The 57,671-nt window shown below is 54.1% G+C and carries 40 protein-coding genes, 2 tRNA genes and 1 pseudogene; 26 read left to right on the top strand and 17 right to left on the bottom strand.

The features are described 5' to 3' along the window. Window positions 1-168: 168 nt before the first annotated feature. Complete coding sequence (locus ABSB80_RS06320; RefSeq protein ID WP_428369282.1) at window positions 169-1,329, bottom strand: aminotransferase-like domain-containing protein; 1,161 nt, start codon at window positions 1,327-1,329, stop codon at window positions 169-171. A gap of 930 nt (window positions 1,330-2,259) precedes the next feature. Here ABSB80_RS06320 and ABSB80_RS06315 point away from each other — a divergent pair. Both ABSB80_RS06315 and ABSB80_RS06310 read left to right on the top strand, forming a co-directional pair. Beyond that, window positions 2,260-2,436 (top strand): hypothetical protein, encoded by a 177-nt coding sequence (locus ABSB80_RS06315; protein WP_428369280.1) that lies wholly within the window; start codon window positions 2,260-2,262, stop codon window positions 2,434-2,436. A 140-nt stretch (window positions 2,437-2,576) separates the two neighbouring features. Then, window positions 2,577-2,813 carry a hypothetical protein gene (locus ABSB80_RS06310; protein ID WP_428369278.1) on the top strand — a complete coding sequence of 79 codons (237 nt, stop codon included), beginning with the start codon at window positions 2,577-2,579 and terminating at the stop codon, window positions 2,811-2,813. A 134-nt stretch (window positions 2,814-2,947) separates the two neighbouring features. On the opposite strand, the gene ABSB80_RS06305 is transcribed toward ABSB80_RS06310, so the two are convergent. Beyond that, window positions 2,948-3,397 carry a hypothetical protein gene (locus ABSB80_RS06305; protein WP_428369276.1) on the bottom strand — a complete coding sequence of 150 codons (450 nt, stop codon included), beginning with the start codon at window positions 3,395-3,397 and terminating at the stop codon, window positions 2,948-2,950. Window positions 3,398-3,861: 464 nt separating this feature from the next. Between ABSB80_RS06305 and ABSB80_RS06300 the strand changes: the two genes are divergently transcribed. After that, complete coding sequence (locus ABSB80_RS06300; protein WP_428369274.1) at window positions 3,862-4,344, top strand: hypothetical protein; 483 nt, start codon at window positions 3,862-3,864, stop codon at window positions 4,342-4,344. 143 nt (window positions 4,345-4,487) lie between these two features. On the opposite strand, the gene ABSB80_RS06295 is transcribed toward ABSB80_RS06300, so the two are convergent. The 3 genes from ABSB80_RS06295 to ABSB80_RS06285 all read right to left on the bottom strand — a co-directional run bounded on the left by ABSB80_RS06295 (window position 4,488) and on the right by ABSB80_RS06285 (window position 6,577). Further along, window positions 4,488-4,561 (bottom strand) — tRNA-Thr (locus ABSB80_RS06295). 188 nt (window positions 4,562-4,749) lie between these two features. After that, a complete protein-coding gene (locus tag ABSB80_RS06290; RefSeq protein ID WP_428369272.1) occupies window positions 4,750-5,460 on the bottom strand; it encodes a sugar phosphate isomerase/epimerase family protein in 711 nt (236 codons plus the stop codon). Window positions 5,461-5,530: 70 nt separating this feature from the next. Continuing rightward, on the bottom strand, window positions 5,531-6,577 hold the full coding sequence (locus tag ABSB80_RS06285) for a mechanosensitive ion channel family protein (RefSeq protein ID WP_428369270.1): 1,047 nt from the start codon (window positions 6,575-6,577) through the stop codon (window positions 5,531-5,533). 45 nt (window positions 6,578-6,622) lie between these two features. On the opposite strand from ABSB80_RS06285, the gene hypD reads away from it, so the two are divergent. The 3 genes from hypD to ABSB80_RS06270 all read left to right on the top strand — a co-directional run bounded on the left by hypD (window position 6,623) and on the right by ABSB80_RS06270 (window position 8,816). Beyond that, window positions 6,623-7,651 carry a hydrogenase formation protein HypD gene (gene hypD / locus ABSB80_RS06280; RefSeq protein ID WP_428369268.1) on the top strand — a complete coding sequence of 343 codons (1,029 nt, stop codon included), beginning with the start codon at window positions 6,623-6,625 and terminating at the stop codon, window positions 7,649-7,651. Between the two features lie 247 nt (window positions 7,652-7,898). Further along, window positions 7,899-8,498 (top strand): cytochrome b561 domain-containing protein, encoded by a 600-nt coding sequence (locus ABSB80_RS06275; protein WP_428369266.1) that lies wholly within the window; start codon window positions 7,899-7,901, stop codon window positions 8,496-8,498. Between the two features lie 246 nt (window positions 8,499-8,744). Then, window positions 8,745-8,816 (top strand) — tRNA-Arg (locus ABSB80_RS06270). A gap of 142 nt (window positions 8,817-8,958) precedes the next feature. Here the strand turns inward: ABSB80_RS06270 and ABSB80_RS06265 are convergent. From ABSB80_RS06265 to hxlB, 3 genes are read right to left on the bottom strand one after another with little or no spacing between them, the layout of a single operon-like run. Beyond that, window positions 8,959-9,996 (bottom strand): M42 family metallopeptidase, encoded by a 1,038-nt coding sequence (locus ABSB80_RS06265; protein ID WP_428369792.1) that lies wholly within the window; start codon window positions 9,994-9,996, stop codon window positions 8,959-8,961. A 1-nt stretch (window position 9,997) separates the two neighbouring features. After that, complete coding sequence (locus ABSB80_RS06260; protein ID WP_428369264.1) at window positions 9,998-11,104, bottom strand: pyridoxal phosphate-dependent aminotransferase; 1,107 nt, start codon at window positions 11,102-11,104, stop codon at window positions 9,998-10,000. A 14-nt stretch (window positions 11,105-11,118) separates the two neighbouring features. Further along, entirely contained in the window at window positions 11,119-11,718 is a 600-nt protein-coding gene (gene hxlB, locus ABSB80_RS06255; protein ID WP_428369262.1) for a 6-phospho-3-hexuloisomerase, read from the bottom strand. A gap of 146 nt (window positions 11,719-11,864) precedes the next feature. On the opposite strand from hxlB, the gene ABSB80_RS06250 reads away from it, so the two are divergent. Beyond that, entirely contained in the window at window positions 11,865-12,704 is an 840-nt protein-coding gene (locus ABSB80_RS06250; RefSeq protein WP_428369260.1) for a DNA adenine methylase, read from the top strand. Between the two features lie 91 nt (window positions 12,705-12,795). Here ABSB80_RS06250 and ABSB80_RS06245 read toward each other — a convergent pair whose 3' ends face one another. Together ABSB80_RS06245 and ABSB80_RS06240 are read right to left on the bottom strand one after the other, a co-directional pair. After that, window positions 12,796-14,310 (bottom strand): MBL fold metallo-hydrolase, encoded by a 1,515-nt coding sequence (locus ABSB80_RS06245; RefSeq protein ID WP_428369258.1) that lies wholly within the window; start codon window positions 14,308-14,310, stop codon window positions 12,796-12,798. 78 nt (window positions 14,311-14,388) lie between these two features. After that, window positions 14,389-15,465, bottom strand: a complete 1,077-nt coding sequence (locus tag ABSB80_RS06240; RefSeq protein WP_428369256.1) for a PEGA domain-containing protein — start codon at window positions 15,463-15,465, stop codon at window positions 14,389-14,391. 143 nt (window positions 15,466-15,608) lie between these two features. Here ABSB80_RS06240 and acsB point away from each other — a divergent pair, with 143 nt between their 5' ends. From acsB to ABSB80_RS06210, 6 genes are all read left to right on the top strand, one after another. Then, window positions 15,609-17,660: an acetyl-CoA decarbonylase/synthase complex subunit alpha/beta gene (gene acsB / locus ABSB80_RS06235; RefSeq protein WP_428369254.1), complete on the top strand. Its 2,052-nt coding sequence runs from the start codon at window positions 15,609-15,611 to the stop codon at window positions 17,658-17,660. 4 nt (window positions 17,661-17,664) lie between these two features. Then, complete coding sequence (locus ABSB80_RS06230; protein ID WP_428369252.1) at window positions 17,665-18,621, top strand: acetyl-CoA decarbonylase/synthase complex subunit delta; 957 nt, start codon at window positions 17,665-17,667, stop codon at window positions 18,619-18,621. Beyond that, entirely contained in the window at window positions 18,621-19,973 is a 1,353-nt protein-coding gene (gene acsC / locus ABSB80_RS06225) for an acetyl-CoA decarbonylase/synthase complex subunit gamma (protein ID WP_428369250.1), read from the top strand. Before ABSB80_RS06230 ends, acsC begins: the two co-directional genes overlap by 1 nt. Window positions 19,974-20,179: 206 nt before the next feature. Next, on the top strand, window positions 20,180-22,081 hold the full coding sequence (locus ABSB80_RS06220) for an ASKHA domain-containing protein (protein WP_428369248.1): 1,902 nt from the start codon (window positions 20,180-20,182) through the stop codon (window positions 22,079-22,081). A gap of 5 nt (window positions 22,082-22,086) precedes the next feature. Beyond that, the gene (locus tag ABSB80_RS06215) at window positions 22,087-23,130 is read left to right on the top strand and encodes a uroporphyrinogen decarboxylase/cobalamine-independent methonine synthase family protein (RefSeq protein WP_428369246.1); all 1,044 of its coding nucleotides are present in this window, start codon (window positions 22,087-22,089) and stop codon (window positions 23,128-23,130) included. 10 nt (window positions 23,131-23,140) lie between these two features. Continuing rightward, the gene (locus tag ABSB80_RS06210; RefSeq protein WP_428369244.1) at window positions 23,141-23,908 is read left to right on the top strand and encodes an ATP-binding protein; all 768 of its coding nucleotides are present in this window, start codon (window positions 23,141-23,143) and stop codon (window positions 23,906-23,908) included. A gap of 856 nt (window positions 23,909-24,764) precedes the next feature. Here ABSB80_RS06210 and ABSB80_RS06205 read toward each other — a convergent pair. The 3 genes from ABSB80_RS06205 to ABSB80_RS06195 form a co-directional block, all read right to left on the bottom strand. Next, window positions 24,765-25,307 carry a pyruvoyl-dependent arginine decarboxylase gene (locus ABSB80_RS06205; protein WP_428369242.1) on the bottom strand — a complete coding sequence of 181 codons (543 nt, stop codon included), beginning with the start codon at window positions 25,305-25,307 and terminating at the stop codon, window positions 24,765-24,767. Between the two features lie 136 nt (window positions 25,308-25,443). Then, a complete protein-coding gene (locus ABSB80_RS06200; protein WP_428369240.1) occupies window positions 25,444-26,157 on the bottom strand; it encodes an HAD family hydrolase in 714 nt (237 codons plus the stop codon). Window positions 26,158-26,305: 148 nt separating this feature from the next. Further along, complete coding sequence (locus ABSB80_RS06195; RefSeq protein ID WP_428369238.1) at window positions 26,306-28,831, bottom strand: hybrid sensor histidine kinase/response regulator; 2,526 nt, start codon at window positions 28,829-28,831, stop codon at window positions 26,306-26,308. A gap of 662 nt (window positions 28,832-29,493) precedes the next feature. Between ABSB80_RS06195 and ABSB80_RS06190 the strand changes: the two genes are divergently transcribed. The 3 genes from ABSB80_RS06190 to ABSB80_RS06180 all read left to right on the top strand — a co-directional run bounded on the left by ABSB80_RS06190 (window position 29,494) and on the right by ABSB80_RS06180 (window position 32,816). Continuing rightward, window positions 29,494-30,810, top strand: coding sequence for a 2'-5' RNA ligase family protein (locus ABSB80_RS06190; protein WP_428369236.1), 1,317 nt, complete (start codon window positions 29,494-29,496; stop codon window positions 30,808-30,810). 87 nt (window positions 30,811-30,897) lie between these two features. Further along, a complete protein-coding gene (locus ABSB80_RS06185) occupies window positions 30,898-32,265 on the top strand; it encodes an MBL fold metallo-hydrolase (RefSeq protein WP_428369234.1) in 1,368 nt (455 codons plus the stop codon). Window positions 32,266-32,339: 74 nt separating this feature from the next. Further along, window positions 32,340-32,816, top strand: a complete 477-nt coding sequence (locus ABSB80_RS06180; RefSeq protein ID WP_428369232.1) for a pyridoxamine 5'-phosphate oxidase family protein — start codon at window positions 32,340-32,342, stop codon at window positions 32,814-32,816. 5 nt (window positions 32,817-32,821) lie between these two features. Here ABSB80_RS06180 and ABSB80_RS06175 read toward each other — a convergent pair whose 3' ends face one another. After that, window positions 32,822-34,966 carry a thioredoxin domain-containing protein gene (locus ABSB80_RS06175; protein WP_428369230.1) on the bottom strand — a complete coding sequence of 715 codons (2,145 nt, stop codon included), beginning with the start codon at window positions 34,964-34,966 and terminating at the stop codon, window positions 32,822-32,824. Window positions 34,967-35,097: 131 nt separating this feature from the next. On the opposite strand from ABSB80_RS06175, the gene ABSB80_RS06170 reads away from it, so the two are divergent. Then, window positions 35,098-35,820: a hypothetical protein gene (locus ABSB80_RS06170; protein ID WP_428369228.1), complete on the top strand. Its 723-nt coding sequence runs from the start codon at window positions 35,098-35,100 to the stop codon at window positions 35,818-35,820. Window positions 35,821-36,642: 822 nt separating this feature from the next. Continuing rightward, window positions 36,643-36,789, top strand: a pseudogene (locus ABSB80_RS06165) (IS256 family transposase); the annotation flags it as partial. Between the two features lie 191 nt (window positions 36,790-36,980). Here ABSB80_RS06165 and ABSB80_RS06160 read toward each other — a convergent pair. Then, window positions 36,981-37,247 (bottom strand): hypothetical protein, encoded by a 267-nt coding sequence (locus ABSB80_RS06160; RefSeq protein WP_428369226.1) that lies wholly within the window; start codon window positions 37,245-37,247, stop codon window positions 36,981-36,983. Between ABSB80_RS06160 and ABSB80_RS06155 the strand changes: the two genes are divergently transcribed. The 3 genes from ABSB80_RS06155 to ABSB80_RS06145 all read left to right on the top strand — a co-directional run bounded on the left by ABSB80_RS06155 (window position 37,234) and on the right by ABSB80_RS06145 (window position 43,926). Further along, window positions 37,234-39,786, top strand: coding sequence for a S8 family serine peptidase (locus ABSB80_RS06155; RefSeq protein WP_428369224.1), 2,553 nt, complete (start codon window positions 37,234-37,236; stop codon window positions 39,784-39,786). The genes ABSB80_RS06160 and ABSB80_RS06155 overlap by 14 nt on opposite strands. 795 nt (window positions 39,787-40,581) lie before the next feature. Then, a complete protein-coding gene (locus ABSB80_RS06150; RefSeq protein ID WP_428369222.1) occupies window positions 40,582-41,058 on the top strand; it encodes a hypothetical protein in 477 nt (158 codons plus the stop codon). 93 nt (window positions 41,059-41,151) lie between these two features. Continuing rightward, window positions 41,152-43,926, top strand: a complete 2,775-nt coding sequence (locus tag ABSB80_RS06145) for a PAS domain S-box protein (protein ID WP_428369220.1) — start codon at window positions 41,152-41,154, stop codon at window positions 43,924-43,926. A gap of 665 nt (window positions 43,927-44,591) precedes the next feature. On the opposite strand, the gene ABSB80_RS06140 is transcribed toward ABSB80_RS06145, so the two are convergent. Then, window positions 44,592-45,932 carry a zinc ribbon domain-containing protein gene (locus ABSB80_RS06140; RefSeq protein WP_428369218.1) on the bottom strand — a complete coding sequence of 447 codons (1,341 nt, stop codon included), beginning with the start codon at window positions 45,930-45,932 and terminating at the stop codon, window positions 44,592-44,594. Window positions 45,933-46,166: 234 nt separating this feature from the next. Here ABSB80_RS06140 and ABSB80_RS06135 point away from each other — a divergent pair, with 234 nt between their 5' ends. The 3 genes from ABSB80_RS06135 to mutL all read left to right on the top strand — a co-directional run bounded on the left by ABSB80_RS06135 (window position 46,167) and on the right by mutL (window position 51,093). Next, window positions 46,167-46,409 carry a transposase gene (locus tag ABSB80_RS06135; RefSeq protein ID WP_428369216.1) on the top strand — a complete coding sequence of 81 codons (243 nt, stop codon included), beginning with the start codon at window positions 46,167-46,169 and terminating at the stop codon, window positions 46,407-46,409. A 251-nt stretch (window positions 46,410-46,660) separates the two neighbouring features. Continuing rightward, window positions 46,661-49,321 (top strand): DNA mismatch repair protein MutS, encoded by a 2,661-nt coding sequence (mutS, locus tag ABSB80_RS06130; RefSeq protein WP_428369214.1) that lies wholly within the window; start codon window positions 46,661-46,663, stop codon window positions 49,319-49,321. Then, window positions 49,318-51,093, top strand: coding sequence for a DNA mismatch repair endonuclease MutL (mutL, locus tag ABSB80_RS06125; protein ID WP_428369212.1), 1,776 nt, complete (start codon window positions 49,318-49,320; stop codon window positions 51,091-51,093). The genes mutS and mutL overlap by 4 nt, the downstream gene beginning before the upstream one ends. 485 nt (window positions 51,094-51,578) lie before the next feature. Here the strand turns inward: mutL and ABSB80_RS06120 are convergent, their stop codons facing one another. Continuing rightward, on the bottom strand, window positions 51,579-54,038 hold the full coding sequence (locus tag ABSB80_RS06120; protein WP_428369210.1) for a PAS domain S-box protein: 2,460 nt from the start codon (window positions 54,036-54,038) through the stop codon (window positions 51,579-51,581). 1,053 nt (window positions 54,039-55,091) lie between these two features. Here ABSB80_RS06120 and ABSB80_RS06115 point away from each other — a divergent pair. Both ABSB80_RS06115 and ABSB80_RS06110 read left to right on the top strand, forming a co-directional pair. Next, window positions 55,092-55,754 carry a hypothetical protein gene (locus ABSB80_RS06115; protein WP_428369208.1) on the top strand — a complete coding sequence of 221 codons (663 nt, stop codon included), beginning with the start codon at window positions 55,092-55,094 and terminating at the stop codon, window positions 55,752-55,754. A 215-nt stretch (window positions 55,755-55,969) separates the two neighbouring features. Next, window positions 55,970-57,671 (top strand): IPT/TIG domain-containing protein (locus tag ABSB80_RS06110; protein ID WP_428369206.1); only part of this gene is annotated, 1,702 nt, incomplete at its 3' end.

Below are 57,671 nucleotides of genomic sequence, written 5' to 3'. Positions count from 1 at the left end.
TTCTATCTGCCTGCTGCCGTTATTTTCACTCAGGTATAAGGTTACTTATAAGCGGCATATACCCTTTCCGGTACATATATATGTACACCAGCGATTTATCAATCCTGTTTTTATACTCATGCTGGAGGAGGACGGGTGGTCCGGGATACCGGAGCATCACCCGGGTGGTCAGGCATCCTGGAGTTCCCGGATGACGGCAGAGAGCCGTTCCACACCGGTTCGGATCTTATCGGGCGTTGCATTGGAGAAATTGACCCGGAGCGTGTTCTGTCCGCCTCCGTCCACGTAAAACGGGGTGCCCGGGAGGACGGCGACCTGCTGCCGGAGAGCGCGTTCAAAGACATCCGTGGAGGAGATCCCGTCCGGGAGCGTAAGCCAGACAAACATCCCCCCGGATGGCCGGGTATAGGTCACGGACTCCGGCAGCATCTCCTCAAACATCCGGATCATGAGATCGCACTGGTTCCTGTATGCGGCGCTGATGGTCCGTATCCGTGCATCGATGTCCCCGTGGCACAGGTACTCGAACGCTATCCTCTGGGACAGGTAATTGGAATGGAGGTCGGACGCCTGTTTTGCCACAACGATCTGCTCCATGACTTCGGGAGGTGCGACAACCCACCCCATCCGTAGGCCGGGGGCAAGGATCTTGGAGAATGACCCGGTGATGATCGTCTGGTCAGGCAGGAACTCCCGGACCGACGGGCTCGATCTTCCCGAAAAATTCAGTTCGCCATACGCGTCGTCTTCGATAAAGAGCGTCCCGCTCCCTTCGAGTATTCCGGCGATCTCGCGGCGCCTTTCATCGGAATAGGTTATGCCGGACGGGTTCTGCGAATTTGGCACACCGTAGAATAACTTCAGGGGGTACCTGCCTGCCACATCGGCAAGCATGGCGGGGTCCGGCCCGTCTTCCCGGAGGATGACCGGGTGAAAGCAGGGTTCGTAGAGGGAAAACGCCTGGATGGCCCCAAGGTATCCGGGGCGTTCGATCGCCACGTGGTCCCCGGCATCGATGAGCACTTTGCCTATCAGGTCGAGGCACTGCTGCGACCCGTTGGTGATGAGGATCTCGTCCGGGGAGACAGAGAACCCCAGCCGTTTTTTGTACCGCTCTGCAATGAACTGCCGGAGCGGGAGGTATCCTTCAGTGGTGGAGTACTGGAGTGCCGACCTCCCGTCTTCTGCGAGAACCTTGGCAGCTGCTTTTGCAATCCCTTCGACATCGATGAGTGCCGGGTTGGGAAGCCCCCCGGCAAAGGAGATGATCTCGGGGTTCTCGGTTACCTTGAGGATTTCACGGATGAACGACTTGGGAGTCCGCGCCATCCGCCGTGCGAAAGTGTAACGCGGTTTTAGGATGCCGGAGGTTCCGGGCTTGACTATTGGGGGAATATGCATAAATCACCTGCAAACACCTGCATAAACTGAGATAATTTAGGTTGTCTGAACCCTTAAAGCATCAGGAGCCCCGGAGCACCAGTACCACCGATCTCCTGTGCAGCGAAGCGATGATGAGAGCGTGTTGGACTTGGATATACCGGTTATGGCTATCATAAGTAGTTGGTGCACCAGATATCGTCCGCGTGGATACTTGTAAGCGGCAGATTTTTTCAGAACGATCCGGTCCGAGATCTCACTAATACTGGAACGATCCTGCAAAAAAAAATAATTGCAAGGTCCGGATGCGGCAATTGAGAGAGATTGCCGGATCGTTTGGTGCCAATTTTGAAAAATCTCCAGGTCCGGATCTGGCAATAAAAAATAATTCCCACATCCGGAGGTGACAATTTTAAAAAATTCCCGGGTCCTGAGGTGACAATAAATAATAATTGGCGGATCGGTCTGCGACAATTTGTGCCGGAAAGATCCGGTTAAATTCTCTCATCTCCGACGGAGTCCCTCTCCCGCTGCACTCCAAATAAAAAATAATTGCCGGGTCCGGAGGTGACAATTTATAAAAATCGCCCGATCGGTTGGTGGCAATTTTAAAAAATTCCCAGGTCCGGATCTGACAATAAATAATTATTACCGGATCCGGAAGTGACAATTAAGAAAAATTGCCAGGTCCGGATGCGACAATTAAAAATAATTGGCGGATCGGTTTGTGGCAATTTTAAAAAAACGGGCATGAAGTCAGTATGATTTTCGTACACCAGATCCTGGCTTCACAAGAGATATATCAGGCCAAACCTGATCTGCTCACTTTCACCCTCCCCATGGCCTGCCTTATTATCCCAAATCCTGCCACTATGGATCATGGAAGCACTTACACGACAGATGGTCCAGCCAGCACCCTATGACTACCAGAAGATCCAGCGAATCCGCGAGAGGATCAAGGAAGTCTTCGGGCGCGAAAGTATCATGAATGACGAGCTGCTGTTAAAACGGTATAACATAACCCCCGATGGCGACCTGATCATGATCGTACGGTAAGGACGGAAAAAATACCCTTTCAGAGGAGATGCCGTGGGATTTGACATTAAATTCGATTCTGATTATATCATGAACGAGTTCCTTGTCTGTCAAGGATTAAAAAAGAGAGAACTGAAAGAGAAAGAGAATGTGCCGCAACAATGCTGGAACTGACAGCAGTCATGCGCAGGCCGGTTAAAGAATCTGATGTGACATGGGATACTGTTGAATTGCTGATACTTGGTGCTCAATATACTGTCTGGTCCCGCGAAGATGGAACGCCATTCTCATCACTTGGTGAACAACATGTGACTGAACTAGATCCAGATGACCTATGCCCTGAAGGGGATGTTACAAAACAGTCCTGGATGAATTTGTGTGAAGGCATAGAGAGGTGACGAAGTGAAATGAAATGAGATCGATAAATTAAACGGTTCTGTTGCGTTGTCGGGACTTACCACTTTCAACTTTCATTAAAGATTACCTCAACACACATAAATCAACATTAGAATTGATTGCAATTTTTATTACATTATTGGTATGACCGCATATAGTCATCAGGTTCTCTTGTCGATGTTCCTCCCATGGCATTAACAAGTTCAACAAATTCGTCCCATGTAAAAACGATATCCTTAACCCGAATATACATCGATCCGTCCATTTCTTGAGAGATCCCCCAAATATAAATCAAGCTTAATTTCCCGGGTCGAAATGGTTTTTCTCGTACGTTTACACGTCTTAAAATCTCACCGAATGGAAGTTTATAAATCTGTTCTAACTCTTGTTTTGTGACCGAAATCTTATTTAAAGAATTTATATTGGCTAAAAGAGGTTCGAGTGTCCATGTGTACTTTCCGAGAGTAATAAAGGTATATCCTTGTTTTTTCCAAGAGATAGCACGGCTTGTAATATCGGCTATTGTCATTCCTGTATGCCGTTCAAGGAATTTTCGTGAATATTTTTCAAGTACTCGGTAAACCATCAATTCACCATTCTTCTATTTTAATAATCTCGTCCCTTTAAACGTTCCGTCCCGTTAGAATTGCCTCGTCGCCATGCGTTTCTGTTGGCAACCCACACAAATGGAGATGCGGCTCTTTTTTAGAATAGTGATATCAGAAACGACCGCAGATGTGATAGGTCACATTTTGTGAGATACCTATAACCCCAGTGAAGAGTGCTGCTATGGAGAATTGAACTTCCCAAAAAAACGCGGCACTCGAACATTAAGGCACGATACATCATCCGGTTTCGTGAAGATGGCACTTCACTTCTGAATCTTGATGCTGAACTGGATCCAGATGATTTATGCCTAGAGAGTGATATTACAAAAAAGTTCTGGCTAAACTTGTATGAAGGAATAGAGCGAAGGAAACGAATTGAAACATAAAACACTGAAGTTGAGTAGTAAAGATATAAATTTAAAACTACGAATAATATTATTTCATGGGAATTGTGGATGAGTTTAAGGTATGTAGTAAGTTTATCTGTCAAGTTTTAGGTGCGATATTCTTCACCCTTCTTGCAATAATTATTGCCTCATTCATCGCAACTTCCAATATCACTTACACTTTCCCTTTAGGTTACATTAATGAAATCGCAAATGCATGCATTCTTGTATCCTCAATAACTTTAGCGACAATTTACGCTATAATTACAATTATTGTTACTAAACCCTCGAAAAATTGTCCGAACTTCGTTCCTGTTTCAATAATTCCAATAGTCGGCATTATCACTGGTGTATTGGCACTAACTTTATCCCCTTTTTCAGACACATTTGTCTGGGCGAAGAACGTTCTTGTTATTTCAGTGATATTTACTTTTAGTGGTTTCACGATCCTTTATCTTTTGATGTTTCAAGTGAAATTACCTTATGTTCCTAAGATTCAAACCTCACAGTGGAATAAAAGGTTACGAGTTAAAATTTAGCTTTAAAACAATCTTTTTAGAAAAGACTTGGATTTGAAAAGTTGAGCGCCCCGGCCGGACGTTATTTTTTAACCTTTAAAATCGGACAAAAAATTAAAGGTATTTTGCCAAAAAAACCTAAAAGATTTGAACTTTTCAATTCAAGCCTGTGGCGAGATTCGAACTCGCGACTTCCTCCTTACCAAGGAGGCACACTACCGGGCTGTGTCACACAGGCATGTTCACATGAAGCAGCCGTTCGCAGTGGTCCTCTCAAAGAAGGCGTTCCACGGTTAAGCCACTGGTTCGGGTTGCCTAACTACGTTGTGAGTAATCCCTATAAAACATTGCGGAGAGGCATTGGCGGAAACCTGCACTATCTCCCCGGTTGTCCATGGGATGCACCGCTGACCGGAGAGACCGGTATCAGAGCGCTTGGAGCTGCCCGATACTTCTGATAACCCCTTCAAACGTAGCCACTTCAATGACCGGGACGATACCGGAGTTCCTGACCGCTTTCATGACGGCAGAAAAATCGATGGTGCCATCGCCGACTGCAGAATGGGAATCATCTCTCCCGTAATTGTCATGGAGGTGGTAATGGGATGCCGGGTGCTTCAGGAACTCATCAAGGCATTTCATCTGGTTGGCATGGCCGACATCGAGAGCAAAAGCTGCCGCTCCGATGAGCGGGAGTTCTTCGGGTGTTTTCAGCAGGAAATAGTCCCAGTTCCCCATGTTCTCGATGAAGAACCGGACCGAATGTTCGTCAGAAAGGGCGGTGAGGTCCGCAAGCGAACGGCGCAGCTGCTGCTCCGCCTTCCCCCGCTCCTCTGCCCATGCGAAATAGCCGGGATGGATGACCAGGCCCGCGTTCACTTCGGTGGCGATACGGAAACACTGCTCCATGACCTCCACCGAAGCCCGGCGGATCGGCTCGAGGACACTCGCGATATTGGTTCCCCGGCAGGGTGTGTGGAGGGAGAAGTGCCCGTCAAAGGAGAGAAGGGGTTCGGCGGTTTCCAGGAAATGGGGGCCGTCGTCCATGATCTCGATCCTATCCGTGATGGCAGCCAGCTTTTCGAGCGCTTCCGGGAGCGGGAGGTTGTGCAGGCAGAACGTGGAGACCCCGAACATACCTGAGTGGTCGGGGTTCCCGGTTCTTAAACGTGTGCCCGGCAGGATGAAGAATTATGGAAAAAAAGAATTACTTCTTCAGCCGCACTTCCATCTGCGGGAACGGGATCTCGATCCCTTCTGCTGCAAACCGCTCGGCAATCCGGGAATTGATGGCGTCCCTGACCTCGTCGGGCAGGTTGTACTTCTTCGCCCAGACATAGAGGATGAATTTCAGGCCGGAGTCGCCGAACTCCGTAAAGAATGTCGTGGGTTCCGGGTCGTCCAGCAGGTAATCCGTTGCCCTGGTGGTGGTGCGGGCAATCTCCAGCAGGATCTCCTTCACTTTCGCCGGGTCGGTCCCATACGCGACCGTGACCGGAATCGTTATCTTGAGCTTCTGGTCGGGCTCGGAATAGTTCACGATACTGTTGGACGTGATCTTGTTGTTGGGAATGGTGACTACCTGGTAGTCCAGGGTCCTGAGCCGGGTGCTCCGGGGCCCGACCGCGAGGACATCCCCGTAATACTGGTCCACCTTGATCCGGTCCCCGACCTTGAAAGGCTTGTCGATCGTGATGATCGCCCCGCCAAAGAAGTTGGAGATGATATCCTGTGCCGCCAGTGCGACCGCCAGGCCCGCGATACCGGCACCGGCAAGGAAGGGGGTGATGTCGACATTGAATACCTTGAGTATCGCCATGAGGGCCCCGAACCAGACGAGCCATTTTACGATGAGTTCGAGGAGTTCGATGAGACGGTCGTCCCAGTCGCTCTCGGACTGTCTGGCAAACTCATGGCCGTAGATAACGATGATGTCGTGGAGGAACGAGGAGATGATCCAGGCACCGATCACGACATAGAATGCGGTGATGAAGCGGGGATCGAGGATCCACTGCAGGCTGCCAGGAAGAATACCGAAATGGCTGACAGCAAAATGGAGCGCAACTGCGATGATACCGACCTGGACCGGTGTCCCGATAGCCGCGATGACGATATCGTCCAGCTTGGTCTCGGTCTGTTCGGCTTTTGCCTCCAGCCAGCGGACCGCCAGCCGCGCAATCAGGGCAAAGAGTATGCCGAAAACAACCGTTACTACCGCGTAGACGTAATTCAGATCCAAAATTCCCAAAGCCATACACGTACTCTTATGTCATTTCGGAGTAAATAGCTTTGAGCGTACATGGCGACAGGAAAGGAGATTGCTGATCTACTGCACGAGATGGTGGACCGGGATATGGCATTCATGCATATCTGCGGCACCCACGAGGCTGCAATTGCGCGGAGCGGCCTGAGGAGCCTCCTACCGGCCCGGCTCAGGATCGTGATGGGGCCCGGGTGCCCGGTCTGTATCACCCCGCAGGGCGAGATCGATGCAGCGCTCGATCTCGTTGAAAAGGACTGTATCATCGCGACTTACGGCGACCTCCTCCGGGTCCCGGGCTCGAAAGGGTCCATGGAATCCTGCGGCGGCGACATCCGGGTTGTGCAGGGTGTCCACAAGGCAGTCGGGATTGCGGATAAGACCGACAGGGAAGTGGTCTTCATCTCGGTAGGCTTCGAGACCACGGCTCCGACGGTCGCCGCAACCATCCTTGCCCACCCGCCGGAAAACTTCTCCATCCTGTCGTGCCACCGGATCGTCCCGCCGGCCATGAAATGGCTGCTTGAACAGGGCGAGGCGAAGCTGAATGGGTTCATGCTCCCCGGCCATGTCTGCACGATCATGGGATACGAAGAATATGAGCAGTTCCCGGTCCCTCAGGTGGTCGCAGGATTTGAACCCGACGACATCCTTCTCGGCCTCCTGATGCTGGTCCGTCAGGTGAAGGAGGGGACGCACCGGGTGGACAATGCCTATCCGCGGGCAGTCAGCCGCGAAGGAAATGTCAAGGCCAAGAAGGTCATGTACGAGGTCTTCGAACCGTTCGATGTCGAGTGGCGGGGTTTCCCGGTAATCCCCGGTTCGGGCCTGCGGCTCAAAAAGGAGTTCGAGCAGTACGACGCCCAGAAAAAGTTCGACATCGTGTTCCGGCAGATCAGCAAGCATTCGGCCTGCATCTGCGACAAGGTCCTGAGGGGGATCGCTCAGCCGTCCGACTGTAAACTGTTCGCGAAGGTATGCAGTCCGAGGACCCCGGTCGGGCCGTGCATGGTCAGCCACGAAGGGGCCTGCAAGATCTGGCACCAGTACCAGCTCAAGAAGCCCTGACCCGCCAGACCGTTCCTCCCTGCCGGGGAATACACGATCACGGGCGGGATTAGATACAAGATAGAGGATATCTCCCTCAGATGTCCGGTGCCTGCGGTGTTCAAAACGAATCGTGTACTCAATCTCCCAAACGTGTACTCACGAGGTGCCACGGAAATTTTCAGCCAGTGGCTCCGGTATGGAGGTCTATTCCATGTTTTCCCAAAAGGATAAATATCGCGATATTCTATAGTCCGATCCTGATACCATGTCGCCACTGCAGATGAACCGCCGGAAAAAACCCGCAAATTCACCACGGGCCGCCAGCCTGCCACACGGATGGGGAAAAGGAATCTTCTCCGGCATCCTCATGGCTGTAGTTCTGACACTTGTCTGCTGTCCTGCCCTCGCCCTGCCCGCACCGGCACTCGGAGGGGGGTCCGGACAGTTCGACCAGGGAATACCGGTATACTGGCCGTACCATGTCCTGTTCATATCGATGGGACTCATCCTTCTCGTTGCCGGTTTTCTCATCGCGAGGTTTCACAAAACCAGGAACTGGTACAAAACTCATGTGATCCTTGAAGTAACTGGCGGTGCCTGCATGATTGCCGGTCTGGTTATCGGGATCTCCATGGTCGCTCTTTCCGGTTTTCCGCACCTTAAAAATATCCATGAGATCCTGGGCGTGGCAATTGGAACCCTGGTAATTATCACGTTACTTATCGGCTATTGTATAAAACGCGTAACCACATCAAAAAAGGTAGTCCGGATGAGCCATCGCTGGCTGGGACGGATCCTGATTGTCCTCATTGGTATCAATATCATTCTTGGTCTCGTATTCCTGGCCGCAATCCTTGGCCGGTAGGTCTCCCGGTATTTTTTACCCTACTTCCTGTCGCCCGCGGGTAGCATGAGAGAAAAAATTTCCCGTCCTGCCCGTCCCGTGTACCGGTAACTATGCAACAACCGGGACCAATCCACGAAGTCCCGCCGGTTTGCCATGCGCCGCCCCGGCGACCGGTTTTTCACATCGGGAAGGCCTGATCCGACGGTTGCTCCACCCTCCCGAGTATTTATATGGGAAGGAGAGAGATTAAGTAAGGTAAAAGTTGCCTCGGTAGGGTAGTGGACATCCTAGAAGCCTCCGGAGCTTTTGACCCGGGTTCGAGTCCCGGCCGAGGCGTCGAGTAACAATTTTTGAATGTCTTTTATCAGTATTATCCTCCCGGAGGGATACCGCTGGTCAAGGGGGCTTCTTCAGGCCCGGCTTTCCCATTCAGAAGATCCAGAAAAAACGGGAAAAAGATCGGTTAAATTACCATCTCTTATAACACCGGCTTCTGTTTCAGGGCAGCCACCAGAAGGCGGACACCGGCGTCGATATCTTTTGTATCAAGGATTTCTACCGGGGAATGGATATAGCGTGACGGGATGCTGACCGTCGTGCTCGGGATGCCCCCTTTGGTCAGGTGGATCGCCGTTGCATCGGTCGTGCCCCCGCTCCCGACTTCCAGCTGGACCGGGATGCTGTTTGCATCTGCCGCATCCTTGAGCCACTTGACCACTTTCCGGCTGGCGATCAGCCCGCGCCCGCTGCTGTCGACGATTGTTATCACAGGGCCCTTGCCCATCTCCACCGGTGCGTCCTTCATATCGATGCCCGGGTGGTCGCCCGGTATCGTGACATCGGTTGCGATCGCGCAGTCCGGGTCAAGGGTATAGGCACTTGTGCGGGCCCCTTTCAGCCCTACTTCCTCCTGAACAGTGAAGACACCGTAGATCGTGAGCGGGGAGTCCACTTCCTGCAGGGTTTTGATCAGCATGGCGACCCCTGCCCGGTTGTCGAAGGCCTTCCCGGTCACGCGGTCGTGCGCCAGCTCGGCAAATTCCCGGTCCACGGTAACCGGCGTGCCTACGTCGATCCCGAGGACTTCGGCCTCCTGCCGGTTCGCTGCCCCGATATCGATGAACATGTCGTCGATCTTCACGCCTTTCTTGCGTTCCTCCTCGTCCATCATGTGAGGGGGCTTCCCGCCGATGACGCCGAAGCACGGGCCTTTTGTCCCATGGAGGATGACCCGCTGGTTGTAGAGGGTCGGGCCATACCATCCCCCGAGCGCGACGAACCGGATGAACCCCTTGTCATCGATATATTTGACCATCAGCCCGATCTCGTCCATGTGGGCTGCAAGCATGACGCTGAACTTGCTGCCGCGCCTGATGGCGATGAGGTTGCCGAGCGGGTCGTCGCGGATCTCGTCCACGTGCCCCCGGAGTTCCTTCTTGATGATCGCAAACACGCTGCCTTCACTGCCCGAGACGCCGTGGGCATTGGATAATTTCCGTAAGAGTTCTTTGACCATATCAACCACCTATTACACTCCGAATCCTATCAAGGGCCCGGTCCAGGTTCTCCCGGGACGTTGCGTAGCTCAGCCTCGCGTACTCCGGAGCATTCACGCCAAACGCAGATCCTGGCACGATGATTACCCCGCTTTCGATGATCTTCTGGGCGACTTCCGGTTTCATGGGTACAAAAGCATAAAATGCACCTTCGGGGATCGGGAATTCCAGTCCTATGCCGGAAAGTCCGCGCCAGATGATGTCCCGTCGTGCCTGGTACTCGTCGCGCATCACTTTGACCATGTGCTGGTCGCCTTCGTAAGCGGCAACCGCGGCGTACTGCGAGATCGAGGTAGCGCATGCCTGGCAGTACTGGTGCACCTTGATGCACTGGCCAACGATCTCGTCGGGCGCTGCCAGATACCCGAGCCGCCACCCGGTCATGGCATAGGTCTTGCTCGTCGCATTGATGGTGACGACATTATCGCCGAACCTTCCGGCACTCCAGTGTTCCCCGCCATAGATGAAGTGCTCATACACCTCATCGGAGACAACGGTCACGTCCTTGTCAGCGGCATATTCGACCAGTGCCCTGATCGACTCTTTGCTCTCGACGGCCCCGGTCGGATTTCCCGGCGAGTTCAGGACAAGCAGGCGGGCACCGTCCATCAGCCCTTTTGCCTGCTCGACATCGATATGGAGATCCCTCGCGAGCGGGACGCTGACCGGCCTGCCGCCGGCAAGGGTCGCAAGGGCGTTGTACGAGACAAAACCCGGGTCGGGGCAGAGCACCCGGTCGCCCACGCTTACGAGCGCCTGCATGACAATATGGAGCGCCTCGCTTGCGCCGGCGGTAATAATGACCTGGTCGGGATCGTAGACAAGCCCGTTTTCCTTACGGAATTTTTTACAGACTGCGGTACGGAGTTCCGGGATCCCATTGTTACTGGTATACCCGGTCTTCCCTTCCCGGATCGCTGCGATGGCCGCGTCCTTGATGTGCTGGGGGGTATCGAAATCCGGCTGCCCGAGCCCGAGGTTGATCGAGCCGGGACCTGCCGCTTCAAATATCTTCCGGATGCCGGATATTTCGATACCGGCGACCCGTTCGGAAAATCTCATTGGCATGGGGGATCCTGTTCTCACTCGATATTCGTGTGGCGGTTCTTGAGGGCAGTCTCATCGGTCTTGGTAATCTCCATCAGGCAGGAGATCACGGCATCGCCGAAGATCATGGAGGCGGTCTCGAAGAGCGTCCCCAGCGGGGCAAACGACTTGTGGTCCCCCATCATCTGCCGGATCTCGAACTCGACCGTATCGTCTTTCACCTCGTCGCGCTGGTGCTCGATGATGACGGTGCATGTCGAGATCTTCCCGATGCGGGAGTCCGCGTTTGACGTGATGAGGCAGATATGGGCCCCCACCTCCTTTGCAGTCTCCGCGATATCGGCCACGGTCTTGGTCCGCCCGGAACCGGAAAAGACCACCATCAGGTCCCCGGGGCTGATTGCCGGGGTGATGGTCTCTCCCACCACGTAGGCCTGCAACCCGAGGTGCATGAGCCGCATTGCAAAGGCTTTTGCCACAAGGCCCGATCGTCCGGCCCCGATTGCGTAGACCCTCTTCGCTTTCAGCAGCTCGTTCAGGAACTTCTCTATATCTTCATCTGAAATCGTGTTGGCAATTGTCCGGATCTTCGATGCCATCAACAGCATCATTTCCTGTACCCTGTGGCTCTCCATGCTTCTCTCACAAAAGATGCATCCACATAGTAGATGAGAATTTCGCATATTCCTGACGGATGCGGAAAAAAGTAATTTTGCGAATCACTATCAACCGGTTCCGGCAGGAGAAGGATCTTAAAGGATCATCCACAAAATTGTAGAACGTGAAAGCGCCGCTGGTAAAATGGGCCGGGGGGAAACGGCAGCTCCTGGATCAGCTCAGCGCCAGCCTGCCGGGACACTGGGATACGTACTTCGAACCGTTTGTCGGCGGCGGGGCCCTCCTGGTAAACCTCCAGAACAGCGGAAGGATCTCACGCGCGGTCATATCCGATCTCAATGCCGATCTGATCAACCTGTACCGTGTCGTAAAATCTCATCCGCGCCGGCTTATCGAAGAACTCTCCAGCGAGCGGCTCCGGAATGATGAAGACTCGTTCCGGCAGTTGAAAGAGGAGTTCAACGGGCTTGCAGGCTCCCGGAACAATCCAGTCAGGCGGGCGGCACTTTTCATCTATCTGAACAAGCACGGGTACAACGGCCTCTGGCGGGTCAACCGGAAGGGGAAGTTCAATGTCCCGTTCGGTCGGCATACCAGGAAAAGCCTCCCTTCGGAGTCCTCAATCCTGAAATTCCATGCCATGCTTCGGAATGTTGCCATCCTGAATGCCGATTTTGAGAAGGCGGTCAAGAGTGCGAAAAAAGGGGATTTCATCTATTTCGATCCCCCGTATCACCCGCTCTCGAAGACTGCGGGTTTCACCGGTTACAACCCGGACGGATTCAGGTTCCGGGACCAGGAACGGCTGGCACAGGTATTCGGGAAACTTACCGCCAACGGTGTCCAGCTGATGTTGAGCAATTCAAAAGTTCCCGAGATCGAAGAATTATACCGGGACTTTCACGTACGGACGGTTGCTGCAAAACGCTTCATCAACTGCAACGGTGAGCGGCGGAACGGTGCATACGAGATCATCGTGACGAATTACGATACGGCCGACTGAAGGAAAACGGTCTTTTTATAGAAACGATCTTCTTTTTTTTTTAATTCCGGACTCCGGGTTTTCCCTGGAATTTACGATCGGCTGACACAATTCATGCCGGATTTCCCGCCTCGTACCGCTCGATCTTTCCGTAGGCGACCAGTTTTCCGTTTTCCAGGACCGACACGGCACCATGACCGCCACAGATGAGGCAGCGCCTGCCGGATTTCGCAAGTTCCTGATCAGTTTCCAGGGCGAGCCCGAGCAGGGCCTTCCGTTCCTGTTTTGCCCGTTCGCTGTCGACATTCACTGAGGTGACAAGGAACGCCGCAAGGGAACTGTAGTCTGCCCGCTCCTTCGTGAGACTCCCGAAATTGATGACGCTGTCGGCAGCAAACAGCAGGCCATACAGCCGTGAATACAGGAAGACCTGCCCGCAGGTATGGCCGCCGAGCCCGTCCAGCACCTCGAGGTCGAGATCTCCGATATGAATGGTGCCGATGACCGGAAAAATCCCCCGTGTCGTACCGGACGGACGGGAAAAGCAGGTGATGGCGGGAGGAGTCCGGAACCGGGAGAACTGGTTGATCATCCGGGTATAAAATGCTTCGAGCACCGAATCTTCGCTCCGGGATCCATACGCACGGTTGTTCCTTCTGGTAATCTCAAGGGTGTCCTCATGCATCAGCACCGGAACAGAAAAATATCCGGATGCCCCGTAATGGTCTGCATCGGCATGGGTCACGACGATCCGCGAGAGCTTTTTCATCTCTCCCACGTCATAGCGCGAGAGCATTGCGAGGATGTCATTATGATAAATCCCATACCCGGTGTCGATCATCACCATCTCATCCGGCGTCCGGATGAGGAAAATGCTGCCCCCGCACGGGACCTGGAAACAGAAGAGCGTGGTTTTGTCCGTGATGCAGAACTGCTGGACGTCAGCATAAAACCCGTTACCGGTCGTTGCGTTCATGGTCCTGCCGGTGGCGAGCACGCTCTCAAATACCTGGCGGGGATCGCAGCCGCGGGCCATCAGGTCCTGTGCGATATGGTTGGTATCGGCAAGGAATGAGAGGATGAATGCCTCCTCGGATTCGCCGATGAGGTCGCGGACCTCCTGGGCATACCGGACGTAAAAGACCGTATCGTCAAGGTGTTTTCCGGTCTTGTCATACTCGATAATCTCAAGCCGGTACCGGGATTTCAACTGGTCGAGGAGCTTGTTGACGACGGCACTCTGTTCAAGGTTGAGACTGACGGTGAGACGGTCAGGGTACTGGCCCCGGTCATCAAAGTCGATACCGGCAATGTTTGCCCCGGCCGATGTCGTATAACTGAGAAATTCATACAGGGCCCCCGGCTGGTGCGGAAGGTACACACAGAACTTCAGGAAGTCCAGCGGCTTCAGCGAGGTCTGCAGGTACCCGATATCGGCAAGGTCGCGGGTTATCCGGCTATAAGACTCGGCATCAGCGGTCACTTCATAAAATACCGTCCCGGGATCGATACGCCGGTCGAACTGGATGCGGTTGATATTCCCGTCGTATTTTTTGATTATCTCGGCTGCCCGGTGAAGCGAACCCGGTTCATCCGGCATATGCGCGATGAAAGAAAATTTCTCCATAAGCCCCCGGTTGTGGGATCAGCATTGTCTCTTGACGTCGATATACTTATGGTTTTTTAATCCAAAAAAGGAAAAAAATCAGCGCTTGGACCGGCGCACCGATACTGCAATTGCCAGTGCAGCAGCGATCAGGACACCGAGCACAGGAACCAGCACCGGGAGAGGGACGGGAGACGCGCTCTTGACCAGGGCCGGGGAGACCGTAACGGTCTCCCCTGCTTTGACCGTTACCTGTACTGAGTACGGCAGGTATCCTGAGGCATTGAGACCAACCGTGTGATCACCCGCAGGGATATTCCCAAGGTTTATTGGTGTCTGACCCTTCACGACCGAGTCCACGGAGACCGAGGCCCCGGCAGGAGTTGAAGTAACGGCGATCGTGCCGGTCACCGGACCGGTTACCGGGGGCGTTGCAGGTACCAGCGGCGTGGGGGCAGCGGTCACGTTCGATGACGGAGCCTGCGGAGATACGACCTGCAGGGTAGTCCGGTACGTGGCGGCTGTGGTCGGACTGTCGAGGGTGACCGTGTAAGAGCCCGGCTGCATATCGATATGAAAGCCCTGGTTGAAGTATCCGGTGGCGCTCACCGGAGTGTAGAATGTATGCATGACCTGTCCGCTGCCGTCTGTTATCTGCAGCCTGACACTCTCGACGTTATTTCTTGCGGTTCCCACGAACTGGACATAGTCCCCGATCTCAGGTGCTGCCGGTGTTACCGTGAAATAGAAATCGGGTTTTACCATCATGACTGAAACTGCCGAGGAGTCTGCTGGATTTGAAAGGTCCACTGCGGTTATAGAATACCGTGCAGTCTGCATCTTTGCAATATCATTCACCAGGGAAGTATCCCAGTCATACTGCCACGACCCGTCCGGGTTGGCCACGACCAGATTTCCCGTACCCGGAATACCGTCCAGGTCCATGAGCGGGACACCCTCAGTTGGCAATCCTGGACCGGTAATCTTTAAAAACGTGACATTCCCTGGGATGTTATACCCGTCAAAAATGACGACATTACCGATATATATTCCTCCGGCGCCACGATAAGCGATTGAGACAGAACCTCCATCTGCAGATACCGCCTGGATGATGCATACTGCTGCAATGAGCAGAACCAGAACCGGAACTTTCCCGTTATGATGGATTACGCCCATTTTTAACCTCTCGATGTACAGGATATCATTTAAAAAGAATATATAATTTTGTTATTGAAGGGCATTTTTCTGAAAAAAGACCAATATCCTGACTCTTCTCCGATGTCCTGTGCCGAAACTATATCTAGGTTACCGGGCAACCCATGATCAGAGGGAACCTGAAGATGCCCGACGTGGAATTGGCCAAAAAACAGGGTGAAGACCTGTTGAAGATACGAGTTTCGGCAGTACGGCAGTCATTCTCCTACGAAGAGACGGCTTACCACCTTCCGATCTCGTATGCACTGACAGGAGTTCCGGTTCATGACCAGAAAGCCGCGCTCGACGTTTATTCCCGGACCGGCAGCAACCCCCTCGTTGCATCGGAGAGCATCCTGGCTGATATGACCGCGGTCGCGGGAAAGGAACCCGCCCCCTATACCGGTTTTATCAGCGACACCGTCATCCGCAAGCTCGGGTATTCTCTCGTTGACGGGAGCATCCTCGGTCTTGCCCTTGTCGTCGGGACCCCGCAGAATGCCGGTATGGCAGCAGCGGTCTGCCGTGAACTGCAGGAAAAATACATGCTCACCTTCCTTGCCGGCAAGGTCATCCCGGCCCTGTCCGGTGCCGGCGTCAGGCTCGGCCTCGAATACCGCCTCATTCCCCTCGGTTCAACGCCGTTTTACGGAGTGCATTTTGTGGATATCATCGCCCGGGTGGCGATGATGTTCGGTGGCGTCCCGCCGGGTGATACCCACCGGCTCCTGACCTATGCTGCCGAACGTGCCAGGGCGATCGTCATCGTCTTACCCGGCCTGACCGATGAAGAGATCGCCCTTGTCGATGGAATGCGGGTGCTCGGGTTTCCCATCCTGACTCCCGGCGGTTACCAGGGTGGTTCCTGGATACAGGCAGGCCCGGAGGATATTGTCCGGAAGGGAATGGAAGAGAAAGGGATCCGGGTCAATGTCACCGCAATCCCGATCCCCATGGGCTGTTCCCCGGCTTTTGAGGGAAAGAGCATCCGCAAGGAAGAGATGTACGTGGAATTCGGCGGGGGCAGGTCCCCTGCTTTTGAGCTGCTCAGGATGCGCGATCCGGATGAGATCAGGGACGGGCAGGTGACGGTCATCGGCCCTGAGATCGGGACCATGAAGGAAGGATCCGCAAACCCCCTCGGCATCATCATCGAGGTTGCCGGCAGGACCATGAAGAAAGATTACGAGCCGGTGCTGGAGAGGAGGATCCACAACTTCGTCAATTACGGGGAGGGATCGTGGCATGTGGCCCAGCGGGACCTCATCTGGGTGAGAATCTCGAAAGAGGCCGTTGCAAAAGGCGTCCGGATCGAGCATATCGGCAAGATGCTGGCGAGCAAGTTCCGGATGGACTTTCCCCAGCTGCTCGACGCGGTCTCGGTCACGCTGATCACGGACGGGGAAAAAGTCCTTGCCGCAAAAAAAGAGGCCGAGGGAATATACGACGAACGCGATGCCCGCATCAAGGGGATGCGGGACCAGGACGTTGATACCTACTACTCCTGCACCCTGTGCCAGACCTTTGCCCCCAACCATGTCTGCGTCATCACGCCGGAACGTCCGGCTCTCTGCGGCGCGATCAGCTGGCTCGACGGGAAAATAGCCTTCGAGATGTCGCCGGCCGGGGCGAACCAGCCGGTCGAAAAAGGGGGGGCCCTGAATGTCCAGAACGGAGAATTTGACGGGGTGAACCGCTTCATCAAGAAAGCAAGCCACGGGGAGATCGAGCGGTGTTCCCTCTACAGCGTCATGGAATACCCGATGACCTGCTGCGGCTGTTTCGAGGCCATTGCCCTGATGCTGCCGGAAGTGAACGGGATCATGGTAGTAAACCGGGAGTTCAAGGGATTGACGCCTTCCGGCATGACGTTCTCCACGCTTGCCGGGACAATCGGCGGCGGTGCCCAGACACCGGGGTTTGCCGGTATCTCGAAGAATTACATCCTCTCGGACCGGTTCCTGCAGGGAGAGGGGGGGATCGGGCGGCTGGTGTGGATGCCCTCCCAGCTCAGGGAGGAGCTTAAGGACCGGCTCGAAAAGAAACTTGCGGAGAAGGGACTTGTTGGCCTCTTCGAGAAGATCGCGGACGAGACGACGGCCGCGACAATCGAGGATCTCGCGGCATTTCTCGAGAAGGTACAACACCCGGCTCTCGGTATGAAACCGTTGGTGTGAGACCATGAGCTTCGACCTGAATTTTGGCTGGACTTCGACCATCGGGGAAGTTATGCTCGGCGCAACGAAGGCTGATGGCGGGACACGGAGACTCTCGTACCGGATCGGCGGCGGAAAAACACTCCCCTTCCTGGAGAGCCGGGCAGACCCCCCCTCTCCCCTCATCGCCCTCGAGATCTGCGACTACCTCCCGTTCTGGTCGCCGATCGTGAAGAATTACTGCGGGGACCTGGTCAACAGCGTCGGCGATTGGGCAAAAGCGGCCGACGCTTCCTATGGTGCCGACCTCATCCGGCTGTACCTGACCAGCACCCGCCAGAGGAACTTCTCGGATATCGCTTCGCTCAGAAAAACGGTCGAAGACGTCCTGTCGGCATCCAGCCTCCCGCTCGTGATCGAAGGGAGCAACGAGCCGAAGATCGACAGCGAGGTCTTCCTGACGTGCGGCGAGGTGGCGCAGGGGGAGCGGCTCCTCCTCGGCACCGCGGAGGCAGGGAAGTACCGGAGCGTAGCGGCAGCCGCCCTCGCGTACAACCATTCCATCATCGCCCAGTCGCCCATCGACATCAACCTGGCAAAGCAGCTCAATATCCTCTTGACAGAGATTGGAGTCCAGCGGGACCACATCGTGATCGACCCGTACACCGGCGCCCTCGGCTACGGGTTCGAGTATTCCTATTCGGCAATGGAGCGGATCCGGTTCTCCGCCCTCAAGGGGGATGCCGATCTCGCTATGCCGATGATCTGCTCCGCGATCGATTCGCTCACCATCAAGGAAGTGCGGGAAGCCGAACCGAGACTCCAGGACGAGATGGCGACCCGGTGGGAGTTTTACACTGGTATCGCGGCAGCGGCGGCCGGCGCGGAGATCATCTGCGTACGCCACCCTGGCACCATCCCCCTTCTCCGGAAGGCATTCACCGACATGAAAAAATCTGCAGGCCCCGCGGAGATGCGGTAATGGCACTCAAGGCACTGGACATCTATAAACTCCTCCCGAAGAAGAACTGCAAGGAGTGCGGCGACCCGACTTGCCTCACCTTTGCCATGAAACTTTCCGGCGGGAAGGCAGACGTTGACCTCTGCCCGTACCTGAGCGAGGAGGCAAAATCCGTTCTCGGGGCGAGCACCCGGCCGCCCATACGGCTTGTGAGGGTCGGGGTCGGCGAGCGGTTCTTCAAGGTGGGGGAAGAGACGGTTCTGTACCGGCACGAGAAGACCTTCTACCACCCTCCCGGTATCGTCTTCCGGGTCCGCGATACGCAGGCGGCTCCGGAGATCGCTGCAGTCACCCGCAGGGTGCGGGGCGAGACCTTCACCCGCGTGGGTGCCGATCTCCGCTTCAGCGGCATCGCCATCGAGAATACCAGCGGGTCGGCAGAAACGTTCGCAAAGGCGGTTGCGGCTGTCGAGGCGGAACAGGCCCACCTCCCTCCCGTGCTCATTGCGAAGGATCCTGCAGCGCTTAAGGCAGGCCTCGTCTACTGCGGCTCCTACCGTCCGCTCCTCCATGCGGCGACCGGGGAAAATTTCAGGGAAATGTGTGCACTTGCGAAGCAGTACGGGTGCCCACTGGTCATCCGGGCTGCAACGCCCGAAGGACTCGTCCAGCTGGTGAAAGACTGCACAGCAGAAGGAGTGCAGGACCTCATGCTCGACCCCGCACCGGAGACGCTCGGGGCGTTCATCACCCGCTCCACACTGATACGTCAGCTCGCGATCACGCGTTCGGTCCCCGAGCTCGGGTATCCTGTTTTTCTCGATTCCACCCTGACCGGGCAGCAGGACGCAGCAATCGCACTGGGCATCGTCAAATATGCCTCGGTCATCGTGACCGACCCCCTCACACCAGGCCCGGCGAAGGCCGCCCTGACTCTCCGGCAGAACATCTACACCGACCCCCAGAAACCGATCCAGATGAACCCAGGCCTCTACCGGGTCGGGACACCGGACAAGGGCGCCCCGGTCCTCCTGACGGTGAACTTCTCGCTCACCTTCTTCACGCTGGAGGGATACCTTGAGTCCACCCGGGTTCCCTGTTTCATGCTCATCGTGGACACCGAAGGCCTCTCGGTCCTGACGGCCGTGGCCGCAGGAAAACTGAGCGAGACCCTCGTCCGGGACTCGATCAAAAAATTCGGCGTTGAGAACGAGGTCTCCCACCGCACGCTGATCATCCCAGGCTATGCCGCACCGCTCTCCGGCCGGATCGAGGAGGCTACCGGCTGGAAAGTCCTCGTCGGGCCACGCGATGCCGCAGAGATCGGCGAATTCCTCCACGAGGAATGGAAAAAGGAGGGCGGGGCTCCCTGAGAGAACGGACCGGGGCGATCTGCGGTACTGGTCTAAAAAAATCCATATTTTTAAACGAACCGTTGCACCGGGCGGCAAGGGGACAGGCAATAATTGCTCGAAGAATCCTGATGGATTCTTCTCGTCTTTGTGGTCCTGATGGCCCACGAAAGACACCGCAGGATATTTCACTCTTATATTCCTATCTCTCTTAAGGAACCACCAGTATGCGTACCGTAACATTCCTTCCCGGCTACCGGAAGATCGAAGTGGAGCCGGGGACAACCATCCTCGATGCAGCCCAGCGGGCCGGGCTGAACATAAACGTAGTCTGTGGCGGGCAGGGCAAATGCGGCAAATGCGTTGTGTTCATCCAGTCGGGAAAAGTTGAATTCGACCGCCAGAAATACGGGCGGTTCTTTTCCGAGGCCGAACTCCAGAAAGGAGCCTGTCTCGCATGCGAGGCGTCCGTCCAGGGAGACATCCATGTTGTCATTCCCGAGACCACGCTGATCCAGGAGCAGAAGATCCTTGTTGAAGGCGTGGAGAACCGGATCGATTTCCACCCGTCCGTGAAAAAATATTATGTCGAGCTCCAGCCCCCGAGCCTTGCCGACCCGTCGCCTGACCTGTCACGGCTCCTCTGGGGTATCCAGAAGAGTGGCGGGCCGGTGGCAGAGAAGATGTACGCGCCGCTCGAGGTGCTCCGCGAGATCCCCGGGATCCTGCGCCACAGTGAATGGAAAGTGACCGGCACCATCGGACTCGTGCCCGGCGGCTACCGCCTTCTCGACCTCCAGGAGAACGACACCTCCTCGAGGGTCTTCGGGGCAGCCGTCGACCTGGGCTCCACGACTGTCGTCGTGTACCTCTGGAACCTTGTCACGGGAAAGGTTGTCAGTGTTGCATCGAACTATAACAAGCAGATCAGCTGTGGAGAGGATATCCTTGCCCGGGTGAACTTCGCACGAAAGAACGGCCTTGCGAAACTCCAGTCACTTGCCGCGGAGAGCATCAACCAGGCGCTCACCACTGCATCCAACACCGCAGGGATCGACCGCGAAGATATCTACGAAGTGGTTGTTGCAGGAAACACGGTCATGACGCATATGCTGCTCGGCATCGACCCGGCCTACATGATAGCCGAACCCTATGTCCCGGTCGTCAGGAGGGCCCTCTCGGTTGCTGCGGGCAGGATCGGCATCACCTGCAACCCGAACGGCGGGCTTTTCGTCTTTCCGGCCGTCAGTGACTTCATCGGGGGCGACATCATATCCGATATTCTGGCCTGCGGCATGAACGAACGGGAGGAGATCTCGCTCCTGATCGATATCGGCACCAACTTCGAGGTCGTGCTCGGCAACAGGGAATGGATGTTCTCCTGCGCCGGTGCCGCCGGGCCGGCTCTCGAAGGCGGCGAAGTCATCTTTGGCATGAGGGCAAATCCGGGGGCGATCGAAAAGCTCACGATCGACCCTGCGTCCCTCGACCCCACGTACTCCACCATCAACGGTATCAGACCGCGGGGGATCTGCGGATCGGGCCTGATCGACCTGCTCGCCGAACTGCTGGCAGCCTGCGTGATCGACAGAACAGGACGCATCAATACCGAGATCAGCAACCCGCGTATCCGGAAGACCGCCCATTTCCCGGAGTTTGTGATAGCATGGGCGGATGAGACCGAGATCAACAAGGAGATCGTCATTACGGAGAACGATATCAAGAACCTGATCATGAGCAAGGCCTCGGTCCATGCGGCCTGCGTGACCCTGATGAAGGAGGCCGGCGTCTCCCGTCGTGAGATATCCACCATCTATTTTGCCGGGGCTTTCGGGAATTACCTTGACAAGAAGAATGCCACCACCATCGGCCTGATCCCCGAAATCGACCCCGGACAGATCAGGAACATCGGGAACGGTGCCGTGGCCGGAGCCAATATCGCGCTCATCAACCGGCGGACGAGAAAGACCCTTGACGAGATCGCCTACAAGATCGCGTATATCGAGCTCAACGCGGAAAGCGCGTTCATGGAGGAGTACACCTCGAGCTCGTTCCTCCCGCACACCGATCTCTCGCTCTTCCCGATGGTACAGAAGATGCTGGACGAGTGCCGTATCCGGAAGGCCTGAACAGCATGGCAAAGATGATTGCATCCCCCAATTCACTTGCCACCGGCGTAGGTGCGCTCCCCCATACCAATCCGGTCGAGGCGTGTGACGATGTGCTTGCCGTCTTTCCGGAATTCCCGTACATACCCACCCTCCCGGACCGGGGCCAGCTGGAGAGCATCGTCTTCAACGACTCCGAGCAGCTTCCGGGACGGGTTATCCGGGAAGACCGGCTCCTCTTCGACAGCACCCGGGACCAGACTGCAGCAATGGAATCCGTGTACATGGACTATGTCGAAGGCAATTACGCCGCGTACGGCCTTCACCGGGAATATGCCTCTGCTTTCATCGAGATGATGTCCCGCCGGTTGCCGGCCGTTCAGGTGCTCAAGTGCCAGGTGACCGGACCGGTCACGTTCGGGATGCAGGTCGTGGATGCGAACAAGCGGCCCATCTACTACGATACCCAGCTCGCCGACGTCCTGTCCAAGATGATCGCCCTCAAGGCCCGCTGGTGCGAGGAGGAGATGAAGAAGAAGACCGGAGTTTCCGGAACCCTTATCGTCCTGAACGAGCCGTACCTTGCATCGCTCGGCTCTTCGGTCGTGCCGGTAGACCGCGAGAGCGTCAGGACCGGCTGGGAGGACATCGCGGCACTTGTCGAAGGTGGGCTCGGGGTCCACTGCTGCTCGAACACGGACTGGGAGTTTGTACTTGGCCTCAACCCATCCGTTGTCTCGCTCGATGCCTATGCCACGGCCAGGGAGTTCCTCCTGTACACGGAAGCCATCATCTCCTACATGGAACGCGGGGGAGTTGTTGCCTGGGGGATCGTACCCGCGGATTACCGGATCTTTACTACGGAGACCGTGGACTCGCTGTATGAGCGCTACCTCGCAATACGGTCGCAGCTCACGGCCCGGATGCCGGAAGATCTCTTCGATGCCCAGTCGCTCATAACCCCGAGCTGCGGTATCCGGTTTGCCGATCGCAACGGGTCCCGTGCAATCATGGGAGCAGCAGCCGAGATATCCCGGCGAATCAGGACAGAAAACCGTGACCTGCCATAATGGGATCACCATGCTTCAAAAACCATTCACCATTGCCATTTCCGGGAAAGGCGGGACCGGAAAGACGACCATCAGTTCGCTCCTCGTCCGCTCCTTCATCGAACTGGGGGAGGCACCGGTCCTTGCCGTGGATGCAGACCCGAATGCCAACCTCCACGAGGCCCTCGGCGTTACCGTCCGCGAGACGCTCGGGAGCATGCGGGAGGAGGCGTTCACCCGCACCATTCCCCCGGGCATGAACCGGCACGACTATGTGAAATACCGTTTCCGGCAGGCCCTTGTCGAAGCCGAAGGGTTCGACCTGGCTGCCATGGGAAGGCCTGAAGGGAGCGGGTGCTACTGTTTTGCCAATGACCTGCTCTCGGAATGCATGCTGAATCTTGAACGGGACTATCACTTCATTGTCATTGATACCGAAGCAGGCATGGAGCACATCAGCCGGGGAACTATCGGGAAACCGGATATGCTCCTCATCGTGAGCGACCCCGGGGCCCGCGGGCTCCGCACCATCTCCCGCATCCGTGAGATCGCAACCCAGCTGGGCCTTGAAAAGGAAAAGATCCACGTAGTCTTCAACCAGTACAAGTCCGGGACGGCCCCGGTCGACATCGGGGACGAGTCGCCAATAGCGATTGTCCCGGACGATCCTGCGGTCGAGAGCGCCGATCTTGCCGCGTACCCGGTCTCGCTGATCCCGGCCGGCAGCCCCGCCCGGATCGCGGTGCGGGCACTTGCCGAGAAGATACGGGCGATGGCACGGGAAAAGGGCTCCGGGTAAGGTCGGGATAATTGCAGAATCTCTTAAGGAGCCGGCGTATTCTGTCTATGAATCGTCATTTTTCAAAAGAGATCATGGAAGTTTGATTTTCGTTAAATAATTATTTGGGAGAGTTCCCCGCCTCAGGGCCTCTCCGAGGACTGAGTGGTTCGTCAGAACCGCGAAGTGTGAGAAGTTCGCAGGAACTTCGAGCACGGCGGGGCAGGGAGGTTATTCCAAGTTTTGGCTCTGTTGAAATCCTGAGAAATACATGCAGTCGCTCTTGGGGGCTCCAGCACTTCATGCTTCCGCCCCCGCCGCTCGGGCACCCCCCAATCGTGATAGTGCCGTATTACCTATTCTAGTGCCATCGTAGTGCGCCCCGTCCCCCTCGGGGGACTGGTGGCGCAAGAGGGGGCAATCATGATACCCGAAAATGGATTTCTACAGAATACAAGTTTTCAGTCACTGATCCGCCATGGGGTCACTCAGACGCTGTCGAAGTTTCACTTCTCCAACCCGTTCTCGCTGATGCGATGACTGATTCCTCTCGGGGCCTCGTTGGGGCAAATTACCAGAAATTGATCCGCCGCGGGGGCGAATCGAAAATTCTTTACAGAATTTTCTTCAGCCAGCCCTGACCATCTGGTCACGGCTGGCTCCCCGTTGGGGACAGCCGAAGGCTGTGGAGAAGATTTTCGCCAGAAAATCTTCGACTGCGGCGGCGTTCATCATGATGGGGATGTGAGGGTATCGACCCCATAGCCCCACGAGCGTCAAAATTATTTTGTGTATCCGGATATAAAATTCAAAAAGAAGACTTCTAATCAAACCACAGAATCAAACTATCAAACTAAAAAAATATTCAATAGAATCCTTACAAAAAGACGGCCGCTGCAATTGTGGTTGTCCAGAGGCCGTTTTTGTCCCCTTCAGCCGACTGGCAGATATGCTTGGTCTTGATGATCTTGCCGCTCGCCTTGTAGATCTGTTCCCGCTCCTGCCATGCAAGGCTGACATCGAACTCAATCCCGAGGGTCGTTGCCAGCATGGTGGCGGCCAGGTCCTCGGCATATTCCCCGGTCTTCTGCTGGGTCTCGCCGAATGCATGGTGTTCCGACAGGTAACCATATTCTTCCGAGTCGCTGGGAAGGGCGAGCCCGATGGCAGACGAGACGAGACGGTTCGGCTCATTGGTCTCGTTCCTTGCCATGACACAGAACGTCATGGCCCCCGGGGCCAGTTTTTTCAGTCCCATCGAGCGGGTGATCTGTCTGCATTTCGGCGGGAAGATACTCGAGACATAGACGAGGTTGCACTTCTCTATGCCCGCTTTCCGCAGTGCCAGTTCAAATGACGCCAGACGATCTTTATGGACACCCACACCCTTGGTGAAAAAGATCTTTGTCGGAACATACATATTTTGTAGTTTATCTGTCCCGCTTTTTAAGTTTTTTATTAAACGGAATATTTTTTAAAAATATTCGATTACCTTTGGCAGAAAATACCGGATCGCGCTGAAATTCAGGTTTCGGATCAGGAAGAACAAATCCGGATTACGGGACAGGTTCCGAGAGGCTCGTGACGATGGAACGGAGTTCTTCCATGCTGTCGATAACAAAGTCGGCCCCGGCATACTCCCGGGTGGCAGAGAACCGGTCACCGTACCGGGCATAGACGGTCCTGATCCCCAGGTGCCGGCAGGGTTCGAGGTCCCTCCTCGGGCTGTCCCCGACAAACAACGAATCTGCGGTACCGGCCCTCATCATCTCGAGCGCAGAGAGGAACGGTTGTGGTGCAGGTTTCTTGACCTGTACCATATCATACGTGACCATCCCCGCAAAGAACCAGATGAGACCAGTTTTTTCCAGGCGAAGCACAGCGTCCCGGGAGTGTGCATCGGTAACGATGCCCATGGAAAGTCCCAGTTCACGGATATGCTGCAGGACATCTGCAACCCCGGGATACGGGGTGATATTCCGGAGTTTTTCCCTCTCGTAACAATGACAGGCTTTCGTGAAACAGCCATCGGTCGCCAGCCCGTGTTCTGCCATGAACTGACGGATATTTTCATGGGACTCGAACCCGTGGGCGGGGGAGAGGAAATACGAGAAGAGTTCGTCCCCGTCATCGTATCCCAGCTGCTCCACAACTGCCTGACACGCGGAGATCTGCGCACCAACGAGGTCAAAGAGCGTGTTGTCCATGTCGAACAAAACAGTAGTGACAGGTCTTTGAAGAATCTCTCCATCCTTTGGATCCCAATTCACAGAGTACTATCATCCCCGGCTCACTAAAATGGGATCGTTTGCGGTACATGGAGAGAAGGGAAATCGGGCTTCTTTTTATCTGCCCGGAGGATATTCACCCGCCAGCCAATGAGAACCGTCAACAGAAGCGCATGGGGATGGGGGTTATTTATACGCGAAATGAGCCGTGCGGCACGATGATCTCAAACCGTGCTCCTTTGCCCGGTTCACCGGTCTCGTGGATCGTGATGCCGGTGATGGAAAGAATTTCCCGGGAGAGGAAGAGCCCGAGACCGGTGTTCTTCCCGAACTCTCGGTCGAAGATCTTCTCCTTTAGATCAACAGGGATGCCATCGCCATCGTCCTCGCACACGATTTGATAGTCATGGCCCGATTCCTGCGCGGAGAACCGTATCGTTGTGATCTTCCCGCCATGCCGGGCTGCATTTTCCATCAGGTTGTAAAAGACCCTCACGATCATCGGGTCGGCAAACACTTCAGCTTTAGCGGGAATATCGTTTTTCAGCAGAACATCTTCAAGCGGGGTCTGCCTTGCCGCGGTTTCGACAAGGGCGGGGCAGTCCTGCCAGAGCGGCGCGTTGACACCGATTGACTCATATTCCTTGGTGAACCGGATCATGGCAGAGATCCGCTGTGCAGCGGTTTCAGCCTGCCGTAAATTTTTAGTATATGCGGGGTCGGGCTGCTCATTTTCCAGCAGGGCAAGGTAGCTCTGCAACACCGTCATCTGGTTGTTGATATCGTGCCGCGTGATGGAGGAGAGGAGGTTGAGTTTTCTGTTTGCCTGGCGGAGTGCCTCTTCCGCCAGTTTTTTCCCGGTGATATCGCGGATAGCACCGATCAAAATATCGCGCCCCTGCAACAACATTCCGTTTACGGTAATCTCGACCGGGAAGGCACTGCCATCCTTTCTCTTGTGATACCTGTCCTGGATATGGATCGTGCCGGCCATTATTGCGGCACGTGTTGCATCCGGATCAGCTGAAGTGGCGGTGACAGGCTGGCCTATCAGTTCGTCCTTCCGGTACCCATGCATGAGAAGGAATGCATCATTGCAGTCAATAAGTATCCCGGTCTCCCGGTCAACGATCGCAATTCCATCGGATTCAGCAGCAAATATACCCCGGTACTTTTCTTCGCTCGCTCTTAGTGCCTTCTCTGCCTGCTTGCGCTCGGTAATGTCAATGTTTACCCCGATGATCTCTCTGATCTCATCACCGAGGCGAACGGGGGCGATGATCTCCTCGTAGGTTCGCACTCTGCCTTTGAACGGCACCGATATCTCGTCCCGAACGATATTCCCTTCAAACGCCTTCCGGTTGTTCTCCTGCCAGCGTTCGAGCAGATCTGCCGGTAGAGGAATCTGGTGAGGATTTTTGCCGATACTGTCACCCCAATGACCGACCGAGACCGGGTTCTGCAGAACATACCGGCCAGAAGAATCCATAGCCCAGACATCGAACGGGAGGTTGTCGATCAGTGCGTTGATCTGGGAATTTCGTTCCCGCAGCGCCTCCTCCACACGCTTGCGTTCGGTGATATCCTGATGATGCCATATGCGACCTCGCTTTTGTCCATCCGCATCAATGATTGGGATAAAATCTACCATGACAATACGCCCGTTCCGTAGGGCAATTTCATAACCATTGACGGGCTTCCACCGGGTGATGAGTTCCCTGATGCGGGCGAGCGCCTCAGCGGGAAAGACATAGGCATCCAGAATTTTTTCAATCATTTCATGAGACGTCATCCCGGACAAACGTTCAGGTGAATCGGGCAGGTTGTAAAGATCGCATAATGCCTGATTAACCTGTTCGACTTTGCCGTCCTCAGAAACCATTATCACACCCGAGTTCAGTCTTGAGACAAGGGTACTGAGCTGTTGCAAGGTTGTTCGCGTGAGCTCCTCCGCCTTCTTGCGGTCTGTAATGTCGATGGCAACCCCGAGCACGGCCTGCCGGTTACTGCCAAGCATGGTGAAGGGGACCTTGGTGGTCTGGAGGGTCCGTCGTTTTCCGAACGCGTCAATATAGGACTCCTCCGGAATAAACTTGGTTCTTCCCGTAGTCATGACTTCGCGGTCGTCTTCGAACATGTGCCGGAGTTCGGCAGGATCCCCGTGGAACTGAGCCTGGGATTTTCCGACGATCTCGTCGACGGTCGTATTGTATCCCTCGGCGACCGCCCGGTTTGCAAGGAGATAATTCCCGTTCCAGTCCTTGGCAAATATCATATGAGGCACAAGGTCGATGATCTGCTTGAGCTGGGCCTCCTCCATCTTCAGTGCCTGCTCCGTACGCCGGCGGATTACAGCGTAATGAACTTTGTTCAAAAGTTCGGCGAACTGCGCTTTGGGATCGCCGCCCTTCTGGAGATAAAAGTCTGCCCCTTCGTTCAAGGCCTGGATGACAACCTCCTCGCGCCCTTTGCCGGTGAAGAGAACAAACGGGAGGGTATTCCCCGAAGTTCTTACGTTCTTTAAAAATTCGATACCATCCATCTCCGGCATCTGGTAATCGGAGATGATTGCATCGTAGGTCTTCGAACTCAGCAGAGTAAGTGCTGCCGGAGCAGAGGTGATGATATCAACACTGAACTGGCCGCTCCGCTCAAGGAAGAGTTTGCCGATCTCAAGCAGGGATGGTTCATCATCGACATAGAGAATGCGATACATAGGGACAACGTTCTGTTTGCTCGGTATAGTTCGAAGGTATATTATATCTGTCTTTTTATTCTGGGGGGCAGGCCCCATCACACCCTTGAAAACATCTGCCGAAATGCATGGCCGGGCTCATTGCTGATGGTGCATACAGAGACCCCCTGCCGGAATTGCTCTTTCCGGCGGGATTGCATATGAGTATAAATGGCAACAGGTAACCGGTCCATACTACCGGAGTATTTTCATTCGGCACAGTGGGGGAATTGGTAGTACCGAAGCGGTCATGGGGCCTGTCATCGCGATTCTGACCGGGGCAGTTTTGATATCTGCCGGTATCGTCTCCTCCTCAGAGGTGCCACAATGGGCAGGGATTATTCTGAGTGTCGCCGGTGTGCAACCGTACTTATCGGTATCATCATGCTGTTCGCCCTTGCACAGCAGGGGAAAAAATAACCGGACAGGCATCCACATCCGTTGCAGCCGGAACAGGTGAACTCCGCCCGGACGACCTTTCCTGGCAGCGATGGAAAGAACGTTCGATACCCGGCAACAAACCCGGGGCCATGACAGTGTACCGCTGATGTACGAAAACAGCCGGCCGGGATTGTCATCTCCGGTACAAAATCAAACATTTTACCTCCCGGCTGGACATACAGAATACCTGAGGGCTGTCTTCCATGGACGATATCTTTCTCATAGAGATCCGCCTCGCCCGGACGAAATGGCGGGTTTCTGAGATGACCTTCGGGATTGCAGATTCGTTCCATGTGAAGCAGCATATGGAGCGGCACCCGCACATCACCCTTTTCGGCCCCCTTGTACTGAAAAACGGATATGGCTCCCGGACGCTGCTCGCAACGGTCGGACGCGTGGCGCGGCAATCTCTCCCTGTCCCGTACCTGATCGACGGCTTTGAACAAAGGGAGGGCATGCACGGGAGTGTCATAGCATTCCCGGTACTGCCCTCGGATTCTCTCAGGTACCTTACCTCCCGGATCGCGGAAGAGTTGTCCGTTATCTCGGTCAGCCAGAACGCGTGGGACGAGCACCCGGAGAAGAAATGGTTCCATGTCACGGTAGCCAACCGGCTCACGCAGAAAAAAGCCTCGGAAATTTTTACCGCCCTCACGTCACCGGTTCCCGCCGCGGGGCCCCGGAATATTCCACCCCGTGGAATCGGCCCAAAGATCCTGACTGCCTTCAGCCGCATCATACCTTTCAGGAAACAACCGGTGGCTTTCCTTCCACCGCTCATCGACGATGCCGGCCTCAGGATCACCGTCATGAAGGGTCAGCAGATCCTGGCTGAATACGACCTTGTCCGGAGACGCTGGATCATGAACGCGGAGCTCAAAGACATACGGTCGTGGCAGGAGACGATATCATGGTACCGGCGTCAGGCCGGTTTTGAAGTGGTACGCCCGGCGGGACCTTCCGGGGAAGAGATCTTTGTGATCGCAGACCTCCACTTCGGCCATGCCAACATCATCCGGTACTGTTCCCGCCCGTTCCTTTTTTCCGATGCACAAATCATGGACGAAGTCCTCACCCGGAACTGGAACTGCACGGTGGGGCCCGGGAACCAGGTATATGTCATCGGAGACCTCCGGTATGGCAGCCAGGCCCCGCCCGCCCGCCAGTACCTGAAGAACCTCCAGGGCTCCGTCACGTTCATCAGGGGGAACCATGACAGCCGGGACCTCGGGGCCGTCCCGAGTGCGGTTCTTGAGTACGACGGGTTCAGGTTCCTGCTCGTCCACGACCCGGCAGATGCATCCGCCGGTTTTGATGGCTGGGTTATCCACGGCCACCACCACAACAACGATCTCCGCTCGTTCCCCTTTGTGAACATTGCCGGGCGGCGGATCAATGTAAGTGCAGAAGTGACCGGGTACGTCCCGGTGGCCCTGGGGGAACTCTGCGCAATCATCCGGAGCAGGCTGGCGACCGGAAATAACGAACCGATCCTCCTCCGCTATCCTTACGTCCGGTAGCTGCCGGGAGGTTGTACGGGCAAAACCGTAACTATCATAACCTTTTTACCTGTCGGACGTGAACTTCCACGAAGGGAGAAAGATGGGATGCTGTTCGAACGGGTTATTTCTGAAGGGCTCGCCCATAATTCCTATCTGGTCGCATCCGCTGGAAGAGCTGCAGTGATCGACCCGCGACGCGACGTGGACATCTATGCTGAAACTGCCGCCCGCCATGAACTGGCCATCACCCACATCTTCGAGACGCACCGGAACGAGGATTACGTGAGCGGTTCGCTCGAACTCCAGGACCGGTGCGGGGCAGAGATCTATCACGGTCACCAGACTGCTTTCGCATTTGGAAACCCCGTGCATGAGAATGACACATTTACGCTCGGTTCGCTCGAGCTCGAAGTCCTGGAGACCCCCGGGCATACCGAGGAGAGTATCTCGCTGGTCCTGCGGGACCGGGAAGTCTCCGACCGCCCCTTTATGGTCTTCTGCGGGGACACCCTCTTTGCCGGCGAGATTGGGCGGACGGACTTCTACGGGCCGGAGAGAAAAGCCGAGATGGCTGCAAAGATCCATGACAGCATCCGGAACAAGATCCTCCCGCTCGGCGATGGCGTGATCGTCTGCCCGGCCCATGGTTCCGGGTCCGTCTGCGGCGGCGAGATAGCGGACCACCCGTTCACAACGGCAGGCTACGAGCGAGTCACCAATCCCCGGCTGGCTCTTGATCGCGAGACCTTCATCAGGAACCGGGAAGCCGAATCCCCTTACCTCCCACCCTATTTCCGGCAGATGGAGATGCAGAACCTCAACGGAGCACCGCTCCTCCACCGTGTCCCGGACCTGCGCCCGCTCTCCATCACCGAAGTGAACCGTTTCCGGAAATCCGGCTGCCAGATCCTCGATATCCGTTCGCCCACCAGTTTCGGGGCAGGCCATATACCGGGCAGCATCTCGGTCTGGCGGGACGGGATCCCCGCGTTCATGGGCTGGTTCTTCGATTATGACCGCCCGGTCGTCATCGTGGACGATTTCAACCTCGCGCTGGAGAAGGTCATCCCCCATCTTGTCCGGCTCGGGTATGACACTATCGCCGGGTATCCGGCCGGCGGTTTCCCGGCATGGTCCAAAGCGGGGCAGGAGATCGCGACCGTCCCGACCTGCTCGGTCGGACAGCTCAGGGACCGTCTTGAGACAACAACCCCGTTCCTCCTGGACGTGCGGGACATCAGGAACCGGAATGCCGTCGGCCATATCCGCGGGGCCCGCCATATTTATATCGGCGAACTTCCCGGGCGCCTCGATGAAGTTCCCCGGGACGAACCCGTCTTTGTTTACTGCGATGCCGGTTTCAAAGGGAGTCTGGCTGCCAGTATCCTCTCCCTCCACCATTACCATAACGTTACCAACGTGCTCGGGGGCATGAGCGGGTGGAAGCAGGCCGGTTTCAGGATCGAACACTGACGTTTTTTTATGGGCACCAGCGCCAATTGAAAAGATTTATCGTTTCCTGTTGGGAATCCGGTTGGTGATTGTTTATGGATATCATCAAGATCCCACGGATGGACAAAGCTGAATACGACCGGTTGATCGAGAAGGGCTACATCTGCCGGATCGCGTTCCAGGGCGAAAAATACCCCTACATTGCCCCGTTCCTCTATGTGTTCGATGGATCATTCCTCTACTTCCTCTCGACAAAATACGGCAAGAAAATCGAATATTTCCGGAAGAGCCCCTACGTCTCGGTCGAGATCGAGAAGTATACGCGCGACCTCTCGTCGTACACGTTCGTCACATTCCAGGGCTATCTCGAAGAAGTTCATGATTCTATCGAGAAGAAGATCATCAGGGAAAAATTCGTCGACCTGGTCGTTGACCGGAACCTCTCCTGCAATATCCTTGCCGCGCTCGGCCATTCACCGGACGACCCGCCCGTGGCGATTGCCGAAGAGGAGCGTTCCCTTGTCTGGAAACTTGTCGGGGTAAAAGACCTTGTGGCCCTGAAAAATCTCTGAAAAGATCATCCCTTCTGTTCTTTTCTCCCTGCCAGGAGTTTCCGGAGCATCTCCTCAGGGTCGGTAACCGGTATCGAACATTGCTGTCCTGAACAGATGTACGCAGTTGCCTTACCATCAACCATGACAAGACCGCGCGTAAACGGTGCAGCATCTGAAACTGCCGTCCCGCTCTCCCCGGACGGGAGGCAGAGGACAGTCACCGACGGCAGGTAGTTCGAATGCAGTACGGTAATCATGTTCTGCATATCACCGGAACCGGGCCTCCCGACAAGAACGATCTCCTGCGACGGCCCTGTTGCGAGATCAAGTCCGCAGAGGAAGAATGCGTGTGCAGATGGCGACCGGGACACGCCATTGATGAAACTGCCGGAGAGGTCAGAAGCCATTTTCTCGTAACCAGCGTCTCCGGTGAGCCGTGAAAGTCTGAGGAGGTTTGAGAACGCGATGGAATTGCAGGACGGGTATGCCCCGTCATGGATCTCCTTCCCGCGTACAATCAGCGGCTCCGGGCTCTCCGAAGCCGTAAAGAATCCCCCCTTCTCCCGGTCCCAGAAACGTGTGACCAGCGTCCGGTTCAGCTCAATGGCGGAGGAAAGGTACCGGGTATCGAATGTTGTTTCGTACAGCTCGATGAGCGCAAAGATGACCGATGCATAATCACCGGCAAATCCCGGTATCCCGGCATCACCGGAGAAATAGCGGTGGAAGAGACCGCCCTGTGAGTCGTGCATGCGCGACAGGACGAACTCCATCGCATCACGCGCCGTATCCAGGTACCGGGGTTCGTCAAAAGCCCTTGATGCCTGGGCAAGAGCAGCGATAACGAGCCCGTTCCAGTCGGCAAGGATCTTCCCGTCCCGGGACGGACGGGGGCGGTTCAGCCGGTCGGAGAAGAGCCGTTGCCGGATCGACTTCAGCCTTGCCTCCAGCTCCGGTTCCCTGAGCCCGAGGGAGGCTGCCACCGGATCCAGCGGCACCACCCGGGAGAGGATATTCATCCCTTTCCCGTGTTCCGGGCTCTGGAAATTCCCTTCCCCAGTGGCGCCATAGATGAGGGACGCTATCGGGCCATCCTCCGGTCCCAGCGCCTGCTCCATCTCCGCGACCGTCCAGAGGTAAAACCTTCCCTCGCCACCGGGACTGTCCGCGTCCTCCCCGGAATAAAACGCACCGTCCGGCGATGACAGGTCGCGCAGGATATAGGCGATGATCGCTTCTGCTGTCTGGCGGTACGACTCCCGGCGCGTGGCCTGGTATGCCTCCGTGTATGCCATGAGAAGGAGCGCCTGGTCGTAGAGCATCTTCTCAAAATGGGGCACGTTCCACTTTGCATCCGTCGAGTACCGGTGGAACCCCCCGCCGAGCTGGTCGCAGATCCCGCCGCCCTGCATCGCGTCGAGAGTCTTCTCAACCATGGAACGCGCATCCGGGTTACCGGTCCGGACCCAGTACCTGAGAAGGAAGATGAGCGTGTGTGGGGATGGGAATTTCGGGGCATCCCCAAAGCCACCGTTCTCTAGGTCGAACTGGATCTCGAGTTCCCCGAATCCCTCTTCGGGAAGTGAGGCGATCGGGACGCTGCTTTCCGCGTCCGTACCCTGAGGCTGGAGTGCCGACGTGATCGTTTCCGCCGACCGTATAAGATCTTCCCGCTGGTTCTGCCACACCGACGTGATACGGGGCAGGAGGTCGACGAGGCCACTCAGGGAGAAACGGCGTTCCTTCGGGATGTAGGTCGCGGCAAAGAACGGTTTTTTGTCCGGTGTCATGACAATGGTGAGCGGCCACCCGCCCTGCCCGGTCATCATCTGGCAGACGGCCATGTACACGCTGTCGATATCCGGGCGTTCCTCCCGGTCCACCTTGATGCAGATAAACGATTCATTCAGGAGAGAGGCAACGAACGGGTCTTCGAACGACTCGTGCGCCATGACGTGGCACCAGTGGCAGGTCGAGTACCCGATGGAGAGGAAGACCGGTTTCTGTTCTGCAGCTGCCCGGGCAAATGCCTCGTCCCCCCAGGGATACCAGTCGACCGGGTTCCCGGCATGCTGGAGGAGGTACGGGCTCTTCGCGTTCGCCAGGTGGTTGTGCTGCCCGGAGCGGGAGCCCTTACCGGTATCTTCCCGTGCAGGATCCGGTTGCATACCTGCTCATGGGCAGCGCGGGATAAAGAGCTTATCAGAAGGTGCATTCTGATGAGTTTTTTCCCGGAGACCTCTTCCAGCGACACCTCCCCTTATGTGCCGGGGCAGTCAACCGGAGATATATCCAACCCATGATCCCAACCGGCTATCTGACGGTCGTCCTGACCGGCATCCTCGTCATCATCGTATCGAAAGCGCTGGATCTTCTCTGGGCCCGCATCATCACGGTACGGGGGATGTACCTGCTCGTGCGGGCGCCGGGGATCGTCATCCACGAATGTTCCCATATTCTCGGCTGCCTTCTCACGGGGGCAAAAGTGAAGAAGGTTGTGCTGCTTTCAAAAGAGGGCGGTTCAGTCACCTACTCGCCATCTCCTGTCCCGTATCTCGGGGACGTCGTCATCAACACTGCCCCGCTCTTTGGTATTCCCCTCGTCCTGTACGGCTGTACCTGGATCTTCTCTTCGTATCTCGGGTGCAGTATCCCGGCACTCCCGCCCGTCATCGGTTCTGCGGGTGCAGTGAGCCTCATGGCGTCACTGACAGCCGGCATGTTCGCAGCAAACCTGCTGTATCATTTCAATCCATGGTTTCTTGTGTACCTCTACCTGACCGTGAGCCTCGTTCTCTCGCTTGCCCCGAGCAGGCAGGACATGAAGAACGCTGCTTTCGGAATTGCAATCATCGTTGCCGGAGGCGCGCTCGTCTTCTGGAGCAACTTCAGTCCGGCGGTCAGCCTCCTTGAGATGATAACGGACGTCATCGGGATCAGCTTCGGGCTTGCGCTCGGGTTTGGCGTTATCGCCCTGGTGATTTCATTACCGTTACTGATTATCTACGCCTTCCGGCAATGATGAGGGGAACACTCCTACCTCCCACTGGAATGAGACGGAAGGTACTCTGATAGCATGGGGGCTGTGGTAGGGAAGATCCACTCATAACTGATGATATTCCCTTCCTTCCCATTTCTGGTAACCCTGCAAACACGGCTCCACCACAAGATGCTTCCTCCGAAGAACCGTATGAGTTCTTCCCGAAGTTCATCCTTACCTGCGGTCAGGATTCACTATCCCGGAGCACTGGCCGGCTTTGTGTAAAAGCGGGCGAGCTTCCCGCTTCCGGAGTACCCCCGTGGGTGAGGGGGGCAGACCTCCCGGAAAATTGAGTGGGGGGTCACTACAAAAAGCGCAAGGCAGGGCATGGATTCATCGCAAAACGGGCGGGGCGTGGTGATGGTACCTGCCGAGAGTCACCTCCTGACGTGTGACCCACGAGTTGCCCGTTGTTTTCCGTAGAGGAGGTTTTGGGCACCCGGATCGGTCAATCCTATGGTTTGTGAACGATTCGACAACCGGAGTAAAGTCCATACGATCTGTGATGAACTCTGGAGAAAACGTGATGAAAAAGGGGACCGGTTAAACGCGGCACCACCCAGGATGCGACATTTATTACATCAGACCTTCCATGAACCGCCTGACAAATCCCGGGGGATGAGGCCATGATTCTTCGAAGTTGTGACGGAACTGGGGCAACAAGGATCCAAATCAGAGTTCGGATACAAACTCCATTCGTTGATTGATACCGATTATCAGTTCATCCGACAGTTCGATACAACTACAGCTGCGGTGATCAAACGGGTGTTTCATTCAGGTCATTTCATGGTCACGATACTTGTCCGGGTCCACAAGGAGATCAAACGCCGTACTAAGAAAGTCGGAGCATGCACGGACTCCTCGTTGTTGAGGCTGGCTGTGTCCATCCTCATCGATATCAATGAGGAATGGATCACGGATAACCGGTATTTATCTGTGAAGAGTGAATGATCTCTCTGGATACAGGTGCTGCTGATTTTACAGCATTATAGAGACACTACCGTGAACAATACCCACCACATGACGATAATACGTACGTGTGTTTTATGTCTTGCGATTATTTTCGCACTGATACAGCCGATCTGCGCAGAAGATCTGAACCAGTCTCCACCATATTTCGTTGTCCAGACTATCTCTCCCTATCAGATCCCGGCATTCAACTCATCGGCATCAGTTGCCAGCCAGCCGATCGGCATGAATACAACCCAACCGGCTCCGGCAACGAACGTTTCTCCCCCACGATCCGACACAGTTTCGACAAATGGCACAACCCCAACGCCATATATTCCTTCAGGCCAGGTAACCCCGGCGGCGAAAAATTCCTGGCGTACGATAAACGCGACGGGGACGAACGCGACGTTTGGAATTGTTTCAGCACAAACCACGGTTTCCGGTGTGGTTTCTTCCATTAATACGACCGGTTCCATTTCCGGGTCCTCGGCTGTCACCTTCACCACGGACCCCGTTACCCGGCGCAAATATGTGACCGGCCATGTTATCGTCCGGTTCAAATCCCCGAATGATGGAGGTCTCTCCGTTTCCAGTGATGCCGTTCGCCAGGCCCACGCAAGGCTCGGGGCAAAAGTACTGAACGATTTTACCACCGGCGGTCTCACCGGGCTGCAGCTCGTCCAGCTGGTAAACGGGACCGATGTGCAGACCGCGATCAGGGAATACCAGGCGGACCCCGATGTCCTGTATGCGGAGCCGGATTATGCGATCTCGATAACGCCGGACGAAACCGGCCCGGTTGTCCGGAGTACTGGTACTCTTCAAATCGCGTCAATACCCGATGATCCCTTATTTTCCAACCAGTGGAGCCTCGACAATACCGGGCAGGCGGTATCAGGTATCACCGGGACACTGGGTGCGGATATCAATGCAACGCCGGCATGGGATATCTCAACCGGATCGAACAGTGTCATCGTTGCGGTGGTTGACACCGGGGTGGATTATAACCACCCCGATCTCGCGGCAAATATCTGGACAAACCCTGTGGACGGTACCCATGGGTGGAATTTTGTCGCCAACACTCCCAATCCGCTTGACGACAACGGTCATGGCACCCATGTATCAGGAACGATAGGTGCGGTTGGGGACAACAACCTTGGCGTGGCGGGCGTAAACTGGCATGTGCAGATCATGGCCCTCAAGTTTTTAGATGCTTCGGGGAGAGGATCAACGTCCAATGCAATTTCCGCTATCCTCTATGCGAATGCCCATGGTGCGTCCGTGATCAGCAACTCCTGGGGCGGTTCTGGTTATGATCAGTCCCTGAAGGACGCAATCGATGCATCCCCTGCCGTGGTTGTCTGTGCGGCAGGAAACAATGCCAGCGATAATGATATCATTCCTGTATATCCTGCGTCCTACACGTCCGCTGATATCATCAGTGTTGCAGCAACCGATCAAAATGATCAGCGCGCATCATTTTCCGACTATGGCCCGGGTTCCGTACATCTTGCTGCTCCGGGTGTGAACATCCAGAGTACCTATTCCGATGGCAATTATATGTACATGTCTGGGACTTCCCAGGCAACACCCCATGTTTCCGGCGTCGCTGCGCTGGTCAAATCCATCAACCCGAACCTGACGAATGTCCAGATCAAGGACATTATCCTCAACAATGTCCACGTGCTGCCTTCCCTTTCTGGTAAAGTCAGCACCGGCGGGAGGCTGGACGCGTACAAGGCGGTTTTCGCGGCAGAGGCATCCCTCCTACCGGTAGCGAACTTCACGGGGAATCCGAAAACAGGGCCCGTTCCCCTGACCGTGACGTTCACGGATCTGTCAACCAACGGGCCGACTGCGTGGAACTGGACATTTGGTGACGGGAACGCGGTGAATGCGACCGTGCAGGACCCTGTTCACACCTATCTCACGCCGGGCAACTACGCCGTGAGTCTCACCGCGACCAATAAAGCGGGTTCAAGTACGACGATGAAAACCAATTATATTTCTGTCACCGTCGGACCCCCGACCGTCACCGCCATCTCACCGACATCCGGCACGACCTCCGGTGGCACCCCGGTAACCATCACCGGGACAGGATTTACCGGAGCGACCGGAGTAAAGTTTGGTAGCACAGCGGCAACCGCGTTCACGGTTGGCAACGCTACTTCAATCACAGCGACCAGCCCGGCCGGTACAGCCGGAACCGTTGACGTCACTGTCACCACATCCTCTGGCATATCAGCGACTTCATCCGCTGACCAATACACCTATGTAGTAGTCCCGACCGCCAGCGCAAAGGTCGGAGTATTCCGGTCTTCGACCGGTACGTTCTACCTTGCGTCCAGCAACACGAATGGCGGGGGAACAGTCAACGCCTTCACCTTTGGCCTACCCACTGACACCCCGATAAGAGGAAACTGGAGCGGTCACGGTGCTACCGTAGGAGTATTCCGGCCATCGAACGGTGTGTTCTACCTTGCGTCCAGCAACACGAATGGTGGTGGAACAGTCAACGCCTTCAACTATGGCCTACCCACTGACACCCCGATAGCAGGAAACTGGAACGGTCAGGGTACCACCGTAGGAGTATTCCGGTCTTCGACCGGTACGTTCTACCTTGCGTCCAGCAACACGAATGGCGGGGGAACAGTCAACGCCTTCACCTTTGGCCTACCCACTGACACCCCGATAGCAGGAAACTGGAACGGTCAGGGTACCACTGTAGGAGTATTCCGGTCTTCGACCGGTACGTTCTACCTTGCGTCCAGCAACACGAATGGTGGTGGAACAGTCAACGCCTTCACCTTTGGCCTACCCGGTGACGTCCCGATAGTGGGAGACTGGAGTGGTAGTGGCAGTGACACCGTAGGAGTATTCCGGCCATCGACCGGTGTGTTCTACCTTGCGTCCAGCAACACGAATGGCGGGGGAACAGTCAACGCCTTCAACTATGGCCTACCCACTGACACCCCGATAGCAGGAAACTGGATCTGAACGCAAAAAAATAGAATCAGTGAGGGGGGTTTCATCCCCTGTCATTTTTTGTAACTATTCAGCCGGTTCTTGCTCCGTTTGTCGACGTCTTCAAGAGAAATCCATTCACTCCTCCGAGCGCAGAACGGACTGGCTGAATAGTTACGTTCAACCCAACGTGTGATTCCTCGGAGATCGAAAAGAAATCTTTAATGGGGTATAATCCAAAAAAAAAGATATGCAAAAGCCAATTATATTCCTGCTCCTTGTATGCATTGCTGTACTGGTGACAGGCTGTACCAGTGTTTCCAGTAATACCCCATCATCAACTACCCCGACCGCTACAGTGGCTCAGGCCACAACAGCAGGAACATCTGTTCCAGCCACACCGGTGGTAATTAACCAAGCAGCATCTGTTATGACATCGGTGACAGAGAAGGTTACTGTATCCCCGAGCGGATCATAGTCGGGAAAGTGATGTCTGTCCGGGCAAGGACATAGTAATCATAGGAGCTGAGCGAAAAACATCGCCTAAAATGTTATCTTAAGAGGCTGTTGCCCAATTCAAAATCCTTTGGGGTACTGATCGAAGAATCGGGAATTGCCGGATTACTCCCAATCGATCAATAACCGACGCAATATCCGTAAGATCGAAGATAGTGTTCTGGTTCTCACATCAACCGAGAACTTCAAAATATTCTTGGTCAAACAGATACGTTTCCATTCCCCTTTACAAATCCTAAGACCGCGTCTCTGAAATTTTTTAAAATTTCGATTTTTATAAAGATGCTCCCAAAGGTAAGGGAAAATCCCCATATGGCACTCTATCTGGGGGATCCAGAAAAGAAGCATTGTTTCCAGATCAAGGGGACCGTAACGGTGAAAACCAGCGGTCCGGATTATGAAAAGATCAAGGCGCAGATAAAAGAAAAAGGCCCTCATTATCCTGCAAAAGGATTGCTGATCCTGAAAATCACGGAAGTATTCGATTGTACGCCCGGACCAAATGCCGGGAAAAAGTCGCATAATTTTCTGGGTATAGTATTATTCCTGCCACTAATTTTTGTTGGGCTGTTCAATCATACTAGTCGGTCAGGACACTCCCGGGGGGCTGCGCCTTCGGCCTGCCCCCGCCGCTGCGGCAACCTCAAAACATGCGAGAGACTTCCTGAATCCTGTTGGAACGCAAGAACATCGGCATTGATAAACAATAACTGTTTTTCTGTCTTTTTCAGTTTACTATTTTTTTTATTTTTACGGCTTGATGCGTTTGTATATTGGCGGTTTAATTGATACAATAACCCAGATAATTTCCCATTTTTTATATCATCGACGAAATATTTATTACCAATAACTAGCATTCTTCATCAACCAAATTCCCTGAAGTTGGTTCTTACGATATCTGTTCTTTTTGTCGATGATGAGCCCGGTCTCCTTGATATTGGCAAATTGTTCCTCGAGCGGACAAGCGAATTTACGGTGACTACCGCGTCATCAGCTTCTGTGGCACTTGACCTGTTAAAATCCAATGGGATTCAGGCCATTGTCTCCGATTACCAGATGCCCGGGATGGACGGTATCGGGTTTTTAAAACGGGTCCGGGCAATGGATAAGGCCATCCCCTTCATTTTGTTTACGGGCAAGGGCCGGGAAGAGATCGCTATCGAGGCTTTTGAAAACGGTGCAGACTTTTATCTCCAGAAGGGGGGGGAACCGGTATCGCAGTTTGCCGAACTCATGCACAAGATCAAGGCAGCAGTCGATCACCGTCAGAATGAGGCGCAGGTCACCACTCTCAACCGGCTCTATACGGTGCTTTCCGCAACGAATAAGGCAATCGTTCGTATTCATGACAAAAATGAACTGCTGAACGAGATCTGCCGGATTGCTGTCGAGAAGGGCGGATTTACGATGGTATGGGCCGGGATCGCAAATCCCGTGAACCGTCTCATAGAACCCGTAGCTGTGCATGGGATGTCTGAAGGGTACCTTGACCGGATCACCATATCAATTGATGATGGCCCCCGGAGCCTGGGTCCGACAAGCACTGCATTCCGGGATGGGACCTATAATGTCTGTAACGATATTGCAACGGACGAGCGTATGAAACCCGTGAGGGAGTCTGCACTGAAACAAGGTTACCATTCACTCGCCGCATTCCCCTTCGCACTTGATACCAAAAATGCCGGTGTCATTACCTTTTATGCGTCGGTATCAGGATATTTTACTGACCAGATTGTCCGGCTTCTTGATGAACAATCCAGTGACCTCTCATTTGCTTTTGTTACATTCGATCACGAAGAGCAACGTATAACTGCCGAAAATGATCTTAAAACCTCAGAACTCCAGTACCGGCGGTTGTTCCAGACGGCACAGGATGCGATCCTGATCCTTGACGGTGATACCGGTGAAGTTATCGATGCAAATAAATTCATTCTTGATATGCTGGGATACCCGCTGGAGTATTTTGTCGGCAAACATCTCTGGGAACTCGGGTTCATCAAGGACAAGTCCATTGCCCAGCATGCATTCACAGAACTGAAAATGAACGGATATATCCGGTACGAAGACATCCCGCTGGAGAAAAATGACGGCCAGGGTTTTAACGTTGAGTTCATCAGCAATGTCTACCTCGTAGGCGATAAGAAGATTATCCAGTGCAACATCAGGGATATCACCGACAAAAAACTGGTTCAGGATGCATTGCGGGCATCCGAAACCCGGTACCGCCGCCTCTTTGAAACCGCACAGGACGGTATATTAATCCTTGATGAAGAGACGGGAACAATTGTCGATGCAAATAAATTCATTCTTGAGATGCTGGGATACCCGCTGGAATATTTTGTCGGCAAACATCTCTGGGAACTCGGGTTCATCAAGGACAAGTCCATTGCCCAGCATGCATTCACTGAGCTGAAAATGAACGGATATATCCGGTACGAAAACCTGCCCCTTGAAACAAAAGACGGGCAGGGTATTAACGTTGAGTTCATCAGTAATGTCTACCTTGTCGGAGATAAGAAGATTTTACAGTGCAACATCAGGGATATTACTGCAAGGAAACTGGCGGAAGATGCACTCGCGGAGAGTGATGCACGCCTGAATTCTATTCTTCAGGGTTCACCCATGCCGCAATTTGTGATCGATAAAGATCACCGGGTCATATCCTGGAACAAGGCAATTGAGGAATACAGCGGTGTACACGAAGCGGAGGTTTTGGGTACCCGGGACCAGTGGAAGGCATTTTATGCGACAGAACGACCAGTCCTTGCGGATCTGCTGGTGGATGAAAAGATTGAACTGCTTCCCGAATGGTACCAGGGAACAGTTACTCATTCCCGGCTTGTTGAAGGAGCGTACGAAACTACCGGGTTCCTCCAGAAGATAGGCGTATCGGGAAAGTGGCTGTATTTCACCGCAGCGCCCATCCGGAACGCCGATGGTGCGATTATCGGAGCCGTGGAAACGCTGGAAGACATCACTGAACGCAAATCAGCCGAGGAAGCGCTGCTCCAGGCGAACAAGAAACTCACGATTCTCAACAATGTCACCTGGCATGATATCCTCAACCAGCTCATGGGCCTGCGTACCTATCTCGAACTCTCAAAAAGGGAAATAAAAGATTCCAGGATCCTGGCATATATCGATAAAGAGGAAAAAGTCACTGAAGTGATCCAGTGGCAGATTGAGTTTACCCGGAACTACCACGACATCGGGGCCCAGGCACCGAAATGGCAGATCCTCTCAGACATTATCAGTCTGGCTATCCGTCAGCTGAACCCCCCGGGCATAGGGGTCAATGTCGCCGTTAAAGGTGCAGAGATTTTCGCCGATCCTCTCATAGAAAAAGTGTTCTACAACCTGATGGAAAACTCTCTCCGTCATGGCGATCACGTGACGCATATGGATTATTCTGTACGGGAAACGGAAGACGATCTTATCATCATCTATTGTGATGACGGGGTGGGAATTTCCGGAGAGGATAAGAAAAAACTCTTCCAGAAAGGGTTTGGAAAACATACCGGTCTTGGCCTGTTCCTGTCAAAAGAGATCCTCGCGATCACCGGCATCAGCATTACCGAGAATGGTGAACCGGGCAAAGGCGTACGGTTCGAGATCACGGTACCCATGGGAATTTACCGGTTTGCCGGCAGGACCTGAAGAATCCGCCCGGAGAAAAGAACTGAGAGGATCAGCGGTACAGCAATCGATTCCCCGTGATTCACCAGCTCATATGCCAGCTACTACTCCTGGAGTACATGGCAGATCAACGATTTGCCTGTCAGGAACATGCGTATGCATTTTCCATGCCGGTAAAACGAGAAACCGTCCGAAGGGCTCACGGGGTTCGCAGAGTCGCACAATCCAAAATACGCTGCCCGATCCCCTCAAACGATTTATTCAGCCGTTCAATGAACGCTCGAAGGAGTGGAATGATACGAAACTTCCCCGGGATCCTGAGCAACCATGCTATCCAGTTCGTTTTGGCCCGGGACCGGGAAAGTGCCAAGCACGCATTCAAGGAGTTCCTTTATCTGCATGATATCAAATACACTGTCGCCAAGGTGAAAAACCCCAGACCAAGGGGTAAATTGAACGGTTTTCTTGGTGAGGTTGAACAAAGAATCAGGAAATTGGGTTATCGATGAGATCGTTCATTGAAATAAGCATGATCAAACCTCACATGAGTCTCGATTATTATGAACCGTCTCACGTCTTCTGGTACAGATTACCTCCGGTGAGGATCCGGGCCTATGCGCAGAAATGGTTATTTGTGTAATAGTAATTCGGGATATCACACCGGACCAATATTACTTTACCGACAATCATTCGTTCGGGGACAGAGTGACCTTCTCTGTCACCGATGTCATGATTGATGCGGCTTGGTTAATTACGACCGGTGTGGTTGTCACCGATGTCATGATTGACGCCGCCTGGTTAATTACGACCGGGGTGGTTGTCGCTGCCATGACCTGCGTGGCCGGCACGGTCGTTCCTGTTATTGCGGCCTGAGCCACGGTAACAGTGGGGATAGTTGCCGTCGTTGAAGATCCCGAACTGTTGAACCCCGGCAGAATGCTCATTATGAATCCCGTTTTTGGCAGGACAACAGCGGCTGCCACAACCGCAATAATGATGACAATAACGATACCAAGGGCAAAAACCAGGTTCTTTCTGCTCCGGGGTTTTGCGGGAGGCACAGACCCGGGAACACGCGGTGGCGGGGAAAGATTCTTTGGAGAGAAGAGCCGGGGGATAAACCTTTTTTGCGGCTGCGCTGCTGCAGGGATGGCCGCTGGTTGTGTCTCCTGTACTGCAGCAGGTTCCGGCGGGATTGCATCCTGGGGATCACGGGGAATTATTACGGATGAACGTTCGATGAGGGGATCTACAGACGGGATCTTTTGATCAATCAGCCGCTCTTTTTTTACGGTCTGCACAGGTGCGGCGGGCGTGGGAATGGCGACCGGGACCTGAGGCACGTCTCCCCCCCGGACGGTAATCCGGGAGCCGCACCTGTTGCAGAACCCCGAACCATCCGGCACCCTCGTCCCGCATTTGGTGCAATACGTTCCCAGCGTTACAGAAGAGGATATTGTTGGCACCGCTGCAGGAGCGTCTGCCGGTACTGGGGGAGCCTGCCACGATGCCGCCGAAGGTGATTCCACAATTTTTTTAACCGGCTGTGGCTTTGTAGCCTGCTCATATGGTGCAGCGGGTGTCTGCGGTACCGCGGATCCGATAATTTTGAATCTGGGGAGGGGCACCGGGGCAGCCTCTTCTGCTGGGTCAATACCCGGAATAATCGTACTGACCTGCTCAAAGGATGGGTTGATGTTCTCCTTTATCAATCGCACCCATTCGTTGCGTTCTTTTGCCCGGTTTCCACCACTTTCGCGGGAGAAAGTCAGCACCATCTGCCGCATCCCTGCGCTCTTGGTGACCACGGTAAGCGTGATCACCGTCTCGCGAATCGCATTCTCCCCGGCCTCCACGGTCTGGATCGTGGCAAGGGGGATCTCTTTTTGGGGCAGGATATTTTTTATTCTGTCGATAAGGACGATTCGTTTGTTAGTGAGGATTGCTTCAAACGAGATCGATTTTACATGGACCTTCGCAGTCCGGATAAGAATTCTCTCATCACCGTGTAGTTCTGGATCATCCATAGGTAACTTCCCCCCTTTATTCCTTCAACAGTGGGATGTTTGCCGAGAAAAATATATGAGGCTTTCGAAGAACCCCGATAGTACCCTATCGTAGTACTAACGACAGAAAACATGGAACATCTTCTCGATTTTGCGCTAAAGGAGCGATATGAAAGGGTAGTGGAGATCAGGGATAAAGGAGTCGATTTTGAAACCATCACTGAATAGGATCGAATCAGATCAATAATAGGAAGATTGTATGCCAACATAAGAGAGCAAGGAGGAAGAACGGGATTCGGAGAAGCGATAAAAGCCATATTCCCGAAATCTGAAATCCGGACCGGTATTGTCCATCAGGTAAGAAATTTAACCCGATTCAATAATTACAAGGATAGAATGCCGTTCTGTGCTGGTAGCAGGGTGATCTCTACCGAACCAAACGAAGCATTCGGACTGGCTGCCTTGGACCGGTTTGAGGAAGCATGGGGTGGTAAATAGGCCTATGCCATAAAAAGGTGGAGAAATAATTGGCAGAGCTTGTCCACGTTTTACAAGTATCCTCCAGAGATCCGACGACTGATCTATACCACAAATCTCATCGACGTTTTAATTCTGTCATTCGTTGATCATATTGGTCGACAAAAGAAAAACGTTACTCTTTGAAAGTAACTTGTTTGGTTTAAGAATTTGTCTTTCACTTCCCTCTCCATCACCCTTAATTTCTCCGGCGCTCCACCTTTCTCGTACCCATGGTACCCGAACCCCAGGAACAGGACGAAAAACTCACGCCGGTCATGCGGCAGTACCGGGAGCTCAAACAGAAGTACCCGGACACCGTGCTCCTGTTCCGGATAGGAGATTTCTACGAGACCTTCGAGGCCGACGCGGAGCTCATCTCGCGGGAGCTGGAGATCGTTCTCACCTCGCGGTCGAAGAGCGCGGACACCCGAGTTCCTCTCGCGGGTGTCCCGTACCACGCGGTGGACGGCTACATCGCGAAGCTTATCGGCAAAGGCTACAAGGTGGCGGTCTGCGACCAGGTCGAGGACCCGAAGACCGCGAAGGGGATCGTCAGGCGTGAGATCACGCGGGTCATTACGCCGGGCACCGTGATCGACTCCTCGATGGTCCCTTCGTCTGCAGCATCCTACCTCATGGCCCTCTGCCCGGACACGAAGCGCAGCGAGTGGGGCATCGCCCTGCTCGACATCTCTACCGGGGAATTTTTTGTCACGGTTACCGGGCATGACAGCAGTTTCCAGAACGTGATCTCCGAGATCGCCCGGTACCGCCCGGCGGAATGCATCGTCCCGGCGGGGGTGAGCGGCGAACTGAGGCAGCGCATAGCGGACCAGGGCGTGGTCGTCACCCCGTTCCGGGACGAAGTCTTTGGGAACGATGCCGCATTCCGCACCCTCACCGCCCACTTCCGCGTCGCATCGCTCGGCGGGTACGGGTGCGGGGAAAACGAAGCGGCGACCGGTGCTGCCGGTGCGGCCCTCGCGTATGCAAAGGAGACGCAATATTCGGAGCTCGGCCATATCAGCAGCCTCAGCCTGCGCACCTCCTCGCAGAGCATGATGCTCGACGCGATCACGCTGCGCAACCTCGAAGTCAGGGAGAGCATCCGCGGCGGTGCCCGGGGAGCGACCCTCCTCTCCTCTCTCGACCTGACGAAGACCCCTATGGGGAGCAGGCTCCTGAACCGGCACCTTACTCACCCCCTGACGGATACCGGGGAGATCAACAGGCGGCTGGATTCTGTGGAATTCCTCGCCGCCCACACCGTGCTGCGCCTCGGGCTGCGCTCACAGCTCGCACGCTGCGCGGATATCGAGCGGATCGCGGCCCGGATAGCCTACGGGAACGCCGGGCCGCGCGATCTCCTTGCCCTTGCCGGTTCGCTCTCGGCACTGCCGGAGCTGAAGAGAACGGCGGCTGATGCCGGAGGCGACACCATCCCGGACGTGATCCGGACGGCGATTGCGGACATCCGGGATCTCCCGGAGACCATCGATCTCATACGGAAGGCGATCGTCGACGACCCCCCGGCAGTCGCCCGGAACGGAGGGGTGATCCGCAGCGGGTACTCCGCTGAACTCGACGGGATACGCGGGGTGCTCCACTCGGGGAAGGGATGGATCGCCGCGCTCCAGGAGAAAGAGCGGGAGAAGACCGGCATCCGGTCCCTCAAGATCGGCTACAACCGGATCTTCGGGTACTACATCGACGTGACGAAACCGAACCTGCATCTTGTCCCGCCCCACTACGAGCGGAGGCAGACGACCGCAACCGGTGAGCGGTATACCCTTCCCGAACTGAAGGAGAAGGAGTCGGTCATCACGAGCGCCGACGAACGGGTGCTTGCGCTCGAACGCGATCTCTATACCGGGCTTATCGCTCTCCTCCGGAACATAATCCCCGATCTCCAGGCAACGGCACGGGGAATCGCGGTGCTGGACGTTTCCGCAAGCCTCGCGGAAGCGGCAAAGACCCGGGATTTCGTACGCCCGCAGCTGAACGACGGGGATGCCATCGTTATCCGCGACGGGAGGCACCCGGTGGTGGAGCTGGGAGTCAGCGGGGGGTTCGTGCCCAACGACACCGAGCTCTCCGGGAGCAAGACCCAGATCATGATCATCACCGGCGCAAACATGGCGGGGAAATCCACGTACATGCGTGCGACCGCACTCATCTGCATCATGGCACAGGCAGGCAGTTTTGTCCCCGCACGGCACGCGGCCATCGGGGTCATTGACCGGATCTTCACCCGGGTCGGGGCGTTTGACGACCTCGCAAGCGGGCAGAGCACCTTCTTTGTCGAGATGCTCGAACTGGCAAACATCCTCAACAATGTGACGCCCAGGAGCCTTGTCATCCTGGATGAGATAGGGAGAGGGACGAGCACCGCGGACGGGTCTTCGATTGCAAGGGCCGTACTTGAGTTCCTTCACGGAAAATCCCCGGCCGGGCCAAAGACGCTCTTTGCCACGCACTTCCACGAGCTGGTCGCCATGGAAGATACCCTCAGGCGGGTGAAAAACTACCACTTCGCGGTGCAGGATACAAACAACGAGGTGATCTTCCTCCGCAGACTCATCCCGGGAGCGACCGATAAGAGCTATGGTATCCACGTGGCCCGGCTCGCCGGCATCCCGAAGAAGGTGACCGAACGGGCAGAAGCCCTCCTCAGCGAGAGCATGAACCGGGCCGTTCCTGCCGGCACCCGGCCTCAGCGGTATACCCAGATCCTGCTCGTCGATGACAGGGGAAAGGAGACGACCGCCCCCCTCAACCCGGTTCTCGAAGAACTCGCCAGGATAAAACCGGACGAGATGACGCCCCTGCAGGCCCTTGCAAAGATCGCAGAACTGCAGCGGTCGCTTGACAATAGCGGAGGGACGCCATGAGAAGCCCCCCGATTCACATCCTGGATCCTGCCACCGTCAACCAGATCGCGGCCGGTGAAGTGGTGGAACGTCCTGCGTCCGTAGTGAAGGAGCTGGTGGAGAACGCGATCGATTCGGGCGCCCGGTCGATCAAAATCGAGCTCGCATCCAACGGCGCATTAAACAGCATCAGGGTAACCGATGACGGGAGCGGTATGTCACATGAGGATGCCCTGCTTGCATTCACCCCGCACGCGACGAGCAAGATTGTGACGATCAATGACCTCCACCACATCCGCACGCTCGGGTTCCGGGGCGAGGCACTGGCAAGTATCGCTGCCGTCTCCCGCGTGACCCTCGTGACCAGAACGGATGACGGGGCTGCCGGGACAAAGATCGTTATCGAGGGCGGAGAGATACAGGAGCATGCTGTCACCGGTGCACCGGCAGGCACCAGCGTGCTGGTCGAGGACCTCTTCTTCAATACCCCGGCACGGAAGAAGTTCCAGAAGAGCAGAAATACCGAGCTCGCCCATATCCATGCGATCATGGAGGGGATCTGCCTCGCCCACCCGGACATATCGTTCCGGCTCTACCACAACCGGCATGAACAGCTGGTGACTGACAGCACGCCGGATATCCTTGACACGATTGCGCGCATCTACGGGGGCGATGCTGCCCGCGGACTGGTTCCCGTCAGTTTCTCACTGCCATTTATGACCGTCTCCGGCTATATCTCCCCCCCGTCACGCTCGCGCAAGGACAGTGCCCGGATGCTTGTCGCCATCAACCAGCGCTACATCTCTTCACTCCTCATCAACAACGCAATCCGGGAAGGCTACGGGACCCTGCTGCCAAAGGACCGCCTCCCGGTCACCTTCCTCAGGCTTGAGATCGATACCGGACTGGTAGACGTGAACGTACACCCGACGAAGAAGCTGGTGCGGCTCACCCGGGAAAAGGAGATCAGCGACGCGATAAAAGAAGCGGTGAAAACTGCCCTGCTGACCCACGATCTCATCCCTGCAGCAGAGGCCCCGCCGCTCCCGGGTGAATCACTCGCAGCTGAACCAGCGGACGTCCCCGGGCCGGTGTATCACTATGCCGGTTCAGCCCCGGCGGGTGTGAACGAGACAAGTCACCCGGGTACTTCGGCAACCGACCGGCAACTCCGGCAGACAGAGCTTGTCGCCGGCATCTCTCCCGTCACCCCCCTCCTTCCGGCAATGGAGGTCATCGGTGAATTTGGCGGTATCTACATCCTTGTGCGGACAGCCAGTGATGAACTCATCGTGATCGACCAGCACGCGGCCCACGAACGGATCCTGTACGAGCAGGTGACCGCCAGGATTGGGGGCGAGCGCCGTTCGCAGGAGCTGATCGAGCCGGTCGTCCTCTACCCGACGCACAGGGAAGCTGCGATCATCCGCGACCTGCTCGCAGAACTCGCGCAGGAAGGTTTTGTTCTCGAGGACTTCGGCAGGGACTCCTTTCTTGTCCGCGCTGTCCCTGTCGTGCTCGGGCGGCTTGAGGAGACCCAAGTTATCGATGATATCATCAGTGACCTTGTGACCGGCGACCCGGGCCGGTCTGTCAGCAACCGCGAACGGATCACCCGCATCATCGCCTGCCGCGGCGCGATCAAGGCGGGCACGGTCTGCACGCGGGAGCAGTGCCAGCGTGTGGCCAACCAGCTCCGGCTCACGAAAAACCCGTTCACCTGCCCGCACGGTCGCCCGACCATGATACGGTTTACCCGGGAAGATCTCGACGCGATGTTTAAACGAACCTGATGGTTCGTTATAAACTCGTCCCGATGTTTACATAGATACAGCCATGTAAACTCGTTCCGATGTTTAAACGAATCTGAAGGTTCGTTATAAACTCCTCCGGATGTTCAAGCGGACGTGAAAGAGGTTCTCGCAAAAACGGCCTCCTGAAAAGACAGATCCCATATGGGTTAAGTAATTGCTGCACGTGAGCTTCCTCAGGGAGAGAAAGGTGGTCCCTATCATAGGCCGGGAATGAAAGCAGATCATTAACTGAAAAATGATTCCCCGGTTCTGATAACTTCTCGGGACTTGGGATAATTCCTGCAAATCCTTAGGTCGTGAAAATTTATATTTTCCCTAATTTTCTCAACGAAGTCCCGTCAACCTATCAGAACCCAGAAATGCAGGTGCGACAGAAGGTTCTGATAAGTTGGCGGTTGGGTAGGGAATTTTTTAATGACGAGAAAAAAAGCAGTCACCAGCCACTAACTTATCAGGACCCTCTTTTAGTCTCTGGTTAATCGCCAGGTACCATTCGGGATCAGGAGCTCGAACCGTGCCCCCTTCCCAAAAATCCCGTTCTCTCCAATGGTTATCCCGGTTATTGCCAGAATTTCTCCGGTCAGGAACAGGCCCATGCCGGTATTCTTTCCCACACCACGTTTAAAGATCTCGCATTTTTGCCCTGCTTCAACCCCAACACCATTATCCTCAAAAATAAGCGAGAATCCTTTATCGGAAATACTGGGATATATCGATATAGTTGTGATAGTATCTCCATACCTGATTGCATTATCCACAAGGTTGTAAAACACTTTTTCCAGTAAAGGATCCGCATAGACTTCCGTCTTTTCGAACTGTGAATAAAAAGCGATACCGGATTTTGCAAAATTCTGTACTACTTTATTGATAAGATCATTGACATTCTGCCATTGCGGCATGTGAACGCCGACCTCCTGGTACTCCCGGGTAAACGTGATATGGCGCTGGATAACCCGGGTAAGGTCCTTGATATTATTGAGCAGCTGCTCCTTTTCTTCAGGAGAGTTTGTTGCTTTTGCCATATCCACGCACCCAAGTAGCCCGGTGACAGTGTTGAGAATATCATGCCGGGTGATCTGGTTCAGCAGGTTCAGCTTTTTATTAGCGATACCGATCGCATCTTCAACATGCTTTCGTTCGGTAACATCGCGCAGGATCCCGTAAATCCCGATCGGTTTTCCAGACAGATCGAGCCGGAGGAAACTTTTCTCTTCAAACCAATAGGGGTTGCCCCATTTGTCCAGGATTCTGAACTGAGAACTGAATTGGGCATCTACTTTTAGTTCACGGGACAAATTGCTTTCTACCCGGTTGATATCTGCGGGATGAATGAAAATACGAAGCGTTTTCCCAACCACTTCATCTACAAGGAAACCATATTTATTGACTTGCGGAGAGGCATAGGTTATAATCCCGTCCATATCTGTAGAGAAGAGGATGTCGGGGGTATTTTCCGTGAGAGCCCGGTATTTTTCCTCGCTCTCCCTGAGTGCGTCTTCGAGTTTTATCCGTTCGGTGATATCGATCACGATGCCGCGGAACCCGACCACCGAACCGTTCCGACGGATGGGCGCAGCAAAAACGATGGCGTTCATCAGCGTCCCGTCCATCCTCTTCAGGTGGTAAACTTCACCTTGGGACTTTGCACCAGACATGACCTGAGTCAGTCCCCTGTGCATACGTTCGATATCCCCTGGGGTAAGGTATTCGCGGACGTTTTCTCCTTCCCGGATCTTCTCATCGCCACTACCGAATATCTCCGATCCGGCGTGGTTAACGTAGGTGAGATCCCCCTGCAAATCCATCTCAAAGACCGTCTGGGGAAGGAGTTCGGCAATGTCGCGGAACCGCGCCTCGCTCTGCAATAGACCCTCATGGGATTTTTCTATGGTCTCAAGCATGTGGTTGATCTTCCCGGACAGGTCAGAGAACTCGTCGTTGCCGCCAATACTTATCCGCCGGGAGGGTACAATCTGCCTGTCGATATCATACAACTGGTAACTGAGCGCGCTGACCCGGGAAAGAACAAGCCTGTCGAGGATAAGGAGGATCGTGACACCAAAGAGGAGTCCTGCCCCGAGTACGATGAGCACGTACTGGTAGGTCAACGTAATCCCCTCCTGGTAAATATCACGAGGTTCCAAAATCTCGAGGACGAGTACCCCCTTTCCGTACACGTCCCTGATGAGCGCATATCCCGCGATCTGGTTACTGTTAAGGGGGGTAACGACCTCCGCGGTGCGATTCTGACCGGCGGACAGGGACGAGAGGAGCGTTGGGGAGAGTGTTGGATCATCTACCGGAATAAAATGGAGATTTGGCTTTGTCAGTTTCGCAAGGTAGGACACTTCGTTAGCGCCGAGGTACCTTCCCATTATGACTACCCCCTGCGGTGTACCGGAAAAATCCGAATGAACGATAGGGCGGGATGCGACGACTAGGGGTTTCTCCCCAAGCATCAGGATACCGGTGGTCGTCGTGTTTGGATATGCCATGGAAAGCAACGGATTCGAAGGCGTCAGCTGCTGACCGAGCGCCTCCGGTGCTGCAACCACGGTGTTATTCCGGAGATCGTATGCGCCTGCATAGACGATTTCACCCTGCCTGTTGGTTATAACAACGAGGTTGATCCGCAGGTTGCGGTATGTTTCTGGCAATAGATTCGCGGATACATAATCCGGCTTGTTCCCGTTGACAAAATCATAGGTATCGTCCCATGGACCCCAGTCAACAACGATCGATGATAATGATGTATATTCGTCATTCAGCCGGTTCACGGCCTGATCCACATCCTGCAAGACGTAACGCTGTTCAAGGGCGCTGTAGCTGGTCATCGACACAAAAGAGACGAAAATACTGATCAGGGCAATGATGAGGATCAGGAGAATCACAATAATAAGGCTCGTCTTTTCCTGGAGTTTCATGAGAATCGCCGGATATGTTCCCGATTACGGTTGATCGAATATATAGTTGTAGAGTGCCACAATTAATGTCCGTTTTGTTGACAGAGTTTATGGGTCCTGATAAGTTAGCTGTTAATGACTGATTTTTCACCTCATTAAAAATTCCCTTCCAACCGTCAACTTCTCAGAACCTTATTCGGGTCCAGTTTCCGGGCCGGATTTTTCCAGCGGTTTCATGGATAGGAAATTCTCTAAAATTTTGAAGTTTACGTTTTCCTTTAATAGCAATTAAAATGTACTGGCGATAGACGGTTCTGGTACATCTTAGTGACTTTTTCAAATTATTCACGTCGCAAGTTAAATCACAAAGTCATGACAACGCACCAGAACCATAGAAATCTATATAGCAATTTATAGGAGAATCTGAATGGAAATCTGCATGAGACTCAATATATGACAATCTACACTCTGATAGTGTAATTTTGAATGCTCAATTAGGAGAATAGTTATGATAGGAAAGTACGTCGTCCATATACATATTTGTCCTTATCTCTCCCAGTCTTCAGATTGTAATCGGATATAATCTCTATCAACAAAACTAACATTAATTATAGCACTTTACGTTTACCAACTGTTGATCCATCGTTTGTTCAACGCTTCTTTAATTGCCATTAAGGGAAAATGTAAAATCCAAAATTTTTGAGTGTCTCCTACCCTTAAAACCGCCAGAAAATCCGGTCCGGAAACCGGATCCGTAGGTTCTTACATGTTGTTTTGACGTTGTGATTTAGTTTACAATGTCTAACATTTACTAAAATCACGAATATGCACTAGAACTTCAGACAATTATTCTTTCAGGAGAAGGAGAATAAGCAACTAGTGCTGGGTATAGGTCTTTTTTGAGAATTTCGACGAGAAAAGAGGAATCCTGGAATCACGGATCAGCCCTGAATATAATTCAACAAACCTGATACCGGTTTGCTGACATGATCTCGTCTCCTCACCGATTGTGAGCATCCCAAGGTAAGGAGACGCCGTACCTTAGCTTTTGTAGTCTGTTGTTTACTTCAGAGAATGAAGGATTTCTACAGAGCCGTTTACCTATTGTTTTATTATGTTAGAAAAAGTAAAAATGAATTGCCGATGGTAAAAATTCCGGCTGGAAATGGCAAAATTGTGAAAGTGAATCTGATGAACTCGTCATCTGCATATTATTTGGGTGTCTGCAGTTTTCTTTTGGCTATTATATTTGTGGCAGGATGTATAGGAACCCAAAAAACAACACCGGAAACGAATTTTTCTACTGGGGCGATTACTTCCACTCTCACTCAGATACGGAATAATTGCACAATACCAACATTAGTATTCAATAATTCTCAAGAAATAACGAAACTTGGGAACTATGTCGGCATAATTGGACTAAAAATTACCGGACCTGGCGACAAATCCAGTTCAGAACCCGGTACTGTTCCCTTGGGGGGGGTCATTTATCATGATGCGGGTTTCACAAGGATTTTTGATTCCACAGGCAATCAAATACTGCTCATAAATGATTCAGAATCGTTCACGTTAACCCCGGGAGGAGGATCCCAACCATCAACGTCCGTTTATAGTGTTCCAGAACTATCGCGAATCGTAAAAGAAGGCGATAATGTAACGAACATATATCAAAACTCCGCCTGCATCGCCACAATCATTACGGCCCCCAGTAGTAGAGTTAAAGTGATTTCCGAATAATGAACAGTTCTGGTGCGTAAAGACTGAGGAAAAACGCATTCTCACAATAAACAATTCTGTATGATATTTAAAAATTGAATTGGTTTTTCCTATAGTTTACTATCATGTATTATTAGTATGCAATGGTCAGAAGATCCTATATCTTATCCAAGACTTGAAAGAACCTTCATACAGATTACCAAAAATATATTCTCCTTAAAAAATAATAGACATTAATGAAATTTCGCCCACTAACCCAGAGGATCTATGCAGGTCTTGTTTTTTGTCTGATAATGACCGTACTGTTCGGGGCGAATGTCATGGCCAACTCCAATGGAAGTGTGTCGAACCAGTCAGTTCCGATGACATTGACCGGGAATAATTCTGTTGCAACAGTTAGTGGTCAAGACCAACTGAATGAGATCCAGAGAGAGGTAAACGCTGAAATACAAAATCTGAATACCAGTGGCTTTCTTCTCCCTACACTGAAATTTAATGAGACTGGAAGCGCAGTAACGCTGAATCAGGGATTTACGATTAATCCGGCCAATAATCTAGCACCCCTGACGGTCAGTTCGAATGCTGAAAAAATTCACTCCACCGAAAATGGCTATACAATCCCTGAGGGGGCCATCATATATCATAATTATGATAATACAACAAGAATCTTTGATTCCACTGGCGAACAACAACTCCTCATAAACGATACCGCATCCTCATCGATTCCAACTCCGAAAGGATTTGCATCTGCAACCAGAATCTATCAGGTCCCTAGCGGCTCTGTCATCCGTGAGAAGGGGAACGTCACATCCGTTTCGTTAAACGGGGCTAGGATACTGACTGTCATTGATCAAAAACAAGCATTAACCAGATCACCGGTTTCCCCGGCAATTAATGGATGGATAGAAACGTCGGATAACTGGAATGCCGGTAAAATCGCACAATTTATTGCATACTGGAACGTCCCGGTATCTCCTCCATCCCCACAATGGGACACCGTTGATTTCCTATTCAACGCCATCGAACCTGCTTTAACAGGTGCGTCAATAGTCCAACCAGTGCTCGAATGGAACTGGGGTGGCAGCGGCACATGGACAGGTCGGGCATGGTACGTTGATTCATCGGGAGGATATCACACGAATCCTATTTATTTATCCAATGGACAGACAATTCAAGGAACATTGAGCTGGGACAATAGTATTAATATGTGGAATATCACCATCGCTGATCTACAGAACAGACAATCAGAAACAATATTTTCATCCGATAATCCAGTCACCACGACAAATCTTGCAGCATTCTGTACTCTGGAGGCATATAATGTCAACGATAATACCGATATGCCTGGATCGACAACGTTTTACAATATGAGTTTCAGTGATATCAATAATGTACCGGTTGTATTCCCGTGGTCCACATGGGTAGACAGTAGTGCGCAACAAACGCTTCCCGGACTAAATGTTTTGGTGAACTCCCAATCGAGTGTCACGTTACATACCGCAAATGGTGGTCTCCAACCGACCTTCGCCAGCATCTTACCGGTAAACGGCACGACTGCCGGCGGCACCGTGGTAACCATCACCGGGACAGGCTTTACCGGAGCGACCAGTGTAACCTTTGGTGGCAACGCGGCTACCAGCGTCATGGTTGTCAACAGTACCGCAGTCACAGCGGTCACACCGGCCGGTACAGCCGGAGCTGTTAACGTCATCATCACCACACCCGGCGGCTCTGCAACCGGAACGAATGCATACACCTATACAGCAACCCCGACCGCCAGCGCAAAGGTCGGAGTATTCCGGTCTTCAACCGGTACGTTCTACCTTGCGTCCAGCAACACGAATGGCGGTGGAACAGTCAACGCCTTCAACTATGGCCTACCCACTGACACCCCGATAAGAGGAAACTGGAGCGGTCAGGGTGCTACCGTAGGAGTAT

Source organism: Methanoregula sp. (assembly GCF_050010295.1).
GTDB lineage: Archaea > Halobacteriota > Methanomicrobia > Methanomicrobiales > Methanospirillaceae > Methanoregula.
This window is presented reverse-complemented; position numbering and strand designations above follow the sequence as displayed.

What these genes read in the sequence shown, in the direction of transcription:
- ABSB80_RS06320 (WP_428369282.1), bottom strand. Translation starts at nt 1,329, where the DNA reads ATGGCGCGGACTCCCAAGTCGTTCATCCGTGAAATCCTCAAGGTAACC.
- ABSB80_RS06315 (WP_428369280.1), top strand. Translation starts at nt 2,260, where the DNA reads ATGGAAGCACTTACACGACAGATGGTCCAGCCAGCACCCTATGACTAC.
- ABSB80_RS06310 (WP_428369278.1), top strand. Translation starts at nt 2,577, where the DNA reads ATGCTGGAACTGACAGCAGTCATGCGCAGGCCGGTTAAAGAATCTGAT.
- ABSB80_RS06305 (WP_428369276.1), bottom strand. Translation starts at nt 3,397, where the DNA reads ATGGTTTACCGAGTACTTGAAAAATATTCACGAAAATTCCTTGAACGG.
- ABSB80_RS06300 (WP_428369274.1), top strand. Translation starts at nt 3,862, where the DNA reads ATGGGAATTGTGGATGAGTTTAAGGTATGTAGTAAGTTTATCTGTCAA.
- ABSB80_RS06290 (WP_428369272.1), bottom strand. Translation starts at nt 5,460, where the DNA reads ATGTTCGGGGTCTCCACGTTCTGCCTGCACAACCTCCCGCTCCCGGAA.
- ABSB80_RS06285 (WP_428369270.1), bottom strand. Translation starts at nt 6,577, where the DNA reads ATGGCTTTGGGAATTTTGGATCTGAATTACGTCTACGCGGTAGTAACG.
- hypD (WP_428369268.1), top strand. Translation starts at nt 6,623, where the DNA reads ATGGCGACAGGAAAGGAGATTGCTGATCTACTGCACGAGATGGTGGAC.
- ABSB80_RS06275 (WP_428369266.1), top strand. Translation starts at nt 7,899, where the DNA reads ATGTCGCCACTGCAGATGAACCGCCGGAAAAAACCCGCAAATTCACCA.
- ABSB80_RS06265 (WP_428369792.1), bottom strand. Translation starts at nt 9,996, where the DNA reads ATGGTCAAAGAACTCTTACGGAAATTATCCAATGCCCACGGCGTCTCG.
- ABSB80_RS06260 (WP_428369264.1), bottom strand. Translation starts at nt 11,104, where the DNA reads ATGCCAATGAGATTTTCCGAACGGGTCGCCGGTATCGAAATATCCGGC.
- hxlB (WP_428369262.1), bottom strand. Translation starts at nt 11,718, where the DNA reads ATGGAGAGCCACAGGGTACAGGAAATGATGCTGTTGATGGCATCGAAG.
- ABSB80_RS06245 (WP_428369258.1), bottom strand. Translation starts at nt 14,310, where the DNA reads ATGGAGAAATTTTCTTTCATCGCGCATATGCCGGATGAACCGGGTTCG.
- ABSB80_RS06240 (WP_428369256.1), bottom strand. Translation starts at nt 15,465, where the DNA reads ATGGGCGTAATCCATCATAACGGGAAAGTTCCGGTTCTGGTTCTGCTC.
- acsB (WP_428369254.1), top strand. Translation starts at nt 15,609, where the DNA reads ATGATCAGAGGGAACCTGAAGATGCCCGACGTGGAATTGGCCAAAAAA.
- ABSB80_RS06230 (WP_428369252.1), top strand. Translation starts at nt 17,665, where the DNA reads ATGAGCTTCGACCTGAATTTTGGCTGGACTTCGACCATCGGGGAAGTT.
- acsC (WP_428369250.1), top strand. Translation starts at nt 18,621, where the DNA reads ATGGCACTCAAGGCACTGGACATCTATAAACTCCTCCCGAAGAAGAAC.
- ABSB80_RS06220 (WP_428369248.1), top strand. Translation starts at nt 20,180, where the DNA reads ATGCGTACCGTAACATTCCTTCCCGGCTACCGGAAGATCGAAGTGGAG.
- ABSB80_RS06215 (WP_428369246.1), top strand. Translation starts at nt 22,087, where the DNA reads ATGGCAAAGATGATTGCATCCCCCAATTCACTTGCCACCGGCGTAGGT.
- ABSB80_RS06210 (WP_428369244.1), top strand. Translation starts at nt 23,141, where the DNA reads ATGCTTCAAAAACCATTCACCATTGCCATTTCCGGGAAAGGCGGGACC.
- ABSB80_RS06205 (WP_428369242.1), bottom strand. Translation starts at nt 25,307, where the DNA reads ATGTATGTTCCGACAAAGATCTTTTTCACCAAGGGTGTGGGTGTCCAT.
- ABSB80_RS06195 (WP_428369238.1), bottom strand. Translation starts at nt 28,831, where the DNA reads ATGTATCGCATTCTCTATGTCGATGATGAACCATCCCTGCTTGAGATC.
- ABSB80_RS06190 (WP_428369236.1), top strand. Translation starts at nt 29,494, where the DNA reads ATGGACGATATCTTTCTCATAGAGATCCGCCTCGCCCGGACGAAATGG.
- ABSB80_RS06185 (WP_428369234.1), top strand. Translation starts at nt 30,898, where the DNA reads ATGCTGTTCGAACGGGTTATTTCTGAAGGGCTCGCCCATAATTCCTAT.
- ABSB80_RS06180 (WP_428369232.1), top strand. Translation starts at nt 32,340, where the DNA reads ATGGATATCATCAAGATCCCACGGATGGACAAAGCTGAATACGACCGG.
- ABSB80_RS06175 (WP_428369230.1), bottom strand. Translation starts at nt 34,966, where the DNA reads ATGCAACCGGATCCTGCACGGGAAGATACCGGTAAGGGCTCCCGCTCC.
- ABSB80_RS06170 (WP_428369228.1), top strand. Translation starts at nt 35,098, where the DNA reads ATGATCCCAACCGGCTATCTGACGGTCGTCCTGACCGGCATCCTCGTC.
- ABSB80_RS06160 (WP_428369226.1), bottom strand. Translation starts at nt 37,247, where the DNA reads ATGGAAGAAACCACACCGGAAACCGTGGTTTGTGCTGAAACAATTCCA.
- ABSB80_RS06150 (WP_428369222.1), top strand. Translation starts at nt 40,582, where the DNA reads ATGGCACTCTATCTGGGGGATCCAGAAAAGAAGCATTGTTTCCAGATC.
- ABSB80_RS06140 (WP_428369218.1), bottom strand. Translation starts at nt 45,932, where the DNA reads ATGGATGATCCAGAACTACACGGTGATGAGAGAATTCTTATCCGGACT.
- mutS (WP_428369214.1), top strand. Translation starts at nt 46,661, where the DNA reads ATGGTACCCGAACCCCAGGAACAGGACGAAAAACTCACGCCGGTCATG.
- mutL (WP_428369212.1), top strand. Translation starts at nt 49,318, where the DNA reads ATGAGAAGCCCCCCGATTCACATCCTGGATCCTGCCACCGTCAACCAG.
- ABSB80_RS06120 (WP_428369210.1), bottom strand. Translation starts at nt 54,038, where the DNA reads ATGAAACTCCAGGAAAAGACGAGCCTTATTATTGTGATTCTCCTGATC.
- ABSB80_RS06115 (WP_428369208.1), top strand. Translation starts at nt 55,092, where the DNA reads ATGAAGGATTTCTACAGAGCCGTTTACCTATTGTTTTATTATGTTAGA.